The organism is Pararhizobium sp. IMCC21322 (assembly GCF_030758295.1).
Lineage (GTDB): Bacteria > Pseudomonadota > Alphaproteobacteria > Rhizobiales.
Map to the genome: position 1 here is coordinate 5,167,501 of NZ_CP132335.1, position 57,671 is coordinate 5,225,171.

Consider the following 57,671-nt stretch of genomic DNA (forward strand, 5'->3'; position numbering starts at 1 on the left):
GCCAAATTAAACGGCAGAATTCAGCCGTTTCGCTTTATCCACATGCTCGACAAAAGATTCACAATTCAAAAGTTTCAGTCTGTCGCCGACATTATATATAGGGTGCTGTGCGTAAACTTTAAGACCTGCGTTCTCCAAGACATAAGTCTGCCTCTTTTACAGCTCATATCGGCGTAGTCTACACAAGACCTGCGCTTGCGGCTTTATCAGGTCTTGGTCTATAAAGGTGCGCTTAACGCGCGCTTCCATACGCAAAAGTGAATCAAGAGCTTTATGTCACCATCCGTCTCAGAGTTCCGCCGCAAACGTGATCAGCAATTGCGTGTATCCGTGGATGTAGGAACTGATGCCCCGTTGATGACAACTGATACGCGCCTGCGCGTGCCGGATCGTCGTCATGTCAATATGCGCTGGTTTGCCGGAACGGTTCTGACAGGTATTACGTCAGTTGTTCTTATGGGCGGCGCTTTGTTCGCCGCTATTGATGCAACTCATGAAAGCGCTCAGCCAACGGGAGCCCTGAGCGGATCACTCATTCAGGGCGGCCAGCCAATTTCCCAATCTGCCTCTACACTTGCGAACAGCGGCAAGGGAAATCGCTTCCGTCCGGAAATCAAGGAGAAGCCGGCCCGGCGCGTTATTCAGGTCTCGACCGTCAACCGGGAAGGCAATCGCGACTTTATCCGCGTTAAGCCCTTTGTGCACATCAAGGCACCGCTTGCCCTGGAAACCAGCGACCGCATCAGCGAAATTCCTAACTTCAATCCACTGACGGTCTATACAGAAGACCAGCCCGATGCCCGCCAGGAAGCCCTGCCCATCATTACCACCGCAAAGGTGGATGGCGAGATATCCATCCAGGTTCGCCCCTTCCCGCTTGCCATGGGCGCTGTTGATACAGCGGTACTGCTCAGCGAAGCGGATGTCATGTCCGACATTAACGAGATTGGCCGCTTCCTGAACGGCGAGGATGCCAATGCGATCAGCGTTGCAGCCATGAACCCACAAGGCATCGGCATGCCAGATGTTGGCTCGGAGCCCGTCGACCTGGCCAATGCACCGATGGCTGACCCCTTCAACATCACAATCATTCCGGAAAATGTATCCTTCATCGAGAAATACGGGGATACCGGCGGGAATTTCTCATATGAGGAACGCATTGTTGACGTTGCAGAGGGCGACACACTCTCTGGAATTCTGGCCAAACACGATGCTGACCAGACGGAAGTCGCCAGCGCCGTAGATGCACTGATCAATGCCCATGCAATCACCCAGATCAAACCCGGCCAGAAAATTCGGATCGCCATAGCGACAGCGGAAGACGGCAGCAACCGGGTGCGCCCGGTACGCGTGTCCATCTATCAGGGACGTGAGCATCTGGGCAGTGTCGCTCTCAACGACAGTGGTGAGTTTGTTGGCGCAGCCGAGCCTTATCTGGAAGCGGACCTTGGCGAAATTGCTGACGCAAAGCCCATCCCCGGTCAATTGCCGACTTTGTATGACAGCCTCTATGAAACAGGCCTCTCGCTTGAGATGCCTCAGGAACTCGTTGCTGATGTCGTACGCATCTTTACCTATGATCTGGACTTCCAGAAGCGCATCACACCCAGCGATTCCATTTCCGTTCTGCATTCCACACCCAATGCGGGTAGCGATGAAAACGGGCATGTACTGTTTGCAGAGGTAACGTTGGCTGGAAACACCAAACAGTTTTACCGGTTCCGGACACCTGATGATGGCTTTGTCGACTATTATGATGATTCAGGGCGCAGTGCTAAAAAGTTTCTGATGCGCAAGCCCGTTGCCAAGGGTGCCTTCCGTTCTCCTTTCGGTATGCGCAAACATCCCATTACCGGCGTCTTCAAAATGCACACTGGCGTGGATTGGTCCACAGGGCGCGGCACGCCAATTTACGCGGCTGGCGATGGCACTGTTAAAATGGCGAAATGGAATGGCGGATATGGCCGCCATATCCGTCTGCAGCATGCCAACCGCTATGAGACCACTTATTCTCATATGAGCAAAATTGCATCAGGCATCAAGGCCGGTGCACGCGTGCGTCAGGGACAGCTGATTGGCTATGTCGGTTCCACCGGCTTCTCCACCGGCCCTCACCTTCACTATGAAGTGCTGGTCAATAAGCGCCCCGTGAACCCGATGAAAATCAAACTGCCCAGAGGGCGGGTTCTGAAAGGCGAAATGCTGGCCAAGTTCCACGAAGAACGCCAGCGCATTACATCTCTTATTGCACTGAATGAAGAAGCAACAGTAGCCGCAGCGTCAAACTGAGATTGCTGCGACCAGTCAAAAATTTCTAAAAACAAAACCCCGCCATAAGGCGGGGTTTTGAATTTTTTATTGCACCGTCAACAACAAGCGGTCTGTGCCATCGTCCACTTTGACCTCGGCTCCATCAATGACCTCACCGCCCAGAATCTTCTCGGACAGCGGATCCTGCAGATATTTCTGAATGACCCGTTTCAATGGACGCGCTCCATAAGCTGGTTCAAAGCCTTTATCGGCCAACCATTTTTTGGCACCATCACTCAGTTCAAGGACAATCTTGCGGTCTTCCAACAGGGCATCCAGACGTTTGATCTGGATATCGACAATCGCGCCCATATCCTGTTGGCGCAGGCGATCAAACAGCACGATATCGTCGATCCTGTTGAGGAATTCCGGACGGAAATGGCTGCGCACTGCGCTCATAACCAGACCTTCCGTCTCGTCGGAAATGACATCATCTGTATCGGCCAGAAGAAACTCTGATCCAAGGTTCGACGTCATGATGATGATGGCATTGCGGAAATCCACCGTCCGGCCCTGACTGTCGGTCAAACGGCCATCATCCAGCACCTGCAACAGCACATTGAAGACATCCGGATGGGCCTTTTCAATCTCATCGAAGAGGACCACCTGATAGGGCCGCCGCCGCAGACTTTCTGTCAACGCACCGCCCTCATCATAACCCACATAGCCGGGAGGCGCCCCGATCAGACGGGCAACCGAATGCTTCTCCATATACTCCGACATATCAAGCCGGGTCATGGCTGTTTCATCATCAAACAGAAACTCCGCCAGTGCCTTGGTCAGTTCAGTCTTACCGACACCCGTAGGCCCCAGAAACATGAATGATCCCAAGGGCCGGTTCGGGTCCTGCAAGCCAGCGCGCGCCCGCCTGACAGCCGTAGACACAGCTTTGACTGCGCGGCCCTGGCCAACCACACGGGCTGCCAGATCATCTTCCATGGTCAGCAGTTTTTCCCGTTCACTGCCGAGCATTTTCTCCAGCGGAATACCTGTCCAGCGTGACACAATATGGGCGATGTGATTGGGCATGACGGCTTCTTCCAGAAAACCCTCTTGCACAGAGTCAGAATCGTCGTCCTGATCCTGCAACGCGGCTTCCAGATCAGGAATAACGCCATAGGCCAGTTCCCCGGCACGCGCCAGATTGCCTTCACGCTGCGCCTTTTCAAGCGCAGAACGGGCTTCATCCAGCTCTTCCTTCAGCTTTTGGGCGGCCGATAATTTATCCTTTTCCGCATTCCACTTGCTGGCCATCGCGGACGCATCTTCTTCCAGATTGACCAGATCGATTTCCAGTTTTTCCAACCGGTCCTTGGACGCCTGATCGGTCTCTTTCAGCAGTGCTTCTCGTTCGATCTTCAACTGAATGATGCGGCGGTCCAGCTCGTCCAGTGCTTCCGGCTTGCTGTCGATCTGCATACGCAACCGCGCAGACGCCTCATCCATCAGATCAATCGCCTTGTCTGGCAAAAACCGATCTGTGATATAGCGGTTCGACAGATTGGCCGCAGAGACAAGTGCGGAATCGGAAATCCGGACCCCGTGATGCAACTCGTATTTTTCCTTGATGCCACGCAGAATTGAAATTGTGTCCTCAACGGTCGGCTCACCCACCAGCACAGGCTGGAACCGGCGGGCCAGGGCCGCATCCTTCTCCACATGTTTGCGATATTCATCCAGCGTGGTGGCACCCACACAGTGCAATTCACCCCGCGCCAGAGCAGGCTTCAAAAGGTTGGAGGCATCCATGGCGCCGTCCGCCTTCCCGGCGCCCACCAATGTGTGCATCTCGTCAATGAACAGCACGATCTTGCCTGCAGCATGCTGCACTTCATTGAGCACAGATTTCAGCCGCTCTTCAAACTCACCGCGATATTTCGCGCCAGCTATCAACGCGCCCATATCCAGCGCCAGAAGGGACTTGTCTTTCAAAGATTCCGGCACGTCACCATTGACGATACGCAGTGCCAGGCCTTCCGCTATCGCGGTTTTACCAACACCTGGCTCGCCGATCAGAACCGGGTTGTTCTTGGTGCGTCGGGACAGAACCTGAATGGCCCTGCGAATCTCATCATCCCGGCCAATAACCGGGTCAAGCTTGCCGTCACGGGCATCCTGGGTCAGATCGCGGGCATATTTCTTCAGCGCATCAAAATTGCCTTCAGAATTGGCACTGTCAGCTGTCCGGCCTTGCCGCAAAGCGTCAATGGCCTGCCCCAGAGCCTGAGCAGACACCGCCCCGTCGGACAGGCTTTTGGAGGTTGTTGCGGCTTTGACCATGGCCAGTGCCTGCAACACACGTTCAACGGTTACAAAGGAATCATCAGCCTTCTTGGCATTGTCCTCAGCCTGTTTGAACACTTTGGCCAAAGCCGGAGCTATATAAAGCTGCCCAGAGCCGCCGGTAACTTTTGGCAAAGCCGCCAAAGCTGCGTCATTGGCCATGCGCACCCGCGCCACATCACCACCAGCAGATTGGATAAGGCTGGCTGCCAGTCCTTCGGAATCATCCAGAAGAACCTTCAAAAGATGTTCGGGGGAAAATTGCTGATGATCTGCAGCAAGGGCATTGCCCTGAGCAGACTGTACAAAACCGCGCAGACGGTCGGAATAAGTATCAATGTTCATAATAACACTCCAGAAACACATCACACCCAACTGGCATATGACGCGAAAACAAAAGAGACGGACCCGCAAAGCAGCGTCCGCACACCGATCGGTTGCCGGTGCTGTCCTTATATAGTGTTGCTAATCAGCCACAAAAGAGGCTGCAGCGATTCTCTTAAACAAAAACGCGCCCTGTTCAGCAAGGCGCGTTTTCAAACTTGATCCAGAAACTTGAATAGACCTGGAAGCCAGACCCGAACCTGCTATTCGACAGCATCCGGTTGCGTCGCCAATTCAGGTTCTTCTGCTTTTGGGCGGCGTGTCCGCGGCTTGCGAACCGGTTTTTCCGGCGCCGGGCTATCAGCAACGGCTTCAACGGTCGGGCTTGCTTCGGTCTTGGGTCGTCGGGCACGCCGTGGCTTCGCCTCAACAGGGGCTGCCTCAGTTGGCTCAGCAGCAGCAGCAACAACCTGTCCGGTCTCGCTTGCAGCTTCTTGAGAAGAAGCGCTTTCATTATCCGGCGCATTGTCTTTCGACTTATCAGTGTCAGACGCCTCCAAACCCGGCTGCGGGCCTGAACCGTTCAGCTGCTCATTGTTTGATGGCTGCTGAGGATTGTCCTGCTGTTGCTGGTTTTGCTGCGCCTGCTGGGCCTGTTGCGTTTGCTGATTGGCGGCTTGGGCCGCAGCAATAATCCTGGAATAATGCTCTGCATGCTGCATGTAATTTTCAGCAAGAATCCGGTCACCCGCAACCTGCGCATCACGTGCCAGCGTCAGATATTTCTCGGCAACCTGCATGGCATTGCCACGAATTTTTACATCCGGGCCATTGCTTTCATAACTGCGTTGTAGCGGATTAGGGCCACGGCGGTTATTATTGCTGTTGCTGTTGCTGTTGTTATTGTTGTTGTTACGCCCACGATTACGCTGACGATTCTGATTGTTCCGCGAAGACGCGTCTCTGTTAGAAACCCGGTTCATTCCAGAGCTAACCTCCAAGTGTTTATCTTCCGCTGCCCTCGGGCCATGCGGCTCCTATAGCCAATATTCATCACACCAATAATCCGTGGCTAATGTCCCAAAAAGGCAAATACATACATGCCGGACATCAATCAGCAGTCGGTCAATGAGATTCAAATAGGCTCTGTTCCTGCCTCAACTCAGACGGTCAGATTTCCGGTGCGCCATAAAGGCTCGGGTCAAATTGAAACAAAATGCTCCGCAAGACCCGCCTGCATGAAATCCCCAAATCGTGGTCAGTTATAGAACCGAACACATCTTGGGAGATCAGCACGGATTCTTCTGGGCCCCAACAAGTCGAGCTGCAGAAAAATCGAAGACTGTCGTCTGAGATGTAATCGAAGCGAGCATTCATTGTTCGCTTCCCAACACGCAGACTAAGCCACTGATTCCGCCACTTTTCAAGGCTTATCCTGAGAAAACCACCCAAAAAGCTGTTTTTTTGTCAATTTGGTTCGCTTTTGTGCCCTATCAGCACGCGCGGATGCCCCGCAAGATCGTGCAAAAGCTCAGGCTTGAACCCGGCTTCCCTCATCAGGGCACTCACAGATGAGCTTTGATCATATCCAATTTCAACAATCAGATAGCCTCCAGGCAGCAAAAACAGGGCGGCCCTGGCGATCAAAGGTCGGTATACATCAAGGCCGTCACTGCCACCATCAAGTGCTACAAGGGGATCGTGATCCCGAACCTCTGTGTCCAGACCATCGATCACGTTGCTCATTATATAGGGTGGGTTAGACAGGATTACATCAAAAACATCCGTCTTTGGGATGCCATCATAAACATCGCTGAGACAGGTGGAAAACCGGCTGGCCACATCAAGACGTCGCGCATTTCTCTCCGCCACCGTCAAAGCCCCCTGGCTGATGTCAACGCCCAGAGCCGTGGAGCGCGGTCGCTCCGACAAGATGGCCAGCGGCAAACAACCTGTTCCGGTTCCAACATCCAGAATGCGGGTCGCACCATCGCCAATGCGCGACAATGCAGCCTCCACTATCAACTCACTATCCGGGCGCGGCACCAGCGTGTCATCTGACAGATAAAATGGCAGGCTCCAGAATTCCGCCTCACCCACAAGCCGTGCGACCGGAACTCCCGCACCTCGCAATGTTGCCAATTCTGTAAGCGCGTCTGCGTCACGTTCCGTTAGCGGATGCGTCGGCGCTGCAATCAGTTCGGCATGAGATAATTGCATGTGATGCAAAAGCAGCATCCGGGCATCCAGACCACAATCGATAAATATTTCTCTGGCCTTCAGCCCGCGCTCTATAATCAGGCGCATTGTCTGAAGAGCAACTGTAAGATTGTCACCAGGCAAAACCGCCAAAGGCTGGTCGGCCTGCTGCATCAGGCCTCGTCACCAAGGCTTGCCAGAAGTTCGGCCTGATCTTCGGTGATCAATGCATCAATCACCTCATCAAGGGCCTCGCCTACAATCACCTTTTCCAGTTTGTAGAGCGTGAGATTGATTCTGTGATCCGTCACCCGCCCTTGCGGAAAATTATAGGTCCGGATGCGTTCTGACCGATCACCTGATCCGACCTGACCCTTGCGGCTTTCAGCACGCTCATCTGCCAGCTTCTGGCGCTCCATGTCATAGAGCCGCGTTCGAAGAACTTCCATACCTCTGGCCCGGTTCTGATGCTGCGACTTCTCGGCCTGCACCACCACAACGCCGCTTGGAATATGGGTTATACGCACTGCCGAATCGGTGGTGTTAACGTGCTGTCCTCCGGCACCGGAGGCCCGCATTGTGTCAATCCGCAAATCTTCTGTGCGGATTTCAATATCCACTTCCTGTGCTTCCGGCAGCACGGCCACCGTAGCGGCTGATGTGTGGATACGGCCTCCCGATTCCGTTTCCGGAACGCGCTGAACCCGATGCACACCGGATTCAAACTTCAGCTTGGCAAACACGCCCTTACCAGAGATCTTGGCAATAATTTCCTTGAAGCCACCCACATCGCCTTCGCTTGCGGAAATCAATTCCACCGTCCAGCCATGGTTGGCCGCATAGCGCTCATACATACGGTAAAGGGTACCTGCAAACAGCGCCGCTTCATCTCCGCCTGTACCCGCCCGGATTTCCAGCATGGCATTCTTCTGATCAGCCGCATCCTTGGGCAGCAGCAGCAGACGCACTTCATGACCAAGCACCTCAAGCTGTTCTGCAAGCGCGCGCGCTTCTTCCTGCGCCATGGCGCGCATATCCGCATCAGTCTCGGGATCGGAGAGCATCTCCTGCAAATCCGCATATTCGGATTCAGCAGCCTTCAGCGTTCGTATCTGCGCAACGACCGGATCCAGTTCCGCATATTCCTGCGACAGAGCGACATATTTCTCCGGATCGGGATTATGCACCATCTCCGCTTCAATCACACTGAGGCGATTGACAAGCGCATTGAGCTTTTCCTGAGGCAGTGAGACAGATGACATGGGATCACTTGGTTATGGAACTGAAGACAAAACTGATCCGCCCCTAATAGGGCACCTGATGTGCTTTCGCAAAGTCTTCCAGCAATCCGCGCAATCCCGGCACACCGGAACTGTCGTTCAGCCATTCGGCAAACTTGTCCTGAAGCTCCTGAACAGGCAATGCCCGAAGCATTTCCTTCACAGGACCAATTTGTGCCGGTGACATGGAAATCTGCCGGAAACCAATGCCAAGCAATGCCATGGCCGCCAAGGGGTGCCCGGCCATATCTCCACACAGAGACAAGGATTTTCCTGCTTTGTCAGCAGCTTCCGTTACCTGCTTCAGCGCCCGGAAATAAGGACTGCCCAGCGGATCAAAACGTTCCGCCACCCGCGTATTGCCACGGTCACTGGCCGTCATGAACTGCAGCAGATCATTTGACCCAACCGATATGAAATCCGCCACTTCAAATAATTCATCGAGCTGAAACAGCAGCGAGGGGACTTCCAGCATCGCGCCCATCTGCAATTTTGGCGGCTCAACCTCATAATGACGCCGAACGTGATCAATCTCGCGTTCCACGGCAAGACGGGCTTTCCTCAACTCCGAAACCTCGGTAATCATGGGAAACATCAAGCGCAACTCATTGTCTTTCGCCGCCAGCAGCAATGCCCTGATCTGGGCGCGCATCAGACCCGGCCGATCAAGACCCAGACGAATCGCCCGCCAGCCCATAGCCGGATTTTCTTCCACATCCATCCGCAGATAGGGCAGCACTTTATCTCCGCCCACATCAATGGATCTGAAGGTTACAGGCTTGCCTTTTGCATGCTCATAAACCTGCTCATAAAGCGCCTGCTGTTCCGCCATTTTGGGAAAGGATGACGCCACCATGAACTGCAATTCCGTGCGGAACAGGCCGATTCCTGAAGCGCCAGCCTCTTCCAGATGGTCCATATCAACCAGCAGACCGGCATTCATCAGCAACTCGACATGCACACCGTCCTTGCTGACACTTGGCAGGTTCCGGTTGGCTCGGTACCGCTCCATGCGCTTGGCGCGAAAGCGAACCTTTTCGCCATAGGAATGAACAACTTCCGGCGTCGGGCGCAAATGCACCTCGCCAGCATCACCGTCGATGATTATGTCATCGCCGGATTCAGCCAAAGCCACCACGTCGATGGCACGCCCGACACTGGGCAGGCCAAGCGCGCGGGCCACAATGCTGACATGGCTTGTGGGCGCACTTTCCTCCAGCACCAGACCACGCAGATTTGACCGGTCATAATCCAGCAGTTCTGCAGCGCCCATTGTGCGTGCAATCAGAACTGCATTTTCTGGCAATTCTGCCGTCATGTCGGTCTGGGGCTTGCCCATCAGCACGCGTAAAAGGCGGTTTGCCAGATCCTCAAAATCATGCAGCCGGTCCAGAAGATAAGGATCACTGGCCTGCCTCTTCATACGCGCCCGGGTCTGGTTCTGGACCCGTTCAACAGCGGCTTCGGCTGTAAGGCCGGACTGCACGGCCTCTTTGATGCGCCGGACCCAGCCCTGATCATTGGCAAACATGCGATAGGCTTCCAGCACATCACGATGCGCACCACCAGCCGCCATATCTCCCCGTGCCAGCATGTCATCGACCGACAGACGCAAGCTGGCAATTGCCGCATCAAGGCGGCGCAATTCAGTTGGGATATCCTCAGCAATCAGCTCCGTCACCACCACGCGGGGCTGATGCAGCACGACAGTCCCAAGACCGATCCCTTCGCACAGGGTGGTGCCGGCGAAATGACTGGAACGACGAATGTCCAGATCGCCCCCCGCTCCCGAAAGGCCGGATAATTCTTCAGATGCCAGAACTTCGGCAATAACCATGGCCGTGGTCTGAAGCGCTTCGACTTCATCTTCGGCATAGCCGCGCTGGGTGGCGTTCTGCACCACCAGCACGCCCAGTGTGCGCCCTGCCCGCAAAATAGGTACGCCCAGAAAGGAATGATATAAATCCTCGCCGGTTTCCGGACGATAGGCAAATTGCGGGTGGCTGCGCGCTTCAGGCAGATTAAGCGGTCGCGCATTAGCGGCAATCAGACCCACAAGTCCTTCGCCAACGCGCAGGGTTGTCTTGTGGACCGCATCCCGGTTCAGGCCCTCAGTGGCGTAAAGTTCAAGCGCACGGTCTGTCCGCAAGGCATAAATGGAACAGACCTCAGCCACCATATTGGACGCAATCAGGCTGGCGACCTTATCCAGTCGCTCCTGCGCGCCAATCGATTCCGCCATGGTTGCCCGAAGGCTGCGGAGCAAAAGGCGCGGACCTGCTGTGGCACCAGGCATCCGCGTCATCCTTCTGGCTTATAACTCATGTGTGCCTCAATCCTTTACCTGGCCTGCATGCCTTTACCCGGCCCGCATGACGAACAGTGTCTCTACAACATTGCGAGTGCAATTATGTGTCACACAGACTGTCTGCCGATCCCTCAGTCCTGCGGCTTGTCGAGGCCATAAAGGCTGTGCAGGGACCGTACAGCCAACTCAGTATAGGCTGCATCGATCAAAATCGAAATCTTGATTTCGGAGGTCGTGATAAGTTGAATGTTAATGCCTTTTTCAGCCAGAGAGCTGAAAGCCTGGGCCGCAACACCAGCATGCGACCGCATGCCAATGCCAATGACAGAAACCTTCACCACATCTTCGGAGCCGGAAACAAGCTCGCAGATGATCTCGCCGCATTCGCGCTGTTCATCAATCACCTTGCGCGCACGGGCGTAATCCGCTTGCGGCACAGTGAAGGTGATATCTGTTGTTTTACCGTCTTCAGAAATATTCTGGACAATCATGTCCACAATCACATTGCCCTCAGACAAGGGCAGGAAGATCGCAGCTGCGACACCTGGCCTGTCAGCAACCCTGCGCAAAGTGATTTTTGCTTCATCCTTGCTGTAGGCAATACCTGTCACCAATTGCTGTTCCATAAAAGCCTCTTCATCACAAATCAGGGTGCCGGGCGGTGTTGCGCCAGGGCTGGAATCGATTGAGTCCGGATCATCAAAACTGGACCGCACAAACATGGGCACATTATGCACCATGGCCATCTCGACAGAACGGACCTGCAGCACTTTCGCACCCAGAGAAGCCATCTCCAGCATCTCTTCAAAGGCCACACGGTCCATGCGCCTGGCACCTGGCACCATGCGTGGATCGGTTGTATAAACCCCATCCACATCGGTATAAATATCACATCGGTCTGCGTTCACTGCTGCTGCAATGGCAACCGCACTGGTGTCCGACCCGCCCCGTCCCAGCGTGGAAATCCGGTTGTCAGGGCCAATGCCCTGAAAGCCGGCAATAACCGCGACCTGGTTGATTTCCAGACGCTCGATCAGCCGCGTCCCGTCAATGTCCGTAATGCGAGCAACCCCATGGGCGCCGTCTGTCAGAATCGGTATCTGCCAGCCCAGCCAGGACCGCGCATCCACACCCATATTCTGCAGCGTCATGGCCAGCAAACCTGCCGTAACCTGTTCTCCGGAGGCCACCACGGCGTCATATTCGCGCGCATCATGAAACGGGCTTGCCTCGCGACACCAACCCACAAGCTCATTGGTCTTGCCGGACATGGCGGACACAACAACAGCAACCTGATGGCCAGCGTTGATTTCGCGCTGAACATGGCGGGCCACATTTTTTATGCGCTCAAGATCGGCGACGGATGTACCGCCGAATTTCATGACTAATCGGGACATGCTTTCAGAACTCTTTTATGCAGCGGACATACGGCAGAAAACCACCGGTAATCCAGCCTTTTTGCGCGGCCTTCTTAGACGTTGAGTGGCAAGGAAGCAACCGCGCTGTGCATACATTTGCGCCCATTCTTCCCTGTTTTGCTTGACATGTGATCAATGCCAACCACGTTTAGCCATAACAGACCGTGATCCACAAAACATGAAGACCAAAATGGCTGAAGCACCCAACTCCGGAAGAACCACCATCGATGACGCTGAAGTGGAGCGTTTTTCAAAGCTGGCGGCAGAATGGTGGAACCCAACCGGCAAGTTCAAACCGCTGCATAAATTCAATCCGGTCCGCATGGCTTATATCAAGGAAAAAGTGTCAGCCCATTTTGACCGCGACATCAAGGCGACAGATGCCTTTGCTGGCTTGCGCATTCTCGATATTGGCTGCGGCGGCGGTCTTTTATGTGAACCCATGGCGCGGCTGGGGGCGGGTATTGTCGGCGTGGATGCGTCAGCTACAAACATCAATGTTGCCTCACTGCATGCAGAACAAAGCGGCCTTTCCATCGATTATCGGGCGACAACTGCCGAGGCTCTGTCAGATGAAGGCGAGACCTTCGATATCATTCTCAACATGGAAGTTGTTGAACACGTGGCAGATGTACCGCTGTTCCTGAGCGAGTGTTCCAAAATGTTGCGCCCCGGCGGCCTGATGTTTGTCGCCACCATCAACCGCACCATGAAAGCCTGGGGTCTGGCCATCATTGGCGCAGAGCACATTCTTAGATGGCTGCCAAAGGGCACACACCAATATGAAAAACTGGTTCGGCCCGAAGAGATCGAACAACCGCTGAATGCGCAAGGCCTGTCAATTCTGGAAATCAACGGCGTGTTCTACAATCCGCTGAAGGATGTCTGGGCTTTGTCGAATGACACGGATGTCAATTACATGATGCTTGCAGAACGGCCCAAATAGGCTGAACACCGCCTAAGAGCCGAGTCTGCTGTCCAGTCTGCGGTAATGTACAAGTCCGTCAGGACTTTCCAGTCACGGGGATGAGTGCACCGTGAATCGCGTCACTATCATCTGATGCCAAGAAGGCGATAACCGCAGCAAGCTGATCCAGCGTCACCCATTTGCTTGTATCAGCATCCGGCATTGCGTTGCGGTTATCCGGCGTGTCCAGAACGCTGGGCAGAACCCCATTTACATTGATGTTGTATGGCTTCAGTTCCGCAGAGGCGCTTTCAGTGGCGCGCATGACAGATGATTTGGCCGCCACATAAGGGCCCATGCCCGCACCACCCTTCAATGCCGCATTCGCGCCCACAGTTACAATCTGTCCGCTTTCACGCTGTTTCATTCCCGGCACGACAGCGGCCAACACTGACAACAGGGTTTCCAGATTAAGCGCCTGCATGTTCTGCCAATCATCGGCGCCGGCTTCATGAACTTTTGGCCCCATATCAAACCCGCCCGCAGCCGCAATCAGACAATCAATCGAACCAAACTCTTTTTCCGCCTGCTGAACGGCAGCCATGACAGCCTTGCGATCAAGCAAATCAAGCGCGCAAATCTTATGGCTGCCGGGCAGTTCGTCAGACAATGCTTCAAGCGCCCCGGCATCGCGGCCCATCAACACAAGCCGAGCGCCTTCCTGTGCCAGACGCAAAGAAGTCGCTCGACCAAGATGTCCTGCTGCTCCCGTCACAACAGCTGTTTTTCCGGCAAATCGTTTCATGGCTGATCTTCCCTATGCCTTCGCTCAGTTTTCCGAACAGGACATAGCGCACAATTTCGAGCACACAAGCAGTGTCTCAGCTCTCACACCATAATGGCCAAAAGAGACCATGAACGATTTCAGTCCTGATAACTCACAACTTCAAATTCAATCATATCAGCATCATGAAAATAGAATCGACGACCCGGCTCGTAATCAGCATGACTGTGGGTCTTGAACCCCTTTGCCAAAACCCGTTGCTCTGCCGCATCAAGATCGGACACGACGACGCCAATATGGTTCAATCCACCGCGCGTTGAATAGCTGTCATCACGCCCTTCTTTCATCTGGCCCATTGAATAAACGGCCACGTAACTGTCATCCGATCCCACATGCACCGTTGTGCCCCCGTGTTTGGCGTCCCCTTGCCAGCGAATGTGCCAGTCAAATAGATCACACAGGATTTCCGCTGTCTTTACGGGGTCACTCACCGTCACATTGACATGTTCCAGCACACCGGATTTTTGATTTCCATCAGTCATAAGTCACTCCAGATCTTTAACAATGAAAGGCACCCTAATTCCTCAACCTAACTTGAGGTCAAGCTATTTCTATGATAGTGAAATTATCACGAACCACCTAGAATCAAAAGCGATTTTCAGGCGATGAAACCGACAGATAGACTTTCAATTGGACAATTGGCTGAGCGAACCGGCCTGTCGGTTTCAGCCATCCGCTACTATGACGCGCAGGATCTGATTGAGGCGGAACGCAATGCCGGCGGCCAAAGACGCTTTATGCGCTCTGATATCAGGCGTCTTTCCTTTATTCAGATCATGCAGCAATTCGGATTTTCCATTGATGAGATCAGAGCGCTTTTGCAAACCCTGCCTGAGGGCCGCACACCGAATAAAGCAGACTGGCGTCAGATCAGCCGCAGCATAAGGCACCATCTCGACAGCCAAATCAAAACACTTGAAAAACTGCGCGATAATCTGGATGGATGCATTGGTTGCGGCTGTCTGTCCTTACGCAATTGCGAACTCTATAATCCACAAGACCGAGCCCGGAAAAAGGGCGCAGGCCCGCGCTATTTATTGGGCGACAGGCCGGTGATTGAAACCAGAGAATCAGCAGGCAAGCCTACCCGAACACAGCCCTGATTGGCACATGGTCGGATGGTTTTTCCCAGCCGCGTGCGTCACTTAAAATCTCGACCGAAGACAGATGCTTGGCAACATCGGGATGCGACCAGATGTGATCCAGTCGCCGCCCGCGATTGGACGCTTGCCAGTCGCGTGACCGGTAGCTCCACCAGGAATAAAGTTCCTCAGGCTCCGGAAAGTGTTGCCGCACCAGATCGACAAAACCGCCAGCTTTGAACACTCTGTCCAGCGTTTCCACCTCGACAGGTGTGTGTGAGACGACTTTCAAAAGCTGTTTGTGAGACCACACATCATGCTCACTGGGAGCAATGTTCAAATCACCCACGACAATGTTCTTGTCGCTCTTGAACCGGGCGCCGAAATGCCCGGTCATTTCATCGAGAAATTTCAGCTTGTGATCAAATTTGGGGTTTTTGACAATATCCGGCTCATCACCCCCGGCCGGCACATAGAAATTATGCAACAGCACCGGGTCTGACATTCCCGGAATTGCGTGCCGTGTGGAGATGTGGCGCGTGTCACCCATCTCGCAAAATTCCACCCATTCAGCTTCTTCCACAAATGGCTGGCGGGAAATGGTAGCAACGCCGTGATAACCCTTTTGCCCATGCATCGCGATATGCTCATAGCCAATCTTCTTGAAGGCAGCTGTCGGGAACTGATCATTCGGACATTTCGTCTCCTGCAGACACAACACATCGGGCTGCCACAGCTCCAGCAATTGCTGCACGATGGGCATGCGCAACCGCACAGAGTTGATGTTCCAGGTGACGATAGAAAAAGCCATGACGAAATTCCTGTAAGAGAGAAGTATCAGATGGCCGGATTCGCGAACAGAAGACAAGCCCTCAATCGAAATTCGGCTTCTTCCGATTCTGTTTGGTAGACCCGCGCTGCGTTTTCTTTTCCAGACGACGTCGCTTCGATGCCAAAGTCGGGCGTGTCGGCTTGCGGTATTTGGGCCGTTCACTGGCCTGCTTCAAAAGAGTCAAAAGCCGGTCCCGCGCATCTGCCCGGTTTTGCTCCTGTGTGCGAAACCGCTCCGCCTGAATAAGAATTTCGCCGGATTTTGTCATCCGGCTGCCAGCAAGCTCAGAGGCCCGGGTTTTGATGTAAGGCGACAGCGTTTCGCAATTATTCAAATCAAACCGCAACAACACGGCAGTCGACAGCTTGTTGACATTCTGACCGCCCGGACCGGACGAGCGCACAAATTGCTCTGTCAGGTCAGCGTCGGTAATATAGTTTGAGCCGGAGATGGGAAATTGTTCCATGCCCGGCTCATATCATAATCGGCAGACAGCGCAAATTGCCTACATGTGGATCGGCTTGGCAAAAGTCGCCAGAGCAGCTTCACGTACGGCTTCAGACAAGGTTGGGTGCGCATGGCAAGTTCGGCCAAGGTCTTCTGACGAGCCGCCAAATTCCATCAGCACTGCTGCTTCGTGTATCATGTCACCGGCACTGTGCCCGACAATATGCACGCCCAGAACCCGATCGGTTTTCTTGTCCGCCAGCACCTTCACAAAACCATCTGTGGCCAACATGGCACGGGCCCTGCCATTGGCAGAGAACGGAAATTTGCCCGCTTTATACTCAATGCCAGCTTCTTTCAGTTCCTCTTCCGTCTTGCCGACAGAAGCAACTTCCGGCGCTGTGTAAACCACGCTTGGAATCACATCATAATTCACATGACCAGCCTGGCCCGCCAATATCTCGGCAACGGCCATGCCTTCATCTTCAGCCTTATGGGCCAGCATAGGACCGGCAATCACGTCACCAATGGCATAAACGCCGTCAATATTGGTCTGGAAATGGCCATCAACTTCCACGCGGCCAATCCGGTCCAGCTTGACGCCGATGGATTCCAGACCCAGCGAATCCGTATATGGGCGACGTCCCGTCGCCACCAACACCACATCAGCATCTATCGAAACCGCATCGCCGCCAGCAACAGGCTCATAGGTCACCTTTGCGCCCTTGTCGGTGGATTCAACGCCCGTCACCTTGGACGACAGCTTCATCTGAAGGCCTTGTTTGGAAAGCATCCGCTGGAACTGCTTGGACACATCCCCATCCATGCCACCGAGAATCTTGTCCATATATTCAATGACGGTCACCTTGGCCCCGAGGCGGCTCCACACCGAGCCAAGTTCCAGCCCAATCACGCCGCCACCAACGACAACCATATGGGCCGGGACTTTTTCCAATTCCAGCGCACCGGTCGAGGAGACGATGATCTTCTCATCAAATTCAATATCAACGCCCGGAATACCAGCCACATCAGACCCGGTGGCCACTACAATATTCTTGGCTGCAACTGTTTGCACAGCGCCATCATCCGCAGTGACTTCAACCTCGCCTGCGCCAAGTATCCGGCCTTCACCATGGAATGTGTCAATCTTGTTCTTTTTGAACAGGAACGCCACACCTTCCACATTGGATTTAACCGTTTCATCCTTATGCGCCATCATTTGTGGCAGGTTCAGTTTTGCGGTCCCCACATCAATTCCCAGCGTCTTCAGCTTGTGATCTGCTTCAGACAGAACCTCAGACGCATACAGGAGAGCTTTGGAAGGAATACAGCCAATATTCAGACAGGTACCGCCAAAGGTCGCGCGCTTTTCAATCACAGCAGTTTTCAACCCCAATTGTGCGGCCTTGATGGCACAGACATAGCCCCCTGGTCCGCTTCCGATTACAACGAGATCATATTGGTCAGCCATGGTTGGTTCCTTGTGGTTGGGCTAGCGCCCGCCAGAGACATCCAGAAAAGCACCTGTCACATAGGATGCCTTTGGAGAAATCAGAAATAAAATCGCATCGGCCACTTCCTCGGCCGACCCTTCACGTTTCATCGGTATGGTACCGCGCAATTGCGCGACCCTGTCCGGTTCACCGCCACTGGCGTGAATATCGGTATCAATGATGCCGGGGCGCACTGCATTCACACGTATGCCCGTCTCCGCAAGTTCAACAGCAAGGCCGGTGGTCAGTGTGTCGATGGCGCCTTTGGAAGCCGCGTAGTCGATATATTGATGCGGCCCGCCCAGTCTTGCAGCGACCGACGACAGATTGATGATCGAGCCGCCAACACCGCCTGTTTCGGACGACATCCGCTTGATGGCCTCTCTGGCATAGACCATGGAGCCAATCACATTGACCCGCATCATGCGTTCAAGGCGTTCAGTGCTCATCTGGGAAAGGGGTGACTTCACATCCACAACGCCGGCGTTGTTGACAAGCGCTGTCAGCGGACTTCCCCACTGATCGATCTGCGCAAAAACCCGCTCTGCATCCGCTTCAACACCGACGTCAGCCTGGATGGCAATTCCGCGACGGGACACAGCCTCAATCTTCTCCACAACAGATGCAGCAGCAGCCGCATCTGTGAGATAAGTCAGGCATACATCATACCCGGCTTCGGCAGCCCCAATTGCAACTGCGGCACCAATGCCCCGGCTTCCGCCTGTGACAAGAACAAGACCGGACATGCCCCGAATGCCGCCTTTCTAGAGATCAAGAACGAGACGTTGCGGATCTTCAATGGCCTCTTTGACCCGCACCAGGAATGTCACAGCTTCCTTGCCATCAACAATCCGGTGGTCGTATGAAAGCGCCAGATACATCATCGGACGGATCTTGATTTCACCACCCACAACCATTGGCCGTTCCTGGATTTTATGCATGCCCAGAATACCGGATTGCGGTGCATTCAAAATCGGGGTCGACATCAGCGAGCCATATACCCCGCCATTCGAGATGGTAAACGTACCACCCTGCATGTCGGCAATGGACAATTTCCCGTCCCGTGCTTTCTTGCCATAGGCACCGATGGTTTTCTCCACTTCGGCAATGGACAGCGTATCGGCTTCTTTAACAACGGGGACGACAAGGCCTTTCTCTGTACCGACGGCAACGCCGATATGGTAGAAATTCTTATAGACGATATCTGTTCCATCAACCTCGGCATTCACAGATGGCACGTCTTTCAGCGCCTGTATCACGGCTTTGGCAAAGAAACCCATAAAGCCAAGCTTTACGCCGTGCTTCTTTTCAAACAGCTCTTTGTAGTCTTTGCGCAACGCCATGACATTGGTCATGTCCACTTCGTTGAAAGTGGTTAGCATCGCGGCGGAATTCTGGGCGTCCTTCAAGCGGCGCGCAATAGTCTGCCGCAGCTTGGTCATCCGCACCCGCTCTTCACGGGAGCCATCATCGCCTGACCGTGCTGCAGCCGGAGTTGCAGGTGCAGGTGCAGCTGCCGCAGGTTCTGGCGAAGGAGCAGCCGCTGGTTCGGGCGCAGCGGGTTCTGCTTTGGCTGCAGGTGCCGCCATTGCATCAGCAATTCCCTGATCGAGAGATGCCATGACATCCTCTTTCAAAATCTGTCCGCGCTTGCCGGTCCCTTCAACATCATCCTCTGTCAGATCATGTTCTGCCATTTTCTTGGCGGCTGCAGGTGATGCAGGCATGGCAGATGCACTGGCTTCAGCGGCAGGTGCGGCCTCTTGCGCAGGCGCTGGTTCCGCCGCAGCTTCAGCTTCCGCAGCTCCATTGCCTGAAGCGCCCGAAGAAGCGCCAGCAGAAGCACCAGCATCAAGTGCCGCCAGCAAAGCACCAACTTCGACAGTTTCGCCTTCCTGTGCAATGATTTCGCTCAGCACACCGGAGCTGGGGGCTGGCACTTCGACTGTAACCTTGTCGGTTTCCAGTTCCACCAGCGGCTCGTCGGCATTCACCGCATCGCCAACTTTCTTGTACCACTGACCGATAGTGGCTTCGGTGACAGATTCCCCAAGTGTCGGGACGCGAATTTCAGTTGCCATTGTTAGAACTCTTTCGATTGCATCAATACATTAGACGATCAGAACCTGTCGGATTAAGACAGGGCCTGATCAAGGAAATCGGCCCGTTGTGCCAGATGGGTGGACATCAGCCCTGTTGCAGTTGCCGCAGAAGCCGCGCGTCCCACATAGATAGGCCGCAAAGACGCTGCACCAATATGATTCAGCACCCACTCGATATAACTTTCAGCAAAACTCCAGGCGCCCTGGTTCTTGGGCTCTTCCTGACACCATACCATTTCGGCCATTTTGAACCGTCCCAATTCCGTGACAAGTGCCTTGGCCGGGAACGGATAAAGCTGTTCCAGACGCAGCAGATAGACATCATTGATGCCCCGCTTTTCGCGCTCTTCATAAAGATCGTAATAGACCTTGCCCGTACACATCACAACGCGGCGGATCTTGTCATCAGGCGCCAGTTTGATTTTCTCATCCGGCAGATATTCTGCATCATCCCATAACAGGCGATGGAACGCTGATTCAGGCCCCATCTCTTCCAGGGTCGATCGCGCACGCTTGTGACGCAGCAAAGATTTAGGCGTCATCAGGATCAGCGGCTTGCGGAAATTCCGCTTCAACTGGCGTCGAAGAATGTGGAAATAATTGGCCGGTGTCGTGCAATTCGCCACCTGCATATTATCTTCCGCACAGGCCTGCAGAAAGCGTTCTGGCCGGGCTGACGAATGCTCCGGACCCTGACCTTCATAGCCATGAGGTAGCAGCAGAACCAGACCGCACATACGCAACCATTTACGCTCGCCGGCAGACAGGAACTGATCAATCACCACCTGAGCGCCGTTGACGAAATCGCCGAACTGGGCTTCCCAAAGTGTCAGCCCGTTTGGCTCTGCCAGCGAATAGCCATACTCATAGGCAAGGACCGCCTCTTCAGACAGCATCGAATTGATGACATCATATTTGGCCTGCTCTTCAGAGATATTGTTGAGCGGAATATAACGTCCCTCAGTTTCCTGATCATACAGCACTGAATGCCGCTGGGAAAATGTTCCGCGTTCGCAATCCTGGCCTGACAGACGGATCGGGTGTCCTTCCTCGGCAAGCGTTCCAAACGCCATGGCTTCCGCCATTGCCCAGTCAATGCCAGTTCCGTTTTCCATCATTTTGGCGCGGTTGTTCATAAACCGCTGAATGGTTTTGTGAACTTTGAAGTCTTCCGGAACCTGCGTAATCTTTCTGCCGATTTCCCGCAGAGCTTCCACATCCTTGCCGGTTTTACCAACGCGCTTTTCATCAGAGCTGTCAGCACGGCTCAGGCCGGACCAGGCCCCATCCAGCCAATCGGCCTTGTTGGGCTTGAAGGAATTGCCAATTTCAAACTCATCATCCAGATGAGACCGCCAGGACGCTTTTTGCCCGTCAATGTCGTCTTGCGAAAGAAGCCCTTCAGCCAGCAACTTCTCACCGTAAATCTGCAGCGTGGTCGGATGACTGCGGATCTTCTTGTACATGATCGGCTGCGTGAAGGCCGGCTCATCGCCCTCATTGTGGCCATAGCGGCGATAGCAGAACATATCGATAACCACCGGCTTGCCGAACTTCTGGCGAAACTCGATCGCAACCTTGGCCGCGTAGACCACAGCTTCCGGATCATCACCATTCACATGGAAAATGGGCGCTTCAATCATCTTGGCCACATCAGAAGGATAGGGCGAAGAACGAGAGAGACGTGGATCGGTGGTAAAGCCAATCTGGTTATTGATGATGAAATGTATCGACCCGCCAGTGCGGTGCCCTTTAAGACCGGACAATCCAAAACATTCCGCAATCACGCCCTGACCGGCAAAGGCTGCGTCACCATGCAGCAGCAGCGGCAGCACCGCCGAGCGGTCATGGTCATAAACCGTGTCCTGTTTCGCGCGCGACTTGCCCAGCACCACAGGATCAACAATTTCCAGATGGGACGGGTTCGCTGTCAGCGACAGATGCACATTATTTTCATCAAATTCACGATCAGATGAGGCACCCAGATGATATTTCACATCGCCGGAGCCTTCCACATCATCCGGCGCAAAAGAGCCGCCTTTGAATTCGTGGAAAATCGCCCGGTGTGGTTTCGCCATCACCTGCGACAGAACATTCAGTCGGCCACGATGGGCCATGCCAAGGACGATCTCTTTAACCCCAAGCTGACCACCACGTTTGATAATCTGCTCAAGAGCGGGAACGAGAGATTCGCCACCATCCAGACCAAACCGTTTGGTGCCGGTGTATTTGACGTCAATAAATTTCTCAAAGCCTTCCGCTTCAACAAGCTTGTTGAAGATCGCTTTCTTGCCTTCCGGCGTAAAGGAAACCTGCTTGTCCGGACCCTCAATACGAGCCTGTATCCAGCCCTTCTCTTCGGGGTCAGAAATATGCATGAATTCCACGGCCATCGTCGAGCAATAGGTTCGACGCAGGATTTCAAGCATTTCCGGAATGGTCGCGAATTCAAGCCCAAGCACATGGTCCAGAAAAATCTGTCTGTCATAATCAGCTTCGCTGAAGCCATATGAAGACGGATGCAGTTCTTCGTGGTCGCGCTCTTCCGCCAGACCAAGCGGATCAAGATTGGCATGAAGATGGCCCCGCATACGGTAGGCGCGGATCATCATGATAGCGCGCACTGAATCCCGCGTAGCGCTGTGAACCTGCGCTTCGGTAAGATCAACACCGTTTGAAGTGGATTCTTCGGCGATTTTTTTGCCAACAGCCTCGGTCACGGCTACAGGCGGAACATCGCCCCAGTCGCTGTCAAGTGCGGAGACCCATTCCCCATTGGCTTTTACGGGCCAATCAGCGCGTTCCCAGGAAGCACCTCGGGCGTTGGCCTTAACGTCCTGAGGCGCGTCCTTCAGCTTCGCGAAAAAATCTTTCCACTGTGCATCAACCGAGTTCGGGTCGGACTGATACTGAGCATATATCTCTTCAATATAGGACGCATTGCCACCATACAGAAATGACGTCCCAGCAAAAATCTCATTCGCCTCTTCACGAGCCATCTTGCAATTTCCCGGAGAGCTTTCACCCCCGTACCTTTTCCACTTTGATCCCAGATTCCACTGTGTTCTTTTGCCGCCGCACCGTCAACAGTCCGGCGACCCAAGATTGCGTGATTGATGATTATCCGTTGAGCAATTCAACCAGCGTCGTGCCAAGTTTGGCCGGAGACGGTGAAACGCGGATGCCAGCTTCCTGCATGGCCGCAATTTTGTCTTCAGCACCGCCCTTGCCACCAGAAATCACAGCACCTGCATGACCCATGGTCCGGCCCGGAGGCGCTGTCCGCCCGGCAATGAAGCCAACAGTTGGCTTCGAACGCCCTTTCTTGGCCTCATCCGCCAGGAACTGCGCAGCATCTTCTTCAGCAGAACCGCCAATTTCACCAATCATGATGATCGACTTGGTTTCTTCGTCGGCGAGGAACATTTCCAGCACGTCGATGAATTCTGTGCCCTTCACCGGATCGCCGCCAATACCGACAGCGGTCGACTGACCAAGATTTTCATTTGTGGTCTGGAAGACCGCTTCATAAGTCAGCGTGCCGGACCGTGAGACGATGCCAACATTGCCCTTCTTGAAGATGTTGCCTGGCATAATGCCGATCTTGCACTCATCAGGTGTCATGATGCCGGGGCAATTGGGGCCAAGCAAACGGGATTTTGAACCCGCCAGATGATCCTTCACCTTCACCATGTCGACAACCGGAATGCCTTCGGTGATGCAGGTAATGAAGGAAATCTCCGCATCAATTGCTTCGATGATCGCCGCTGCGGCACCTGCCGGTGGCACATAGATCACCGATGCATCGGCACCAGTTGCTTCCATGGCTTCCACAACGGTTGTAAAAATCGGCAATTCCTTGCCAGCTGCAACGCCAGCACCTTCGCCTGCGGTCCAGGTTGAGCCGCCCTTTTTGGGGTGAATACCACCGACCATCTGTGTGCCGTGATAGGCCAGCGCCTGTTCAGTGTGGAAAGTCCCGGTTTTACCGGTCATGCCCTGAACGATAATTTTCGTGGATTTATCGACGAGTATGGACATTTACGCGCCCTCCTTCACAGCTTTGACGATCTTCTGCGCAGCATCATCCAGATCATCTGCAGCAATGACATTGAGGCCCGATTCATTAATGATGACCTTGCCGCGCTCCACATTGGTGCCTTCAAGGCGCACAACCAGCGGCACTTGCAGACCCACATCCTTAACGGCGCTGACAACACCTTCTGCAATCACATCGCAGCGCATGATGCCGCCAAAGATATTCACCAAAATACCTTTCACATTCGGATCCGCTGTGATGATCTTGAAGGCAGCCGTCACCTTCTCTGTGGTCGCGCCACCACCCACATCCAGAAAGTTTGCAGGTTCTGATCCGTAAAGCTTGATGATGTCCATGGTCGCCATCGCCAGGCCAGCCCCATTGACCATGCAGCCGATGTCACCATCCAGGGCCACGTAAGCCAGATCATATTTGGAAGCTTCGATTTCCTTGGCGTCTTCCTCAGTGGTGTCCCGAAGGGCCATCACATCATCATGACGAAACAGCGCATTGCCATCGAAGGACATTTTTGCATCCAGCACCCGCAGACGGCCATCTTTCATGACGATCAGCGGATTGATTTCCAGCAGACTCATATCCTTTTCAACAAAGGCTGTGTAGAGCAGCGGAAACAGGAATTGGCCATCTTTCCGGGCAACGCCATCAAGCTGAAACGCGTCGCACACCTTGTCCGCGATAGCAGATGTCACACCCTCGGAAAAATCCACGTCAATGGTGTGAATCTTCTCGGGCGTTTTTTCTGCAACAGCTTCAATATCCATGCCGCCTTCGGTTGAAGCGACGAACGAAATTTTACCGGTTTCGCGATTGACCAGAAGCGAGAGATACAATTCCCGCTCAATATCTGCGCCGTCTTCAATATAAAGACGGTTGACCTGCTTACCCGCTGGACCGGTCTGCTTTGTCACCAGCGTATTGCCCAACATGTCCTGCGAGTGGCTCACCACATCTTCATGTGAGAAGGCAAGCCTTACGCCGCCCTTGGCATCCGGACCAAGTTCCTTGAACTTGCCCTTGCCACGCCCCCCGGCATGAATTTGGGATTTGACCACCCAGAGCGGGCCGCCCAATTGCTTCGCTGCAGCTTCTGCCTCGTCGGCGGAAAAAATCGGCACACCATCGGCAACAGGCGCACCATATTCCTTCAACAGCGCCTTGGCCTGATATTCGTGGATATTCATGAATCACTCGTCCTTGTTTGTGCTCAGAGCCAAAGTCTATTTGAGAGCGGGTGCAATTTTCTTACAGGCGTCGACCAGTGCCTTCACCGATCCGACGGATTTGTCGAACTCGGCCTGTTCCGATTTATTGAGGTCGATTTCAACAATACGCTCAATACCACCGGCGCCGATGACAGCGGGAATGCCGACATACATGTTTTTAACGCCATATTCGCCGTTCAGCGCGCCTGCACATGGCAGCACCCGCTTTTTATCTTTCAGATAGCTTTCGGCCATGGAAATGGCGGAAGCAGCAGGGGCATAAAAAGCAGAGCCTGTTTTCAACAGAGCCACGATTTCAGCACCACCATCACGTGTGCGCTGAACAATCTCATTCAACTGTTTCTTGTCCATCCAGCCCATTTTGACCAGATCAGGAATCGGAATACCGGCAACGGTTGTGTAACGGGTCAAAGGCACCATGGTGTCACCATGCCCACCCAGAACAAAGGCCGTTACATCTTCAACAGAAACATTCAGTGCCTCAGCAATGAAATAACGGAAGCGCGAGGAATCCAGCACTCCAGCCATGCCAACAACTTTGTTCTTTGGCAGGCCGGAAAATTTCTGCAATGCCCAGACCATGGCATCCAGCGGATTGGTAATGCAGATCACAAAAGCATCGGGTGCATATTTCTTGATGCCCGCGCCCACCTGCTCCATGACCTTCAAGTTGATTTCCAGCAAATCATCGCGGCTCATACCCGGCTTGCGCGGCACGCCTGCGGTTACAATAACCACATCCGATCCGGCAATATCGGCATAGGACTGCGTTCCCGAAAGTCGCGAATCAAACCCGTCCACTGGAGAGGATTCTGCAATATCCAGGGCCTTGCCCTCAGGTGTTCCCTGAGCGATGTCGAACATCACAACATCGCCAAGTTCTTTCAAACCAATGAGATGCGCCAATGTGCCCCCGATTTGCCCGGAGCCGATAAGTGCGATTTTATTGCGTGCCATTTGAGGTTTCCCTTTACGTAAGATAGAGATAAACGTTTGCGCGATCAGATAGTTAGCTTTTCCGTTTCGCGCCTTGCGTAACGCAACTGCTGCCAAAGAACAAGTCAGCCAATGGCGAAAATCTGCCCTTTTCTGCGTGAAAATATGTGTTCAGACCAAACCGTTGGATTCTTCATAATCCTTACCTATACGTCAACAAATCACACGCTACTTTGATCCATCATCCGAAACCATTCCATGCGGTTCGGCCAGATAATCCTTCGACTGCATTTCAATAAGCCGCGATACTGTACGATCAAACGCGAATAATTCATTACCGGATTTAGCGCTGTAAAGCTGGTCTGGCGCATCAGCAGCCGAGGCAATCAGTTTAACCCGATAATTATACAGCGCATCTATGAGATTGATGAACCGCCGTGCCGCATTCGCCGAGCCCTGTGTGAGCAGCGGAATCTCGTCAAGAATAACGCTGTGATACAGTTGAGCGATGGCAAGATAGTCCGCCGCACCTAACGGCCTGTTACACAATTCATCAAACGAGGCGCGCGCCACCCCTTGAGCCGCTTGCGGAATAACAATTTTGCGCCCCTTCATCTCAATCTCGGTTGTAGCTCCGGGCTCATCACTGCCGGTCAAATCCAGCCATGCCTGATCCAGACCATCCTGTGCGACCTGATCAAGCGGCGAAAAATACGTCTTGGTCTGGCTCAATTTTTCCAACCGGAAATCCGTGCGTGCGGTCAGTTCAACCACATTCACCCGGCTTTTCAAAAGGGCAATAAACGGCAGAAACAATTGTCGATTGAGACCATGGGGATAGAGCTCGTCCGGATCCACATTCGAGGTGGCAACCAATGTCACACCATTTTCAAAGAAACGCTCAAACAGCCGCCCCAGGATCATCGCATCGGCAATATCGACAACGTAAAACTCATCAAAGCAAAGCAGGCTCATATTATCGGACAGAGCATCGGCGACAGGAGGGATCGGATCCCCATCCTTTACCTCGCCTTTTTTGATCAGCGCCCGTTGCGCGTGAATGCGTTCGTGCACATCAGCCATAAAGGCATGAAAATGAAACCGCTTCTTCTGCCGGACTGGGGATTCTTCAAAAAACAGATCCATCAGCATGGTCTTGCCACGCCCAACACCGCCCCAAATATAAAGTCCTTTTGGTGCGGTCTTTGGACCGGATTTGGCAAACAGCCAGCCAAGAGAGCTTTTCTTGGACGCAAGTTCGTATTGCTTCAGTGCTTCCGTCAGTTCGGAAAATTTGTCGATGAGGGCAATTTGCGCGGGATCACGCTCAATTGTGCCACCCTCAACAAGGCGTTGATAACGCGTCTGCATGGCATGCGGCATGGAGCGACCAGAATCCGGTGGGAACTTTAGCGACTAACGGACACGGGTGCGCCGCCTTTTGTTTGTCCGGAGAAACGATTGCCACCGGCTGGCGACAGGCTTGCAACCTGCGATCCGGTCGCCCCGACAAGAACGACCTGGTTGTTCTGCAAATCCCACGCTGTAACATTAGCGAGTTCCACAGAGTTGCAGCCCTTTGTTGTGGCACGGTAGCCACCAGTCCATGTGGTGAGTGTCATGAACAGCTGACACGTATCCGCCGTTGATGCCAACTGCCAGGCACCCAGCATATCAGCGCGGCTCAATTGAACCGCAGAGGCCGTTGGTTGAATAGGCTGTGGCGCAGTCGCGGCAGGCGCCTGAGTAATCTGTGTATGGGCTGGTGGCGTTGTCACCCGAGGCGGCGCTGCGTTCGCAGCAGCGGCTGGATCAAAGGGCTGAGCGCCGACCGGTTGACCCTGTTGTGCCAAAGCGGGAGCCGGCGCATTGGGATCAAAAGGCTGTGCTCCACCAGAGGATGGAAGCGGCGGAAGATCACCCGACTGAACCGGCTCTCTCGGTGAACCCGAGAATGGATTTGGCAAACGCGTTTGACAGGCACCAAGCAGAAATGCAGTTGCCAGCAAGGCAGCGGTGCTTCGTGTAACCACAGATGAGCGTCTGGTCCGCACGCGAACCTCTGTTCCGGCAATAGCGGTGGAAGCGCCATGACTGGCGAAAGCCGCTTGGATTTTCTGTCCGGACATTATAGTTCCCCTGTGACTCAACTCGTACAATTCGTCGACGCGCACGCCCTATGGTCCTGTTTTTGACCAAATATACTGAATATTTTATTGACGCCACGGTTAAAAAAATCAATGGCGCAGTGAAAATACTGGCAAGATTTAGGTGTGGCACGTGTTGGAATTGTGGCACAGGCTCATTTCAAAGGCTTAAACGTCTACAATCAGGACCATTCTGATTCACTCTTGAAGACGCCCAACGAATGTCATAAATCTTTGCTACTTGGCGTAAATGCAATCTTTGGTATTATGTTCAGCTCCTGGACAAGCATATCAGGTGGCGCGGGGGAGTTGAGTTTCAACCCTTCTGAACATTAACGACTGGGGGTCACAATGGCTCTTTATGCAAATACTGCCTTGAAGGACCGCGTATCCGAAGCGCGTCAGGCCCGTTCTCGTGTAGCGGTCAAAAACCACGTTCACATTGTGGACAAGCTGATTGCCGAACGCGCAATCGGGCTGGCGTCCCATTGGTCCTGGCCCGTCATCCGTCCCATGCTTTACCAGTTGCTGGGATACAGGCGTGCTGTCACCCTGTCAGATATTGTGGCTGACATGTCGGGCCCGGATGCCATGTCCTTCGTATCGACTATGCTCAATCTGCAACTTGATATTTCCGGCCTTGAGCGCATTCCAAAACAAGGCCCCTTCATTCTGGCAGCCAACCACCCGACGGGCATAGCCGACGGAGTTGCCGTTTATGACCTGATCAAAGCCGTTCGATCCGACATTGCCATTTTCACCAACCGCGATGCCGTGCGTGTTGCCCGCCGGTTTGATGAAGTGCTGATCCCGGTTGAGTGGCGCGAGGAACATAAAAGCCGCGAAAAAACCAAGGAAACGCTGATCAGAACCGCTGAAGCGTTTGATGACGGCAAAGCCGTCGTGATTTTCCCCTCAGGCCGCATCGGCTATTGGGCCGATGAAAAGCTGAATGAACGCACCTGGCAGGCAACACTTGTGACATTGGCCAAACGTTACAAAGTGCCGATTGTTCCGGTCCATGTCCGCAGCCGCAATTCCGGTCTGTTCTATCTCTTCAGCCGCATCTCCAACGAGCTGAGAGACATGACCGTTTTCTACGAATTGCTCAATAAATCCGGCACCGGTTTTGGCTTGAGCGTTGGAAAGCCAATCTCTCACGAAAGTCTGATTGGCGATGCAAACGAGTTGACGGCAGAGCTGCAGACCCACACCGTGGCCACACTGGCCCAGGACAGAAATGCCTCCTTCAAAAGCCGCGTCGACGGCTGAATCCGGAGTTCAAACTCTGTTCATCAACGTGCCTGGCCGTGGCTGATTTCCATGCAAAAAGATTGATCGCCTTCAGTTCAAAGCCGTTATAGCAAATCCCCCACGGGTCCCAATGGAGATTTCACCTTGAAAGCCGATCTGTTTCTGATCAACGGACCCAAAAAAGCCAATGCCTTTCATGCGTCCGGAATCGATGATTTTGAGCTGAGTCCAAAGGGGCAAATCGAGATCGACATGCTTGTCGCCTCGCCAGACTGGACGCTCTATGCGGTCGAACCCGCAAAGGGTAAGGCAATGTTTGTGGAGATGCCCGAAGGCAGCGACTTGTCCAATTCCGTCTTTGTCTACCAGGACCAATATGATCAGGGATTGCGCGCCGCAATCCTTGACCTTGATACCTTTATCGAGGCCAGTCAGGCGATTGCACCGCCAAACCATCTGTCGTTTCTGTTCTCAACCGGGCGCTGTGGCTCAACACTGGCAAGCCGCATCTTCACAAAATTACCGGATGTCTGGAGCCTGTCGGAGCCCGATTATCTGACCAATATAGCCATGGCACGGCTGAAATACCCGCGCGCCGAGCTTGTGGCATTGGTCCGGGCAGCTACGCTTTGGACATGTCGCCCGCCGAAGGGCCAGGCGCCAACAACGATCGTCATAAAACCACGCAGTGAGGCGACGTTAATCGCCGAACTGTGCCAGGAGGCATTTCCGCACGCGCAGAATGTATTCCTTTATCGAAGCTTACTCGGCTGGGCAGATTCCATAGGGAAGCTTTCACAGCGGGCCATGGACCCGGCGCTTGTTTATGCCGAGACCGAGTTTTGGCGTGACTGGTGGGATCATGTCATGGCGGGTCAGCCACTGACGACATTAGAAGACTATTTCCCTCCGGATCACGGGCCAATTCTGGCGTCAGAATTCTTTACTCTGGCATGGGATCTGCGAATAGAAGGCTATCTCAAGGCACTGCGGCGAGGCATGAACTTTACCGCAATTCACTATGCGGACCTCAATAAAAACAGAGAGCAAGAGACGGCGCGCCTTCTCCGCGGCTGCGGATTGTCCACTGACTATTTGAATTTGGCATTGGAAGCATTTGCCGTGGACAGCCACAAAGGAAGCGTCAGCGAAAATGAAACACCCGCCATGCCAATGCCAGCGAGACAAAGGGCGCGCGCCGCAGCCTTGTTGGCCCGAATGGGAAAGCGCGACTATGTAGAAGCCAGACTGCCAGATTAGGGTATGATCAGGGTCTGAACCCAGCTGGGCGATAGTATAAATGCAGAAAAATACAGGAAACTGTTCGGCCAAGCCATATTGTGCCGATAATGACTGTTGCTGGTGCAAAATAACTGAGCAGGAGACGTGCCACGGACATGTACAACCCAAAAGGAAACGGCAAGGAGAAAACAATACAATCTGTGCAGTTTGCAGAGGCAGAGCCACCAAGTCATTTGCGTGGGATAGTACATCGATTTTTAGAACTAAAGACTGGCGGCACGCTGTCGAATGATTATCGATTTCATGCATTGCCGGATGCATGCACCTACATCGTCTTTGACCAATTGAATCCCAAAGTCGCTGGAGTTTCCAAATTGCGCGCCTCGTCCGAAGAGCTCAATTTGGGCAAGGCATTTCACTATGTGAACATTCGTTTTTTGCCTGGCGTCTGGCAAGGTGGCCGTAATGAGGCTGCTTACGGCATGGTGGAAACGGCCTATTCAGGCGAGCTGCCGCTGATCGAGATTAATCGTCAGCTTTCCAAACGGGATTTTATCGATCAGCAGTCGGTGTTGTCAGGGTTCGTAGAAATGCTGATTGATCGCAAGCAGGTCGTAGCGAACCCCGTGACTGAAAAAATATTTCAAAACCTCGACGAAATTCATACAGTTTCAGACATGGCGGCTGTTTCAGAACTGTCGACTCGCCAGTTGCAACGAACGCTCAAACGAACGACCGGGTTTGCTCCGCACGACTTTCTTAAAGTGCTGCGCCTGCAACAAACTCTGAACGGCAATGATGCATCTTCTTACGCCGACCAGTCGCATTTCATACATTCGTTTCGTAAAGCCACAGGCTACACACCGGGCAAATATTCTCGAAAGTTTGATGTCTGATATATACAATACACACCAACTTCGACTTGCTATCTGATTGTCATAATCGATAACAAACAGGAGTTGGATATGACAAAAATGAACGCAGTTGGATGGTTCGACATCTATGTAAGCGACCTGAAACGGGCAGTTGCTTTCTATGAAGCTGTCTTGGGGCAAAAACCGGAAGAAATGGCCGATCCAACAGGTCAGTCACAAATGATGAGTTTTCCTGCTGACATGAATTCATACGGAGCCGCCGGCGCTTTGACAAAGTCAAAACATGCATCCCCGGGGGTAGGCGGCACTGTCGTGTATTTTTCTGCAGAAGACTGTGCGGTTGAAGAATCACGCGTTGCCGATGCTGGCGGCAAAGTCGTCAGACCAAAATTCTCAATCGGTGAGTTTGGCTGGGTCACACTGTGTCAGGACACCGAGGGCAACATGTTTGGTCTCAATTCCCTGAAATAGAGTTCCTGTAATCAACAATGAATGAATAGCGTCATGTCTGGCGTATAAACTGAACCCACGGGCCTGTCGAAAGGCTGCCCGTGTTTCGTTTTATCCTATTCAAGACCAATTTGGACCAGATTTGCATTTGGCTTATGCTGCGATCTTCAAACAATGACCCGGATAAACAGGGTCAACCGCATCAGGCCGACGCGCCGGAACCGGGCGTAAAGAAAGCAGCATGATTGGAGCAGCCGATGTCCGCAAAGCGGGCTGAAGTGGACAGGGCCACCGCGTGCGAAATTCGAATTTGTTGCGCCGGTCTCCGGTCAGACATTTTGACCATTCACTGTGGCGATTAGACGTGCTCCGAAAGCCAATCTGGAAGGTCTTTTGTCGCATTACCACTCAGAGCAACACGGGCACAGTCTGACAGGCTGCCGAACCGAACACCGCGTCCGGTAAGTCCGGTGGCGTAATGTGAATATTTCCCGGAATTGGTGAATAACGTCTTCGCCTTTGTTGGAAACAAAGGTTCGGTTATCGAACACCAGCAAATGTCCGGAAAGACCTGCACACCGGCATTTTCCAGGCGTTGAATGATGCCTTCCGACCTTGCTTCAGCCAGTACATTGCGCCCTATAGTCACAATCGTATCTGTGTGTGGATCACAGTTTTGCCCGTCAAGAAGATCTGCAAAATTGCGACACTCTGCAAGTGAAGCATGGGGGCTTCCGATTGCCACCAGTTCCACTTTTTCGCCTGCCCGGTTGAAGCTCAACCAGACCTGCGCCAAATCTGCAGGTGAAATATCAAGGCGCTTTGCATTTTCAACAGCAGCAAGATGCCCCTCGGGGGTATGGCCGCGAACATGCAACATCGGTGCCGCAGAGGTTGTGCCAAAGGCCGCACACAAAGCTTTTAAATCGTCTTCGCTGGGGCGAGCCATTTCAAGACCGATCAGAACCGGGATTCGATTGGGTGACAGCGTGCCAGCCAACCAACCCAGCATTGGCCAAAGGGCGTCGTCGTACGAACCCGGCAATTCAACTGCAATCTCACACTCCGGCAGGCGGTTTTTTGCCAAATATACGCCGGTCTTTGGCGCCCGCCCGGTCATGGCAATAAAAAGATCCAGATAATCTGGATGTTTCGCCGTTCGCGCACCAAGTACGGAATTTGCGTAGATGACAGCATTGGATTCTGACCAACCAATATCTTCACCTTCTGCCGGGGCGTCATCCAGCAAGTAAGGTGCGCAGGTGAATGTGGGGCGGCACCCCATTTTGACGTAAGCATCTGCAAGACGGCTTGCCTTATTGCCAAATTCAGGCGCAAGTCCCTGGGATAGCCAGTTCTCACGATCCACAGAAATTGCGTTGATTGTGGTCGGGATGCGTGCCTTTGCACCCAACTTTTGCATCTTTTCAGCAAAATCGAGATTTGCATCATGCGCCAGAATACACCCGTCAATATGCCCGCGCGACACATCGACAAAGCCTGACGCATTTTGCGCTGCGGCCATGAGGCAGAGAATTTCCATAGCAATTTGCGTGGCACGACCATCGCCGCCGTCCAGCATACGTCGGTCAGCCTTGGATAGGTCCAGCATGTCTGCGGCGTTCGTTTTCAGACGTATCGATCTGTCATCAAATCGAAGTTCCGTCCCGTCTATGGCAGCGGCGTTTGCACCTGACAAAGCCTCAAAAACAGGCTTTGGAAGGCGCATGACAAGCACTGGGGAATCGAATAGTCGGCCTGCAATCATTGCACCGAGAGTGAGAATGTTCTCTTCTTCGCAAAACACCAAAGCGGCAGGTGCATTGCCGTCGCGCGCCAGTTGAAGCAACACCCCGCTACCACTGCAAGATCCGCGCGATGTCGGCATGAGCACGATTTTTCCGGAAAGCGCTGCGCCATGATTGGAGTGATGGGTGTCGATTATGACGCCGGTATCAGGATCGACGCCACCCCAAAAACTCAGCCCTTCTTCACAGAAGACAATTTCGCCCTGCGCCTTTCCTGCTACAAGAAGCGTTCCGGCAGTTTCAGCGTTTTCGATTATCATATTTAGGCCGGAAGCGACTTCGTGGAAATTTGGTGCTGCACCTCATCCCGTCTCGTTTGCAGATAACCCAGCAATGATGCTTTCACGTCTCTTATGTGAGCTTGCGTCAGTGATGCTGCCCGCTCAGTGTCTCCAGCTTCGCAGGCCAACAGGATGTCCTCGTGCTCTTGTGTTGCACGTTGCATTCCATCGGTCAGAGAGATCTGGGCACGTACATAACGGTCCAGCCGGTCCAGAAGTCCGTTGATCACCTTTAAGTAATTGGGCGATTGGGCCGCCTCGTAAAGGCAACAGTGGAACTGTCGGTTGAGTTCGGTCCAGTCTTCCGGTTTTGTCGAACGTGAGAATTCAGCGTGATATTGTCGTGCCTGCAGTAAAGTGGCCTGGGTCATAATTGGCACTGCGCGCCGCATAGCGTCTGCTTCCACCAAGGTCCGCAGGTCAAAGATTTCGTCAAACTCTTCATTGGTTATTGCTGCGACAACGGCCCCTTTATAGCGGCGCGTTTCGACAAGACCCAACTGGTGAAGGCGCGCTATCGCTTCGCGCACGGGAATGCGACTGGTGTTGAAGGCTTTCGCAATCTCTTCCTGCCGAAGCGGTGCTCCCACCTGCAGGGTTCCCTTGACAATCGCCTGACGCAAAGACTCAAATACAATTTCAGTAGCCGACTTGGTTTGTGAGACATCGACTGCGCTGAAATTCATGATCTTTCTCCTGCTCCAGCCTGGATTCTGGTCGCCCTACCTATAGGGCTTCGAATTCTGGAACACCACAATTAGAATATTGTAGACATTATATTGTATCCAAAGTAGCATTTAATGGCACAATTCTCAACAAGGGTTCGATATGAAAAAGACTATCCTGACCGCAGTAACTGCGGCCGCACTTCTTGCCACATCCTTCTCTGTGTCGGCATGGGCCGACACGCTTGACGACGTTGTTGATCGCGGAACACTGCGTTGCGGTGTGGTTCTCGATTTCCCACCAATAGGCTATCGCGACGCAAACAACGAGCCAGCAGGGTTCGACGTGGAGTACTGCGCTGACCTGGCTGCGGCATTGGAAGTCGAGCATGAAATTCTGCCTCTTACCTGGTCTGAGCGTTTGCCCGTCATTGTGACTGGCCGCGCGGACGTCGTATTTGGCGGCACCTCAGACAGCCTTGCCCGTGCGCGAACAGTCGGGTTTTCGATCCCTTACGCAATTTACTATGCGCAAGGCATTGTGAATGCGGAAAGCGGGATCGAAACCATTGAAGACATGCGCGGCAAGCGCGTTGCAGCAGCTGTAGGTACCGTCCCAGAACAAGAATGGTTGAAAATCGCCGCCGAGTGGGGCGAAGAAGATAACTATCAGGGGTATCAGTCCGAGAACGAGGTTTTTCTGGCTGTTACTCAGGGAAAAGCCGACATTGGCATAACGACCAACACAGCTGTGCTTCCCATTACTCAGCAGTATGACAACATCCTTGCCGGTCCCCGTATGCCTTGGACCACGGATTACACCTCCGTTGTTGGCAAGCGCCAAGACGTAACCTGGTTGAACTATCTCAACCTGTTCGTCACCCATCAGGTTCGCTCCGGCCGTTATCAAGAGCTATGGGGCAAATACGTTGGTGGCGAAGCACCCGAACTTCGCATTCCAGGCGTCATGTACTGATGAAATTTCCTCGCCCCCTCATCGGGGCGAGGAACCGACTGATCGGGGCGTGAAATATGTTTGACTATAATTTCCATTGGCGGCCTGTTTTCAGAAGCATTCCCGATCTTCTTGAAGCGGCAACCGTCACCCTGCAGGTGGCGGTGATCTCAATGGTGATCGGCATACTTATTGGCCTGGTCCTTGCGTTGACCCGTATGCACCTGAGCGGACCTGCAAGATGGATCGCCTCAACCTGGGTTGAAGTAGCGCGCAATACGCCCGCTTTGTTTCAACTGTTTTTCTTCGGATTCGGGCTCGGTGCTGTGGGTGTGCATTTGTCGCCTTACGTCATAGTCGTCGCTGCCCTCAGCTTTAATTGCGCTGGTTATCTGGCGGAGAATTTTCGTGGTGGATTCCAGGCGATCCCGGAAACACAGATTCGCGCTGCGCGCTCTCTCGGCATGACAGCCTGGCAAAGTTATACGAGGATCATTATCCCGCAGGTGTTTCGCATCGTATATCATCCGATAACCAATCAGATGGTTTGGGCGGTGCTGATGTCATCGCTTGGCATGTTGGTGGGGTTTCGGGAGCTGTCTGGCGAGACGCAGGCGCTTGCCAGCCGCACCTATCGTATTTTTGAGTATTTCGCCGTCACAGCCGTGATCTATTATATGGTTGTGAAAATCATACTGCTTGCGTCGCGCCTGCTGGCCACGCGCCTTTTCAGGTATTGAGGGGCACCAGATGGAACCGACAATAAGTTTTTTTTCGGGCTTTCAGCTTTCCGATCTCTGGTACCTTGCCGAGGCTGCCTGGCGCACCTTGTTGATTTCTGCCTGCTCAATAGCCATCGGCACCATACTTGGGATCATATTTGGCTGGATGCTTTATGAAGGCAAGCTGGCTGCCACGTTGACGCTGAACCCGATCCTGGACATCTTTCGTTCAGTCCCTCTGATTATTCAGCTTGTTCTGTTCTATAATTTCGCGCCAATTATCGGGTTGAATCTTGATCCCTTCTTGTCCGGTGTCGTAATCCTGTCGATCTATTGCGCATCACTGGTGGCAAACGTTGCACGCGGTGGAATGGAAGCGGTTGGCAAACCGATGCGCCGCGCATCGCGTTCGCTTGGGATGAATTACTGGCAGGATTTGCGCCATGTTGTTTTGCCAATCGGTGGGCCAGCGGTGTTTCCTTCCTGGGTAGGCGTAGCACTTGGTGTGATGAAAGACAGCGCTCTGGTGTCGGTCCTGGGCTACATCGAATTACTCAAGGCCAGTCAGATCCTCGTCACGCGCACACAAGAGCCTTTATTGATCCTGACAATTGCCGGCGCTTTCTACTTTGCACTTTCCTATCCAATCTCGCGTTATGCCGCAGCGCTTGAGCAACGGTGGTCCACATGATCGAAATCCGTGGGGTAGAAAAGTTCTTCGGAGCCTTACAGGTTCTTAAGGGGATCGATTTGGATGTGCGAAAGGGCGAGGTCCTGTCGATCATCGGGGCGTCAGGTTCTGGAAAATCGACGCTGCTTTATTGCATCAATGGACTTGAACCGATCCAAAAGGGCTCCATCAAGGTCGATGGCACCGATGTGCACGCCAAGAGTACAAATATAAACCACCTGCGCCAGAAGATGGGCATGGTTTTTCAGCAATGGAACTCTTTCCCGCATCTGACCGCCCTGGAAAACGTGGCGCTTGCGCCCAAAATCGTGAAGGGAATGTCGAAAGCCCAAGCGCGTGACATTGCCGCCAAACAATTGGAGCATGTGGGCTTGGGCGATAAGTTGGATGTCTACCCCAGCGCGCTTTCTGGGGGCCAGCAACAGCGGCTTGCCATCGCGCGCGCGCTGGCGATGGAACCGACTTATATGCTGTTTGACGAAGCAACCTCGGCGCTGGACCCTGAATTGGTTGGCGAGGTGCTGGATGCCATGCGACTGCTGGCGCAAGAGGGAATGACGATGATCTGCGTAACCCATGAAATGGGCTTTGCGCGCGATGTATCTGATCGGGTCGCCTTTGTGCATGAAGGTATTATCGAAGAAATCGACACCCCCGCCGAAATTTTTGGCACGCCTAAATCCGATCTTCTCAAAAAATTCCTTTCGAATATCCGATGATTTTTGGAAACCCACACAGACATCGCGGTCTAAGCTCCGATCCGCGCCCCGATCCACGATGTGAATTAACTCAAGGAACATAGTAATGACTGTAGATGCATTCGCAGGCTGCATGCCTGCCCTCATGACCCCCTGCACTGCAGACAGAAGTCCCGACTTCGATGGTTTGACCAAGACAGGCCAAGCACTGATCGAGGCGGGCATGTCTGCGGTGATTTATGCTGGCTCCATGGGCGACTGGCCGCTTCTGACTGACGCCGAGCGGATGCAAGGGGTCGATCGACTGGTAAAGGCCGGTGTGCCCGTTGTTGTTGGCACGGGCGCCGTCAATACGAAAGCCGCAGTGGCGCATGCCGCGCATGCCGCCGAAGTTGGCGCGCGCGGGCTGATGGTTATTCCGCGCGTGCTGTCGCGCGGATCTTCTGCGGCCGCACAGCGCGCGCATTTCAAAGCGATCCTTGAGGCGGCCCCGGATCTTCCCAGCGTCATCTACAATAGTCCATATTACGGCTTTGCAACGAAGGCCGATCTGTTTTTTGACTTGCGCAAAGACCATCCAAATCTGGTGGGCTTCAAAGAATTCGGCGGCAAAGCGGATTTGCGATATGCCGCCGAGAACATCACATCACGGGATTCAAATGTAACGTTGATGGTTGGCGTGGATACCGCCGTATTCCACGGGTACGTCAATTGCGGGGCGACGGGGGCGATTACAGGAATTGGCAACGCGTTACCCAAACAAATCTTGCTTCTGTGCGCGCTGTGCCAAAAAGCGGCTGCAGGGCACGTGGAAGCCCGCATACGGGCGATGGAGCTGGAAGAAGCCTTGGGTGTTCTGTCCAGTTTCGATGAAGGGCCGGATCTTGTTCTGTTCTACAAACACCTGATGGTCTTGAACGGCCACGACGAGTATCGCCTACACTTCAATGAAACAGATGCGCTTTCGGACGCGCAGCGCAACTATATTGAGCAGCAATACGCCCTGTTTAACACCTGGTACGCCGCGTGGTCTGCGCAAGGTGGTATCATCGCGAAATGCTCCTGATCTCGGGCCAGAACGTTTGATCAGACAGAAGGCTGGGTCGGGGTGAAACATGCGTAGCTCTAAGACAATTCATGTAATTTCCGCCCATGCGGAAGGCGAGGTCGGCGATGTCATTGTCGGCGGCGTGTCCCCGCCATCCGGCGACACGATCTGGGATCAACGCAGCTTCATTGCGTCAGACCAGAGCCTTAGGAATTTCGTATTGAATGAACCACGAGGGGGCGTGTTTCGGCACGTCAACTTGCTGGTTCCGCCAAAGCACCCCGATGCCGACGCCGCCTTCATCATCATGGAGCCAGAAGACAATCCGCCGATGTCCGGGTCAAATTCGATTTGCGTTTCAACTGTATTGCTGGATAGCGGAATTATCCCGATGCAGGAACCTGTGACGGAGATGGTCCTGGAAGCGCCCGGCGGTCTGGTGCGGGTCAGGGCCGACTGCAGTAATGGTAAGGCGACGCGCATAACGGTTCAGAATGTGGCCAGTTTTGCGGATAAAATTGCAGTGCCGCTGGAAGTGGAAGGGATCGGAACTCTAACGGTTGATACGGCCTATGGTGGCGACAGCTTTGTTGTCGTCGATGCCGAAAGCCTGAACTTTGAAATCGTTGAAAGCGAAGCTGCAGACATTGCCCGCCTCGGCGTCAGGATCACCGATGCTGCGAACCAGCAATTGGGGTTTACGCACCCCGAGAACCCCGACTGGAATCATATCTCATTCTGCGCTTTTTGTGGCCCATTGGAGTCCGTGCCGACAGGTGTAGCCAGCCGATCTGCTGTCGCAATCAAGCCCGGCAAGGTGGATAGATCGCCGACCGGAACCGCAGTTTCGGCACGGATGGCATTGATGGCAAGCAAGGGCCAAATGACCATCGGTGAGGAATTTGTGGCGACCTCAATCATCGGTTCTACTTTCACGGGGAAAATAGAAGCTGCCACAAGCGTCGGCGACCGGGCAGCAATTATCCCGCAGATCAGCGGACGCGGCTGGATCACAGGCATCCACCAACACATGCTGGATCCAGACGATCCATGGCCTCAGGGCTACAAGCTTAGCGATACATGGGGGGCATAACATCGTTGTTACCGATTGATCGCGATACGTTTGTCAGTAAGCAGTTTCAGTGAAGTAGCGGTGGCGGAACCTGCATCAGGCGAGGGCCGCTAAACAATGTTCCAGAACACATAGCCAAACCAGGCGTAGAACAACACCCAGATAAACAGGGTCAACCGCATCAGGCCGACACGGCGGAGCCTGGTGTAAAGAAAACTGCGCAATAGGCCCGACAGGACCAGTACCACCACAATTCTTGAAAAGCGGGCAATGGTCGCCGGTTCCAGAAACGCCAGCAATGGCGCAATGCCGGCTTCAAAGGCGGTTGCAGAAAATATTTTGAACGGAACCCCGGTAAAGCCGCCAAACAGCAACGCGCCCATAGGTTCCGCTGCCATATCAGTGGACGCATAGCGCAACAATTCCTCGGTAATACCGGGAACTGTCAGAATGAAGGACCGGACAAACTCCGGGTTCACCTGCGACAATTTATAAAGAACAATGCCGCCCAGCATTGTGCCGATCAAAGCCGTAAAGGCAGGGACCATGGCCTTCAGCACGCCGAAGCGCATCACAGCCAGGCTGATCAGCACATCCACCATGATGAAAAACCAGAGAGCTTCCGCAAATCCCCAGATGAAGCCCACGAGTGACCACACCAGCAGCCAGCTCCAGGTCAGGGCATTCCTGGGAGACATGGGACCGAGCAGCAGCCCAACCATGACAAGACCTACCCTTTAGACGCGTCTTTCAACCATCATCTTCTTGATTTCTGCAATGGCCTTGGCCGGGTTGAGACCCTTCGGACATGCTTGCGCGCAATTCATGATGGTGTGACAGCGATACAGCCGGAACGGATCTTCCAGATCGTCAAGCCGTTCACCGGTCGCCTCATCCCGGCTGTCAATCAGCCAGCGATAGGATTGCAACAGAACTGCGGGGCCCAGATAGCGATCACCATTCCACCAATAGCTTGGGCAGGATGTTGAGCAACAGGCGCACAAAATACACTCATACAGCCCGTCCAGTTTTTCACGGTCCGCTTCGCTCTGCTTCCACTCCCGTTGCGGGCTTGGCGTTGTTGTTTTGAGCCACGGCTCAATCGAGCGATGCTGGGCATAGAAATTCGTCAGATCCGGCACCAGATCCTTGACCACCGGCAGATGCGGCAGGGGATAGATTTTAACATCCCCGTCAATCTCATCCATGCCCTTGGTGCAGGCCAGCGTATTGGTTCCATCGATATTCATGGCACAGGACCCGCAAATGCCCTCGCGGCAGGACCGTCGGAAGGTCAGGGTCGGATCAATATTACTCTTGATCCAGATCAGCGCATCCAGAACCATCGGTCCGCAATCATCCAGATCCACATGATAAGTGTCGACCTGCGGATTGCCGTCCCCGTCAGGATTCCAGCGATAGATGCGAAATTCACGCAAATTGCTGCCAGATGGTTTTTCCCAGGCTTTACCCTGCTTCATCTGTGAATTTTTAGGCAGTGTCAGTTGAACCATGATTGAAAGGCTCTCTCAGCAAAAAGAAATTAATAAACGCGGGTTTTGGGGGCGATCTTCTCCAACGGTATTTCGTTGGACAACGGGTCAGCATGAACCGGACGCGAATCCAGCGTTACTTTCCCCTCTTCAGACACCCAGGACAGCGAATGCTTGCGCCAGTTCTCATCATCCCGATCCGGGCAGTCCTCACGCGCATGAGCGCCGCGGCTTTCTGTCCGCGCTTCGGCGGAGTAAACTGTGGTGATGGCATTGGCCATCAGGTTTTCATACTCGATGGTTTCCACAAGATCCGTATTCCAGATCATGGACCGGTCGGTCACCTGAATGTCGTCTCGCGCATCCCAGATTTCCGACACGCGCTTACAGCCATTCTTCAAGGTTTCGCCGGTCCGGAACACGGCAGCATCCTCCTGCATGGCTTTCTGCATTTTCAGGCGCAGATCAGCGGTGCGGGTGCTGCCATTGGCATTGCGCAATTTATCAAACCGCTGCAGAGCCTTGTCGACGGACGCCTGATTGAGGTTCTCATTGCTGGATTTCGGGTCAACAATTTCACCGGCGCGAATAGAGGCCGCCCGCCCAAACACAACCAGATCGATCAGAGAATTGGACCCAAGACGATTGGCACCATGCACAGAGGCACAGGCAGCTTCGCCAACGGCCATCAGCCCCGGCACCTTGGTGTCAGGATTGCCGTCTTTGAGGGTCATCACTTCACCCCAGTAATTGGTCGGGATGCCACCCATGTTATAATGCACGGTCGGCAGAACCGGAATCGGCTCCTTGGTCAGATCAACACCGGCGAAAATCCGTGCTGATTCTGAAATACCCGGCAGACGCTCTGCCAAAGTTTCCGGCGGCAGATGATCCAGATGCAAATGGATGTGATCCTTGTCATTGCCTACGCCGCGCCCGTCGCGAATTTCCATGGTCATGCAGCGGGACACAACATCACGCGAGGCCAGATCCTTATAGGTCGGCGCATAGCGCTCCATAAAGCGCTCACCTTCGGAGTTGGTCAGATAACCACCCTCGCCCCGCGCGCCTTCGGTAATCAGGCAGCCCGCACCGTAAATACCGGTTGGATGGAACTGAACGAACTCCATATCCTGCAAAGGCAGTCCCGCACGTGTGACCATCGCATTGCCATCGCCGGTACAGGTATGGGCGGATGTGGCAGAGAAATAGGCCCGGCCATAACCGCCGGTTGCCAACACCACCATTTTGGACTTGAAGGCATGCATCGTACCGTCATCCAGCTTCCAGGCAAGAATACCCTGACAGGTGCCTTCTTCCGACATGATCAGATCAATTGCCAGATATTCGATAAAGAATTCGGCGTCATGTTTCAAAGACTGGCCATACAGCGTGTGCAGGATGGCATGGCCGGTGCGGTCTGCTGCGGCACAGGTGCGCTGCACAGGAGGGCCTTCACCATATTCCGTCGTGTGGCCGCCAAATGGACGCTGGTAAATTTCGCCTTCCTTGGTCCGCGAGAAGGGCACACCATAATGTTCCAGTTCATAAACGGCCTTCGGCGCCTCACGCACCATGTATTCAATGGCATCATGATCGCCAAGCCAGTCTGACCCCTTGACCGTGTCATACATGTGCCACTGCCAGGAATCCGGTCCCATATTGCTGAGGCTGGCCGCAATGCCACCCTGCGCTGCAACTGTGTGCGAGCGCGTGGGAAATACTTTTGTTATACAGGCGGTGCGCAGGCCTTGCTCCGCCATTCCCAATGTGGCGCGCAGACCAGATCCGCCAGCGCCAACAACAACGACATCGAATGTGTGTTCGGTAACGTCATAGGCCTTACCATTTGCAGCAGTCACCACGGACTAACCTCCAAAGCTCAATTTCAGAATGGAAAACACCGACACAAGTGCGATTGCCGCCGTGAAGAAAGTGTTCCCGAGTACGAGCACAATTTTCATGCCCTCTGAGTGAATATAGTCCTCAATCACAACCTGCATACCCAAACGCATATGCCAAGTGACCGACAGAACCGCTGCGATCAGGAAAATTGCACCAAGCGGCGAACCTGCCGCTGCAACAAATTCCGCGTGGGTAGCGCCAGACAACATGATGACAAGAATCACAAAGCCGATAACCAGCGGCACATTGGCAACGGCTGTCAGCCTTTGTTGCCAGAAATGCGATGTGCCATCCTTGGCTGATCCAAGATGGCGAATGGTTTTCAAAGGTGTCCGCATTGACATGCTTATTTGCTCCTATCGCACCATATAGCCGATGATCCAGACAAGAACTGTCAGAATCACCGAGCCGGCGAGTGTGGCCTTCGCCATTGTCTCACGCACAACTTCGCCGAAGCCATGGCCCGTGTCCCAGACAAAATGGCGCAGGCCGCCCAACATGTGATGCAGCAAGGCCCAGGTGAAGCCAAACAGGATCACCTGTCCGAACCAGGATCCGAAAAAGCCCTGAACCCAGTTGAAATAGTCAGGACCGCTTGCAGCCGCAAACAACCACCAGGCCAGCAAAAACATGCCGAAATACAGGCCAACGCCGGTAATGCGGTGGACGATGGACATCACCATCGTGAACAGTGGCCGGTAAACCTGAATATGCGGAGAAAGGGGTCGATCAGCGCCAATGCGCGGATGAGGGGTCGGTGTCGTCTCAGACATGAAATGCGCCTTTATTTGCAGCAAAGCCAATCGGCGAGACAGATTTTGCAAGGAGTCTGCCAGAAAATTAACCAGATATTGCCATCAAGTGCTCTGTTCTTAGAAAACTTAAGCAGCCACGTCAAAGTAACCTTTTGACCCATGGGCACTTTATCGCAAATGAAAGCCTATTGAAGCAGAACGCGTTCCACCTCAAAACCGGACTCACGAAACAGGGCAACCAAACCCTCCTTGCCCGGCAAATGCAGCGCCCCGACCGCAATAAATGCACCACCCTCGCTGACATAAGGCAAAGAACGCTCGGCCATGCGCCGATTGCGATCAACGATCATGCTTTTTGCAAAACCCTCCGGAATATCGGCCAGCGGCGCGAACGGCATTTCGATTCTTTCAAGTGCCAACATCTGATCCATGCGTTCTGCATCATAAAGCGCAACCAGCGTCGCAGCAAAGTCTTCGATCTGATCTTCGTGCAAAACCAAAGTCTCCAGCATCTTCACGCCTTCGGCCAGTGGAATATTGGTAATCGCTTCCATCTGCTCGGCAAAGGATTCAAGGCCGGTTGTGGGAATACCAGCAGCTTCGGCTGCGCTGGCGATGCGCACATCAACCGTATTGTTCATGCCCCCGGTACTTTCCAGCATGCCCGGCAATTCACAGGACGGAATGGAAATCAGCGCCGTGACGACAAACGGCCGAAAGCCGATCAGGGCAAAAGGTGGCAGTCCCATATCCGTCATCAGACGCTCCAGATTGCCATAGGCCTGCGGGCTCATGAAATCTTTCAATGTCTTGCCATTACCCAGAAACAGGTTTCCCATCTGCAGCACCGATTGTTCTGCAACAATCGTTTCATTGGCAATATCAGGGATTTCCGTGACCACCAGTTGCGACTGCAGCACCAGATCAAGCACCGTCGGCGAAATCTCCGGAACACTCAGTTCAGACAGATGAATTGTACCGAACAGATATGATGTTTTGCCGTCTGGCGCTGTGATCCGCCACAACAGCCCTTCCCCATTGGGAATAGCCCGCGCTTCGCGCTCCAGATTGGCATAGACCTCCGGGTAATCCGCTTCCAGCTGGCTGACAATACTTGTGCCGGTACAGCTGGGATGTGCCGGATTGGCAGTAGCAGCTGTTGCCCCAAACGCCACCAGCAAGCCCGTAAAGCCAAGCACGCAGCCAAGAAATCCCATGCGCCAGATTGCGGTCACAACAATTCTCCTAATAGTCAGACAAAGTTATATCGTCAGAATAGGTGCCTTCGGTCTCTTTCCAGACCGCCTGTCCGCACATCATGGAACCACTTTCAGGATTATGCGACAGCGTCGGGCTGCCATGCAGGTTCCAACCGGCACTTAAGGCCTTGGAGACGCGTTTGCAAAATGACGAATCATCAGGGCCTGTAAGATATCGATAGAGTTTCATATTGTTTCCCGTTTCATACTGTTTCCCGGTTCATGGTGTGTCCTGCTTATTGAGTACCGTCCGCAAGGCCTGCCTTCACCAGCACCCGCTGAGCGGCTTTGAGATGCAGAAATTCCACCATTTTGTTGTTAACAGTCAAAACAGCTTTGCCAGCATTGGCCGGATCGGCAAACGCTGCGCAAATGGCTTTCGCCTCCAGCACATCCGCCTCAGCCGGTGTAAAGGCCACCATACAGGCCGCAATCTGGCCCGGATGGATCAGGCTTTTGCCATCAAGGCCAAGTGCGGCGCCCTGTTCACATTCCGCCTGAAATCCGTCCATATCCTTCAAATCGGTATAAACGCCATCCACCAGAGCCAATCCATAAGCGCGGCACGCTGCAAGGCATTGCATGATCCACGGAATAAAGGCTGCCCGTCCCGGCACTAAAGGCGTACCCGTTTGCAGCGCAAGATCATTGGTTCCCAGCATCAAAGCTTCCAGTCTTGGGTCAGCCGCCGCCGCCATTGCGGCAATCTCACCGATATTCATCAGTGCCAGCGGGCTTTCAATCATACCCCACAACCGAATGGAAGCTGGTGCGTCGCTTGCTTCAAAGGCGCTCAGCGCGGTCTCGATATCAGCGGTCTTGTCCACTTTCGGCAGCACAATGCCGTCTGGAACCATCGCCAGAACCGCCAGAAAATCTTCCGCGCCCCATAGCGTATCAAGCGGGTTGATGCGCACCAGAATGCGGCCCTTTGGGCGGTCCCCTTCCAGCGCTGCACGTAAGGCTTCTCTGGCATCGGCTTTGCCAGCACTGGTAACTGCGTCCTCCAGATCAAAAATGACACAATCAGCGCCCAACATGTCAGGACTGCCTAACACTTTAGCGACAGCACGATGATTGTCGGCCGGGACATACAATATGCTGCGAAAGGCGTTGTATTTGTTCATGAGATTTCCAGATAATTGAGCGCCTTCTTATCACCCACAAACCGGCTCCTGTCAGCAGTCTTTTCATGGCATTCGCACTGTGAACCTGCTACAGCAGCGATTACATGCCCGGTGAAAAAACCAGCGATTCCCAGTGCAAAACACATTTGATGTCATCATTATTGGAAGCGGCATTGTCGGCGTTTCAACCGCATGGCATTTGCGGGGAATTGGCTTTGCCGGCACAATTGCCATCGTGGAACGCGACCCGAGCTTCAGCCATTCATCCACGTCTCAGGCCATCGGTGGCATCTGGCAGCAATTCTCTCTCAAAGAAAACGTTCAAATGTCGCTCTATGGCGCAAAATTCCTCAAGGAATTTGCCAAGGAGCAGAAAATCGATCTGGATTTTCAAGAACATGGCTACCTGTTTCTGGCCAAGGAGGAGGGTCAGGACACTCTGGAAAAAAATGTCGCCCAGCAGCGCAAGCTGAAAGCCGACATCGCGCTATTGACCCCCACCTTGCTGCAACAGCACTTCCCCTGGCTCAATACAGACGGGCTGGCAGCCGGGGCTCTGGGTCTGTCCAATGAGGGATGGTTCGATGCCCACCAGCTTCACAGTTCCATGCGCAGCGCGGTTCGCGACTGGGACGTGCCCCTGATCAAGGGATCAGTCTCCGAAATCGAACATACCGACAGCGAAATTCGCTCGGTGATGCTGGACAATGGGCGGCGGCTGAAATGCGGTCATCTCGTCAATGCAACCGGACCCAATGCCGGAATTCTGACGCGGATGGCCCGGATTCGTCTGCCCATTGAGCCAAGAAAACGCAGCATCTTCATGGTCCATGGCGATTCTGCACCATCTGAAATGCCGGTGCTTGTCGACCCCAATGGTGTGTTCCTGCGCCCGGATGGCCCCTTCCACATTTGCGGCGTCGCGCCCGACAAAACATCTGACAGCCGCAGCACCACGTCAGACATTGAGCCGGATCCGGATTTGTTTCATGGCATCATCAAGCCGGCACTTGCGGCGCGTTTGCCCGACGTAAAAGAATTCAAGATCATTCGATCATGGGCTGGCCATTACGACTACAACAGTTTTGATCAGATCGCCGTTCTGGGACCTCATACCCGTCTTGAGAATTTCTATTTTGCCAACGGCTTTTCCGGAATTGGCCTGCAACAGGGCCCGGCGGCAGGGCGCGCCGTAGCCGAACTCATTCTCCATGGCGCTTATCAGACCCTCGATCTGTCCCGGCTTGGCTTTGAGCGCATTGTTGAAAACCAGCCGCTTGAAGAGGAAAACCTGATTTAGCCCGATCGTGACTTCGATCCCCTGCCAAGTTGACTAACCTGGCCAACGGGCTGATATGGATGGCCACTTGGTTCAACAGCACTGAAATGCGCTTAAGATGCAGCCTTCAAACTCCGCAGCCACCCGCCCTTCAATTATCGTTCTGTCCAGCCTGGTGGCTGATGGCTCTGTCGGTGGACGGTTGGCCTGTTTTGCCCTGGAAAGACTGGGGTTTCCGGTCTGGCTCGTGCCAACAGCCACCCTGCCCCGCCATCCCGGTCGCAGTCCTTCGGTCCGCACAAATACGTCTGCTGAATTTCTGCAAGGCTGTTTGGCTGATCTATCTGAACTGGCCAAATCGCAGCCAATCGCCGCAATCCTGACCGGCTATATGGGCGATGCTCAGCAGATAAACATCATTGCCGACGCCATATCCGATCTGAAAGCGAGCCATCCGGACCTGCTTTATATGTGCGATCCTGTGTTGGGAGATGGCGACCAATTATATGTCGCTGAGGAAACTGCGAACGCCATGCGCGACAAGCTCTGGCCGCTATGCGATATCGCCACGCCCAACAGTTTTGAACTGTGCTGGCTGGAAGGCGCTGCTGATCAATCCGTAACAACCGCGCCCGCTCTGGCCGATCTTTCAAGAACGGCATCACCGCAACGCGTCGCCGTGACCAGCGTTGCCGGACTGATGAAAGGGTATATTGGCAATCTGCTAGCCACGCCCGACACGCCGGCCATTCTATTTGAGCATCTGGTCATGCCGCACGCGCCACACGGCACAGGGGATTTGTTTGCGGCCCTCTTGCTTGGTCATTATCTGCTATCCGGTAATTGGGAAAAGGCGACCGAGCGGGCAAGTGCCGCCCTGTTTGAACTGACCGCCAGAGCCGCAAAATCAGGCCTTCACGACCTGCCGCTGATTGCAGAGCAAGCATCGCTGGAGCGTCCCATGGCCTCAGTATCCAAACGCCAGATCACAACGGCCCAGACAGGAAGCAAAACCGGACAGCAAGCTGGAAAGAAGGGCAAACGACCCGTTTTGAAACCCAGCCCTCTTTCGTAAACAAATCCGCTCTCATAAATCAGGAACCCTCATGATAAGCCGCAGTGCAATCGAAGAAGCTCACGCGCGCATTGCGCCCTATATTCGCCGCACGCCTGTCATGGACAGCAATGGCGACTTTTGCGACCATGACACGCCCGTGTCCCTCAAGCTGGAACTGTTTCAGCACACAGGGTCATTCAAACCGCGCGGCGCGTTCAACAATCTGCTCACCAGAGCGGTTCCAAAGGCAGGCATCGCGGCAGCGTCCGGTGGCAATCATGGTGCAGCCGTGGCCTATGCTGCCGCGCGCCTGGGTCACAAAGCTAAAATCTTCGTGCCGGAAATATCCAGCCTGGCCAAACAGGCTAAAATCCGTGAAGCGGGTGCGGATTTGGTCGTGGAAGGCGCGCACTATGCCGATGCCCTTGCACTATGCAACGCCTATCAACAGCAAACCGGCGCGATGACAATTCACGCTTATGACGCTGAAGAAACCATCGCCGGGCAAGGAACGGTTGCACTGGAGTGGCTGCAGCAATCAGGCCCGCTGGACACATTATTGGTGGCAGCCGGTGGCGGTGGTCTCATCGCCGGCATTTTATCGGCATGTCAGGATGTGTGTCGCGTAATCTCGGTGGAGCCGGATGGTGCCTGCTGTCTGGCTCAGGCACTGCAGGCCGGACGACCGTTTAATGTGGAAATTAGTTCAATCGCAGCGGACAGTCTTGGCGCGCAATCATTGGGCAAATTGTCCTTTGAAATTTGCCAAAAACACCTTCACCGCGCAATCACCGTTCCCGACAGCGCTATTCTCAAAACCCAGAAAGCCATCTGGCAAAAGCTGCAAATCATCACCGAACCGGGTGGAGCAACGGCACTGTCTGCGCTCGTCCATGGCGCCTATAGACCTGAACCGGGGGAGCGAATTGGTGTTTTACTATGCGGTGCCAACGCTGAATCTGGTGTTTTTTGACCATAATTCCTACAAATCCGCCTTTTCTGGCAAAAGAGCCTTGAAACTATTGCCTGTCAGAGCCTATTTTAGGAGTGTGCATGGCTTATGCCTTGCGCGAAGGTAAATAGCCGTTCACTCAGACGAACTCTCAGATGAGATTGTATGATCGTTGACCGTGTGGCCGTTATCGGAAAATTCTTCACCATGAAAGCCTGTGCTTTGATGTGGTTGGTTCTTTTGGGCCGACGCAAAAATGCCGGTTTGGTCCATTATTTTGGGCTGTGACATGAGGAAGGCCTATTCGGCGACGGGTGCATTTATTTTTAAAAGGATAAAACCCTGACCATGCCATTGCAGGCTTCGTCCTCCGACACAGCGCCAAAAAAAGGTGCAAATGTGCAACCCGCACATGCGATGTCAGAGGCAGCGGCTGAAACCGAATTCTCTTCGGAAGAAGCCCTTAAAATTGTTCTCGCCAGCCTGGATGATTCCAAGGCTGAGGAAACACTGCCAATCGATATCAGCGGAAAATCTCCACTGTTCGACCATATTGTGGTGACCACCGGACGCTCACATCGTCACGTCAATGCGATTGCCGATCACCTTTTGCGCGATGTGAAAACAGCCGGTCTTGGCCGCGCTTCTGTTGAAGGCTTGCCGGCTTGCGACTGGGTGCTGGTCGATACAGGCGATGTTGTCGTTCATATTTTCCGCCCTGAAGTGCGCGAGTTTTACAATATCGAGAAAATCTGGCGCGCCCAGGAAGACGATATGACACCGGCTCCGGCAAACGCCTGAGCGAGTGAAACTGAGCCAGTGAAACTGACGATAGCTGCAATCGGGCGGATGAAACGCGGTGCCGAGCAGGATTTGTGCGCGCGCTATGCTGATCGCGCCGACAAGGCAGGCCGCGCGCTCAGCCTTGGCCCATTGCGCATTGTCGAATTCAATGAATCTCGCGCACCGCGACCAGCTGAACGCAAGGCCCAGGAAGCTGACATGCTCTTGGGTGCCGCACCTCCTGGCGCGGCAAAATTCGTGTTTGATGAACATGGCACTGCCCACACCAGCCGCAGCTTCACAAATATTCTGGCGGAAGAACGCGATAATGGCTGCTCGGAAGCATGGTTCTTCATTGGCGGCGCTGATGGCCATGGCAATGCTTTGCTGGATGCTGCGACCAAAAAAATATCGCTGGGCAAAATGACCTACCCCCACCAGATTGCACGATGCCTGTTGGCAGAGCAGATTTACCGGGCCATCACCATTCTGTCTGGACACCCCTATCATCGGGACTAGGGTCAAAACCCAATTGGAAAACTTGAAAGCCGTTCTGTTTTTGATACAAGGATAGCCATGATCCGCACCCTCTTATGTCTTCTTTTGCTCGTGACGTCCGGACAAGTCTTCGCTCAGGATCGCGGCGCTATCGAGCGGCAGTTCCAAAACTGGCTGAAAGATACAATTTTACCGCAAGCGCGGTCCGTTGGTGTGTCGCGGCGCACCTTCAATGCCGCTTTTTCCGGAGTGACCCTGAATTGGGACCTTCCGGACCTTGTACCACCAGGCACCAAGCCCAAAGTGCCCAAGCGCCAGCGTCAGGCTGAGTTTAGTTCACCAGGAAAATATTTCAGACGCGGCAGCATTGATGGCGCCACCTCGGTTGGCCGACAGATGGCGGCACGCCACGCAAAAATACTTGCAACTGTCGAACGGCAAACCGGTGTGCCGGGACGCATCGTTCTGGCCATCTGGGGCCGCGAAAGCGGTTATGGTCGAGCTTCAATCCCCCACAATGTGTTTAAAGTTCTGGGCACGAAAGCCTTTATGAGCACAAGAGCGCCCTATTTTACCGCTGAATTGGTAGCGGCTCTTCAGATCGCCGAGGCAGGCCACGCACCAGAGCGCACCATGAAAAGCAGCTGGGCTGGCGCTCTTGGCCAGCCGCAATTCATGCCATCCAGCTTCTTGAAATATGCTGCAGATGGCAATGGTGATGGCCGCGCTGACATCTGGAACTCTGAAGCTGACACCATAGCATCCATCGGAACCTACCTTGCCTTGCACGGCTGGGTCGGCGATCGCGATTGGGGCTTTGAAGTGGATCTGCCGCGGTCTGTTTCCTGTACGCTGGAGGGCCCGGATCAGGGCCGATCCATCGCCGCTTGGGAAGCCATGGGGATAAAACGCGTGTCCGGGCGCCCTTTCCCTGATCACGAAAAACGCGGTGAAGGCTATCTGCTTCTGCCAGCAGGCCGAAACGGTCCGGCCTTCATTGCCACACCGAATTTCTTTGTTTTGAAGGAATATAACAAGAGCGATTTATATGCGCTGTTTGTCGGTCATGTCGGTGACCGCATCCAGTATGGTGTTGGTGATTTTACCGCACGCTGGGGCGCTGTCGGCGGACTGCTGCGCTCCGACGTGGCAACCATGCAGCGTGCGCTGGAAGCAAAAGGGCATGATGTTGGCGGTGCCGATGGGCTGGCCGGTTTCAAAACCCGCCGCTCCATAGGCCGTTGGCAGGAAGCAACGGGACAGGCTTCAACCTGCTTCCCCGAAGCAAATATGAAGGCAGCGCTGACCCGCTGACAACCAAACGGATAAGTGGCGGGTGAGTGGCCTGTGAGTAGATTGAGCATCACCGAGATGGAACGCTGATATGGTCAGGTATGTTGCACTTTTGCGGGCAGTCAATGTCGGCGGCAGCGGAAAACTGCCTATGAAAGATCTCATTCAACTGTGCACAGAAGCAGGGTTTGAAGATGTTCAGACCTATATCGCAAGCGGTAATGTTGTGTTTTCGACCCATCTGCCGACAGATCAGGCAAAGGCCGTTCTTGAAGCCCGACTTGAGACCTATGCAGGCCGGCTTGTCCCCGTTTTCATCAGAACCGGCCCTGAATTGAAGTCAATTCTGGATGCCAATCCCTTCCCCGATAAGCCGGGAAACCGCACCATGGTGGTCTTTCTGGATGGCGCGCCACCCAAAGATGCGCTTGCGCAGGCAACCGGGTTGAAGAGCGAAGAAATGCGCCTCGGCGCGCAGGAGCTCTACATCCACTATGGCGAGGGCATGGGACAGTCAAAGCTGAAAATTCCTGCAGCCCAATCCGGAACGTCCCGGAACATGAACACAGTCGCAAAGCTTGTCAAAATGGCGTTGAATGAATAGGTGCGGGATCACATGATCCGGCAGCTTACAATCCCACATGAATGCCCGTGAAATCATTCTGGCCTAAGCGACGTTTTGCTCGGGTTCAATGCCAGCCGCGATCTGCCTTTGAATTGTATTCAGCGTGTCTGCGGAAATGACCCTGGCAGCCTCATTCGCGTCCATCGGCTGACCGAAATAAAACCCTTGCAACTGATCGAAATCCATATGAGCCAGAGCATCGATATGAGTATCGTTTTCCACACCCTCTGCCGTCACTTCCATGCCAATGCCGTGGCCAAGTACGACAATGGTTTCTATGATCTTCTTCAGTGTCTCAGAGTCATTTTCATAGCCGAGCACAAATGACCGGTCGATTTTCAACTTGTCGAACTTGTATTTCCAAAGATAGCTGAGACTGGAATAACCTGTTCCGAAATCATCCATAGCTATGGAAATACCCATTTCCTTAAGCGCTTCAAGTTGCTTATGCACACTGCCATCGTCACCCATTAACAGGCTTTCCGTCACTTCCAGTTCAAGTCTTTTTGCTGGAAATTCGTATTTTTCCAGCAAATTTGCCACCATTGATGGCAAATCCTGCGGTTCAAATTGTACGGGTGACAGGTTGACTGACACGAACATGTGCTCGGGCCAGCTTTTAGCGTTGGAAATGGCCTCTTCCAGTACCCAATTCCCAATAGGCTTGATAAGTCCCAGCTTCTCGGCCAGAGGGATAAATTGGTCAGGACCAATGATCGTCCCGTCCTCACTCTGCAAACGCAGCAATGCCTCAAAACCCAGAATGGCCTTCGAATCCGATGCATTGATTGGCTGATAGTGAAGTTCCAGTCCGGTCCCATCCACGGCCTGTCGCAGTAATTTCTCGATGCGCTGACGTTCCTTCAGTTCCTGCTCCATATCACAGGTGTAACTGGTAACGGTATTCTTGCCGGATTCCTTGGCCTTGTACATTGCGATATCGGCCGCATGCAGCACGTCTTCGATATCCTGTGAACCAGCTGCCAGATGAGTCCCCGCACTGACATGCCCGACAATGGTTTTACCCTTGTATTCAATGCCATTTGAAACCGCCGCGAGGATCTTTTCCGCAATTGCGTTCAACTGTTCCTTCGATACGCCAGGCAGGCAGACAACGAATTCATCCCCGCCAAACCGTGAGGCGATACCATCAGCGGGCAGTTGATCTTCAATGGCTCTGGCGGTGGCGCGCAGAAAAGCATCACCACCTTCGTGCCCATAACTGTCATTGACCTGTTTGAAGTCATCAATGTCGATGAAGATCATCCCTACCGGCTTAGTGTCATCGCCATTACCTCCGAAAAACTTCTCGACAAAAAGCGTAAAGGACCGCCGATTATAGAGCCCCGTCAGCACATCATATTTAGAAAGACGTTCAGCCCTGGCCTTTTCTGCGTTTGCGATGGCACCTTTCTTCAGGAATGCCAGAGACGGAACAAGATAGATCAGGGCGCACAAAAATGGCAGCGCATAGGCAATCCAGGAAAATCCGGATCTCAGATTCGCGGCCATGTTTGTCTGATCCAGGTAAACTTCAACCACCCCAATCTTCTGATCGGCACCGTCTGTAATCTGCACGTAGGCTTCTACATAAGTGTCGGGACGATTATCTTTCAGTCGTCCGTCATAAGTAGTGATGTCGCTGGTTCCGGTCTGAAATACCGCCAGTGCTTTCTCATTCACTTCAGACAGGGTGTGCCCTTCATTGATGAACCGATATTCATCCGAGACAAGAGCAACGGTGCCATCAGGCCGGAATACCTTGAACCGAAACACATCGCCGAACTGAACCGCTGCATCAATGAGCTTAGCCTGTGTCTCGGTCGGCTTTCCCGAGCGGATCAGACCCTCAAGATTACCCAGATTCTGATAAAAATACTGGGTCCAATGTGCAGCGCGTGATTCCGCTTCATTCTTGGTAACGCGATCTACTGCCCGGTCCAGTCCCACCCAAACCCCAAGGCTCAAGACCACGGTAACAGCGATGACGACGCAAAATGCGAACAATGAATGCTTGCGAATTCTCATGAAGAAATTTCCTACATTTTTCTTGCAGCAAACATTCACAGTTCGCATTAAAATATCATTACAAACTTTTGATCACCGGAATGTAAGTAAATGAACGATGAAACCGGAAATTCATAAGGATGAAATTTTCGACGTAACAGAGCAAGAAACAGAAGTAAAAATGGGCCGCAAACCCGGCAAATCATTCAGACGAAGCCCGCCCGGCCTGCGATGCTCCGTCGTTCAGAATTCTCCAATAGTCAAATCAGGTTCCAGGCGCGCTGGTTCTCTTCCAGATGGGCGATGGAGGGCAGAGTTGCTGGATATAAATGTCAGCTATCTGCCGGCCAGACATCACAGTTCTTCATTCATGAAGCTCTTTCACCTGCGGATCAGTCAACGACCAGTCATGAAAGCATGCCTTGAAACCGGCCCGTTCCGGGGAGCAAAGGTAGGGTCCGACCTGGACTGTGGTAGCGGCATCGGGAAGCGGAGCAAGACGGGCCATTTGCCATCCATCGCTCCCTCCATGCTGCATGAGCAGCACATTGCCCAGACGCGTGATGCGCAATGTCACTGGCCCGTCAAGGGCAACAGCTTGCGCGGACCAGTCGGAAAAACCGTCTGTGACGACAACGCTGAGATGTGTCGCCCCGTCGGTCAGTTCAACACCGAACTTCACCCATGCGGTTGGCCCGGACCGCACCATTAACCCGGCCTGATCATACAGTGTCTGATAATCTCCGCTGAATGTCAGAACCGCACTGAAATCTTCCGTCCGCTTTTGCAGCAGCGCGTGGCCATCATCCCGTTCAAAGCCGTAATGTGTCCGTTGCCAGAAATCGGTTTTGTCTCCCGACGTCGCATGCAACAGGCCACCCGGATCAATCGACCAGTCATCCGGCTCATTCAGCCACGCCATATCCGCCCAGCTTTGCGTTGTTTTTACCATTCAATCAGATCCTTCTTCCGATACATGACGGTTTTTTGCGAGCCTTAAAACCCAATGAATGCGTCTGCAACAGCCATGAACACCGGAATGCTGAGGATGGCCACCGGCGTTCCCGATCCGGTTGAGGGCTCGACACAGGCAGATGGATTGGCTTTTGGCAGTTGCGTCAGCATGGTGCTCGCGATTTCAAAAGATGAAGTCCGTAACGTTAACACTCAATTGTCAGAGCGGTATGCGCGATCAGTTTTAGAATAAAAAATATATCTTTTTGAATTTTCGTTCTATTATTTAGAACATTTCTGCAAGACACACTTTCCTGAGGGCCTGAAAGATATGGACACCCTGAATTACCGGCATCTGCGTTATTTTCGGGAGGTCGCCCATGAAGGTAATCTCACACGTACGGCCGCAAAGCTGAACCTGTCGCAGTCGGCCCTGTCCACGCAAATAAAAACGCTGGAAGATCGCCTGGGCCATGCCTTGTTTGACCGCGTGAGCCGTGAATTGGCAATTACCGAAGTCGGGCGGATTGTGCTCGACTATGCGGACCGTATTTTCGGAACCGGTGAAGAGCTGGTTGCGCAGCTTGAAGGACGGGGAAACGTCAATTGGCCGCTGCGCGTCGGAGCCATATCAACATTGTCCCGAAACTTTCAACTCCAGTTTTTAAAACCTGTTCTTGAGGAGCAGACGACCGAAGTCATCCTGAAATCAGGCGGCGAGGAAACCTTATTGGCATCTCTCAAATCACTGGCGCTGGATGTGATGCTGACCACCCAGCCGCCACGCAATTCTGGCACCGCAGAGTTCACAGCGCATCTTATTGCAGAGCAAACGGTGGGTGCCCACGGAAATCCGGCGCGACTGAAGCACAAAACGCTGGCGGATCTGCTTCGCAATGAGCCCCTCATTGTGCCCACAGAAAGCTCCATTCGCACTGGGTTTGACAGCCTGATTGCACGATTGGGTGTGCAGCCAAAAATTGCCGCTGAAGTTGATGATATGGCCATGGTGCGCCTGTTGACCCGTCAGGATTTTGGCATCGCTATTGCGCCAAATGTTGTTCTGGCCGACGAGATTGCAGCCGGATTGGTGGAAACATCGCGGTTTGATCTGGCGATTGTGGAAACCTTTTACGCAGTCGTTGCCCGGCGCGCCTTTCCACATCCGGCGCTTGAAGACCTGCTGTGAGCTGAGGAGATTGACGCTTCACTTTTTCCATTGGCGCTTTTTACCGGCGCAAGTTTGCGCTAAACAGGCGTCATGATCGCTTTCCTCATCCGCTGTGTCGTTCTGATGTCTCTGTGCCTGTTCGCAGGCATGGCCGCTGCGGAAACGCCACGCGAGGTCAAACTGCGCCTGGAAATGGAGCAGCGGGCCAAGGATCTGGCAAATCTGCAGGCCAGTATTGAGGTCACCGCCGAGCGAGAGGCCGAACTGGCCGCAGATGTGCAGGCTCTGGAACAAACCCGCGCAACACTCAACACGGAATTGATCGAAGCTGCCCAGCGCTCCAGAACACTGGAAGACAGCATTTCCAATTCCGAAGTTCGGCTGGATGCCTCACTGGAAACCGAAGAAGTGATTCGCCTGTCCCTGCTCAAACGACGCGCATTGCTTGGAGAAATTCTGGCCACTCTGCAACGCATGGGCCGCTCTCCACCGCCCGCCTTGCTGGTCCGCCCGGAGGATGTGATGAGTGCTATCCGCAGTGCCATGCTGATTGGAGC

55 protein-coding genes (1 of these 55 running past the window's edge) are annotated in these 57,671 nt (G+C 53.6%); 23 read left to right on the top strand and 32 right to left on the bottom strand.

The genetic code is table 11. From position 1 onward, the window contains the following. The first annotated feature begins 273 nt into the window (after nt 1-273). Entirely contained in the window at nt 274-2,289 is a 2,016-nt protein-coding gene (locus RAL91_RS24590; protein ID WP_306258851.1) for a M23 family metallopeptidase, read from the top strand. A 66-nt stretch (nt 2,290-2,355) separates the two neighbouring features. Here RAL91_RS24590 and clpB read toward each other — a convergent pair whose 3' ends face one another. The 6 genes from clpB to RAL91_RS24620 all read right to left on the bottom strand — a co-directional run bounded on the left by clpB (nt 2,356) and on the right by RAL91_RS24620 (nt 12,101). After that, complete coding sequence (clpB, locus tag RAL91_RS24595; protein ID WP_306258852.1) at nt 2,356-4,938, bottom strand: ATP-dependent chaperone ClpB; 2,583 nt, start codon at nt 4,936-4,938, stop codon at nt 2,356-2,358. Between the two features lie 242 nt (nt 4,939-5,180). Beyond that, nucleotides 5,181-5,900: a DUF4167 domain-containing protein gene (locus RAL91_RS24600; RefSeq protein ID WP_306258853.1), complete on the bottom strand. Its 720-nt coding sequence runs from the start codon at nt 5,898-5,900 to the stop codon at nt 5,181-5,183. A 484-nt stretch (nt 5,901-6,384) separates the two neighbouring features. Continuing rightward, nucleotides 6,385-7,290, bottom strand: a complete 906-nt coding sequence (gene prmC, locus RAL91_RS24605) for a peptide chain release factor N(5)-glutamine methyltransferase (protein WP_306258854.1) — start codon at nt 7,288-7,290, stop codon at nt 6,385-6,387. Then, nucleotides 7,290-8,378, bottom strand: a complete 1,089-nt coding sequence (gene prfA / locus RAL91_RS24610; protein WP_306258855.1) for a peptide chain release factor 1 — start codon at nt 8,376-8,378, stop codon at nt 7,290-7,292. The genes prmC and prfA overlap by 1 nt, the downstream gene beginning before the upstream one ends. 43 nt (nt 8,379-8,421) lie before the next feature. Beyond that, nucleotides 8,422-10,692, bottom strand: coding sequence for a phosphoenolpyruvate--protein phosphotransferase (ptsP, locus tag RAL91_RS24615; protein ID WP_306258856.1), 2,271 nt, complete (start codon nt 10,690-10,692; stop codon nt 8,422-8,424). Between the two features lie 143 nt (nt 10,693-10,835). Next, nucleotides 10,836-12,101 carry an aspartate kinase gene (locus RAL91_RS24620; protein WP_306258857.1) on the bottom strand — a complete coding sequence of 422 codons (1,266 nt, stop codon included), beginning with the start codon at nt 12,099-12,101 and terminating at the stop codon, nt 10,836-10,838. Nucleotides 12,102-12,312: 211 nt separating this feature from the next. Here RAL91_RS24620 and ubiG point away from each other — a divergent pair, with 211 nt between their 5' ends. After that, the gene (gene ubiG, locus RAL91_RS24625; protein ID WP_306258858.1) at nt 12,313-13,068 is read left to right on the top strand and encodes a bifunctional 2-polyprenyl-6-hydroxyphenol methylase/3-demethylubiquinol 3-O-methyltransferase UbiG; all 756 of its coding nucleotides are present in this window, start codon (nt 12,313-12,315) and stop codon (nt 13,066-13,068) included. Nucleotides 13,069-13,126: 58 nt separating this feature from the next. On the opposite strand, the gene RAL91_RS24630 is transcribed toward ubiG, so the two are convergent. Together RAL91_RS24630 and RAL91_RS24635 are read right to left on the bottom strand one after the other, a co-directional pair. Beyond that, a complete protein-coding gene (locus tag RAL91_RS24630) occupies nt 13,127-13,834 on the bottom strand; it encodes an SDR family NAD(P)-dependent oxidoreductase (protein WP_306258859.1) in 708 nt (235 codons plus the stop codon). Nucleotides 13,835-13,953: 119 nt separating this feature from the next. Next, nucleotides 13,954-14,355, bottom strand: a complete 402-nt coding sequence (locus RAL91_RS24635) for a VOC family protein (protein WP_306258860.1) — start codon at nt 14,353-14,355, stop codon at nt 13,954-13,956. 123 nt (nt 14,356-14,478) lie between these two features. Between RAL91_RS24635 and soxR the strand changes: the two genes are divergently transcribed. Further along, the gene (gene soxR / locus RAL91_RS24640; protein ID WP_306258861.1) at nt 14,479-14,976 is read left to right on the top strand and encodes a redox-sensitive transcriptional activator SoxR; all 498 of its coding nucleotides are present in this window, start codon (nt 14,479-14,481) and stop codon (nt 14,974-14,976) included. Here the strand turns inward: soxR and xth are convergent. From xth to RAL91_RS24695, 11 genes are all read right to left on the bottom strand, one after another. Then, nucleotides 14,957-15,766, bottom strand: coding sequence for an exodeoxyribonuclease III (gene xth, locus RAL91_RS24645; RefSeq protein WP_306258862.1), 810 nt, complete (start codon nt 15,764-15,766; stop codon nt 14,957-14,959). The genes soxR and xth overlap by 20 nt on opposite strands. A gap of 61 nt (nt 15,767-15,827) precedes the next feature. Next, on the bottom strand, nt 15,828-16,253 hold the full coding sequence (gene arfB / locus RAL91_RS24650) for an alternative ribosome rescue aminoacyl-tRNA hydrolase ArfB (protein ID WP_306258863.1): 426 nt from the start codon (nt 16,251-16,253) through the stop codon (nt 15,828-15,830). Between the two features lie 39 nt (nt 16,254-16,292). Then, entirely contained in the window at nt 16,293-17,705 is a 1,413-nt protein-coding gene (lpdA, locus tag RAL91_RS24655; protein WP_306258864.1) for a dihydrolipoyl dehydrogenase, read from the bottom strand. A 21-nt stretch (nt 17,706-17,726) separates the two neighbouring features. Then, nucleotides 17,727-18,473: an SDR family oxidoreductase gene (locus RAL91_RS24660; protein ID WP_306258865.1), complete on the bottom strand. Its 747-nt coding sequence runs from the start codon at nt 18,471-18,473 to the stop codon at nt 17,727-17,729. Between the two features lie 18 nt (nt 18,474-18,491). After that, a complete protein-coding gene (odhB, locus tag RAL91_RS24665) occupies nt 18,492-19,808 on the bottom strand; it encodes a 2-oxoglutarate dehydrogenase complex dihydrolipoyllysine-residue succinyltransferase (RefSeq protein ID WP_306258866.1) in 1,317 nt (438 codons plus the stop codon). Nucleotides 19,809-19,861: 53 nt separating this feature from the next. After that, the gene (locus RAL91_RS24670; RefSeq protein WP_306258867.1) at nt 19,862-22,828 is read right to left on the bottom strand and encodes a 2-oxoglutarate dehydrogenase E1 component; all 2,967 of its coding nucleotides are present in this window, start codon (nt 22,826-22,828) and stop codon (nt 19,862-19,864) included. Between the two features lie 121 nt (nt 22,829-22,949). Beyond that, complete coding sequence (gene sucD / locus RAL91_RS24675) at nt 22,950-23,870, bottom strand: succinate--CoA ligase subunit alpha (protein ID WP_306258868.1); 921 nt, start codon at nt 23,868-23,870, stop codon at nt 22,950-22,952. Then, entirely contained in the window at nt 23,871-25,070 is a 1,200-nt protein-coding gene (sucC, locus tag RAL91_RS24680) for an ADP-forming succinate--CoA ligase subunit beta (protein ID WP_306258869.1), read from the bottom strand. A 36-nt stretch (nt 25,071-25,106) separates the two neighbouring features. Next, nucleotides 25,107-26,069 carry a malate dehydrogenase gene (mdh, locus tag RAL91_RS24685; RefSeq protein WP_306258870.1) on the bottom strand — a complete coding sequence of 321 codons (963 nt, stop codon included), beginning with the start codon at nt 26,067-26,069 and terminating at the stop codon, nt 25,107-25,109. A 207-nt stretch (nt 26,070-26,276) separates the two neighbouring features. Further along, the gene (gene zapE, locus RAL91_RS24690) at nt 26,277-27,419 is read right to left on the bottom strand and encodes a cell division protein ZapE (RefSeq protein ID WP_306258871.1); all 1,143 of its coding nucleotides are present in this window, start codon (nt 27,417-27,419) and stop codon (nt 26,277-26,279) included. 38 nt (nt 27,420-27,457) lie between these two features. Beyond that, the gene (locus RAL91_RS24695; protein ID WP_306258872.1) at nt 27,458-28,177 is read right to left on the bottom strand and encodes a protease inhibitor Inh/omp19 family protein; all 720 of its coding nucleotides are present in this window, start codon (nt 28,175-28,177) and stop codon (nt 27,458-27,460) included. Between the two features lie 369 nt (nt 28,178-28,546). On the opposite strand from RAL91_RS24695, the gene RAL91_RS24700 reads away from it, so the two are divergent. The 4 genes from RAL91_RS24700 to RAL91_RS24715 all read left to right on the top strand — a co-directional run bounded on the left by RAL91_RS24700 (nt 28,547) and on the right by RAL91_RS24715 (nt 32,037). Then, entirely contained in the window at nt 28,547-29,467 is a 921-nt protein-coding gene (locus RAL91_RS24700; protein WP_306258873.1) for a GNAT family N-acetyltransferase, read from the top strand. Nucleotides 29,468-29,593: 126 nt separating this feature from the next. Then, nucleotides 29,594-30,709: a hypothetical protein gene (locus RAL91_RS24705; protein ID WP_306258874.1), complete on the top strand. Its 1,116-nt coding sequence runs from the start codon at nt 29,594-29,596 to the stop codon at nt 30,707-30,709. A 137-nt stretch (nt 30,710-30,846) separates the two neighbouring features. Further along, nucleotides 30,847-31,587, top strand: a complete 741-nt coding sequence (locus RAL91_RS24710; protein ID WP_306258875.1) for an AraC family transcriptional regulator — start codon at nt 30,847-30,849, stop codon at nt 31,585-31,587. 69 nt (nt 31,588-31,656) lie between these two features. Then, on the top strand, nt 31,657-32,037 hold the full coding sequence (locus RAL91_RS24715) for a VOC family protein (RefSeq protein WP_306258876.1): 381 nt from the start codon (nt 31,657-31,659) through the stop codon (nt 32,035-32,037). 337 nt (nt 32,038-32,374) lie between these two features. Here RAL91_RS24715 and RAL91_RS24720 read toward each other — a convergent pair whose 3' ends face one another. Both RAL91_RS24720 and RAL91_RS24725 read right to left on the bottom strand, forming a co-directional pair. Next, a complete protein-coding gene (locus tag RAL91_RS24720; RefSeq protein ID WP_306258877.1) occupies nt 32,375-34,084 on the bottom strand; it encodes an aconitase family protein in 1,710 nt (569 codons plus the stop codon). A gap of 2 nt (nt 34,085-34,086) precedes the next feature. Continuing rightward, on the bottom strand, nt 34,087-34,791 hold the full coding sequence (locus tag RAL91_RS24725; RefSeq protein WP_306258878.1) for a GntR family transcriptional regulator: 705 nt from the start codon (nt 34,789-34,791) through the stop codon (nt 34,087-34,089). Nucleotides 34,792-34,933: 142 nt separating this feature from the next. Here RAL91_RS24725 and RAL91_RS24730 point away from each other — a divergent pair, with 142 nt between their 5' ends. The 6 genes from RAL91_RS24730 (at nt 34,934) to RAL91_RS24755 (ending at nt 39,977) form a co-directional block, all read left to right on the top strand. Beyond that, complete coding sequence (locus RAL91_RS24730; protein ID WP_306258879.1) at nt 34,934-35,746, top strand: transporter substrate-binding domain-containing protein; 813 nt, start codon at nt 34,934-34,936, stop codon at nt 35,744-35,746. Between the two features lie 56 nt (nt 35,747-35,802). Then, nucleotides 35,803-36,465, top strand: coding sequence for an amino acid ABC transporter permease (locus tag RAL91_RS24735; RefSeq protein ID WP_306258880.1), 663 nt, complete (start codon nt 35,803-35,805; stop codon nt 36,463-36,465). A 10-nt stretch (nt 36,466-36,475) separates the two neighbouring features. Continuing rightward, a complete protein-coding gene (locus tag RAL91_RS24740) occupies nt 36,476-37,138 on the top strand; it encodes an amino acid ABC transporter permease (RefSeq protein ID WP_306258881.1) in 663 nt (220 codons plus the stop codon). Next, nucleotides 37,135-37,857 (top strand): amino acid ABC transporter ATP-binding protein, encoded by a 723-nt coding sequence (locus RAL91_RS24745; protein WP_306258882.1) that lies wholly within the window; start codon nt 37,135-37,137, stop codon nt 37,855-37,857. The genes RAL91_RS24740 and RAL91_RS24745 overlap by 4 nt, the downstream gene beginning before the upstream one ends. An 85-nt stretch (nt 37,858-37,942) precedes the next feature. Next, on the top strand, nt 37,943-38,902 hold the full coding sequence (locus RAL91_RS24750; RefSeq protein ID WP_306258883.1) for a dihydrodipicolinate synthase family protein: 960 nt from the start codon (nt 37,943-37,945) through the stop codon (nt 38,900-38,902). A gap of 49 nt (nt 38,903-38,951) precedes the next feature. Continuing rightward, entirely contained in the window at nt 38,952-39,977 is a 1,026-nt protein-coding gene (locus RAL91_RS24755) for a proline racemase family protein (RefSeq protein WP_306258884.1), read from the top strand. 89 nt (nt 39,978-40,066) lie between these two features. Here RAL91_RS24755 and RAL91_RS24760 read toward each other — a convergent pair whose 3' ends face one another. The 8 genes from RAL91_RS24760 to RAL91_RS24795 form a co-directional block, all read right to left on the bottom strand. After that, nucleotides 40,067-40,678, bottom strand: coding sequence for a hypothetical protein (locus tag RAL91_RS24760; RefSeq protein WP_306258885.1), 612 nt, complete (start codon nt 40,676-40,678; stop codon nt 40,067-40,069). A gap of 15 nt (nt 40,679-40,693) precedes the next feature. Next, a complete protein-coding gene (locus RAL91_RS24765) occupies nt 40,694-41,470 on the bottom strand; it encodes a succinate dehydrogenase iron-sulfur subunit (RefSeq protein WP_306258886.1) in 777 nt (258 codons plus the stop codon). 29 nt (nt 41,471-41,499) lie between these two features. After that, a complete protein-coding gene (gene sdhA, locus RAL91_RS24770) occupies nt 41,500-43,314 on the bottom strand; it encodes a succinate dehydrogenase flavoprotein subunit (RefSeq protein WP_306258887.1) in 1,815 nt (604 codons plus the stop codon). A gap of 3 nt (nt 43,315-43,317) precedes the next feature. After that, nucleotides 43,318-43,698, bottom strand: coding sequence for a succinate dehydrogenase, hydrophobic membrane anchor protein (gene sdhD, locus RAL91_RS24775; protein WP_306258888.1), 381 nt, complete (start codon nt 43,696-43,698; stop codon nt 43,318-43,320). 12 nt (nt 43,699-43,710) lie between these two features. Then, nucleotides 43,711-44,127 carry a succinate dehydrogenase, cytochrome b556 subunit gene (gene sdhC, locus RAL91_RS24780; RefSeq protein WP_306258889.1) on the bottom strand — a complete coding sequence of 139 codons (417 nt, stop codon included), beginning with the start codon at nt 44,125-44,127 and terminating at the stop codon, nt 43,711-43,713. Nucleotides 44,128-44,294: 167 nt separating this feature from the next. Next, the gene (locus RAL91_RS24785; RefSeq protein WP_306258890.1) at nt 44,295-45,344 is read right to left on the bottom strand and encodes a TraB/GumN family protein; all 1,050 of its coding nucleotides are present in this window, start codon (nt 45,342-45,344) and stop codon (nt 44,295-44,297) included. A gap of 10 nt (nt 45,345-45,354) precedes the next feature. Further along, nucleotides 45,355-45,558 (bottom strand): DUF1737 domain-containing protein, encoded by a 204-nt coding sequence (locus RAL91_RS24790; protein ID WP_306258891.1) that lies wholly within the window; start codon nt 45,556-45,558, stop codon nt 45,355-45,357. Nucleotides 45,559-45,604: 46 nt separating this feature from the next. Then, complete coding sequence (locus tag RAL91_RS24795; RefSeq protein WP_306258892.1) at nt 45,605-46,495, bottom strand: CoA ester lyase; 891 nt, start codon at nt 46,493-46,495, stop codon at nt 45,605-45,607. A 133-nt stretch (nt 46,496-46,628) separates the two neighbouring features. Between RAL91_RS24795 and RAL91_RS24800 the strand changes: the two genes are divergently transcribed. The 8 genes from RAL91_RS24800 (at nt 46,629) to RAL91_RS24835 (ending at nt 52,961) form a co-directional block, all read left to right on the top strand. Then, on the top strand, nt 46,629-47,795 hold the full coding sequence (locus tag RAL91_RS24800) for an FAD-binding oxidoreductase (protein WP_306258893.1): 1,167 nt from the start codon (nt 46,629-46,631) through the stop codon (nt 47,793-47,795). 97 nt (nt 47,796-47,892) lie between these two features. Then, nucleotides 47,893-48,849 (top strand): bifunctional hydroxymethylpyrimidine kinase/phosphomethylpyrimidine kinase, encoded by a 957-nt coding sequence (locus RAL91_RS24805; RefSeq protein ID WP_306258894.1) that lies wholly within the window; start codon nt 47,893-47,895, stop codon nt 48,847-48,849. Between the two features lie 31 nt (nt 48,850-48,880). Continuing rightward, nucleotides 48,881-49,804: a threonine/serine dehydratase gene (locus tag RAL91_RS24810; protein ID WP_306258895.1), complete on the top strand. Its 924-nt coding sequence runs from the start codon at nt 48,881-48,883 to the stop codon at nt 49,802-49,804. A gap of 144 nt (nt 49,805-49,948) precedes the next feature. Then, nucleotides 49,949-50,071, top strand: coding sequence for a hypothetical protein (locus RAL91_RS24815; RefSeq protein WP_306258896.1), 123 nt, complete (start codon nt 49,949-49,951; stop codon nt 50,069-50,071). A gap of 60 nt (nt 50,072-50,131) precedes the next feature. Continuing rightward, complete coding sequence (gene rsfS / locus RAL91_RS24820; RefSeq protein ID WP_371932466.1) at nt 50,132-50,584, top strand: ribosome silencing factor; 453 nt, start codon at nt 50,132-50,134, stop codon at nt 50,582-50,584. 18 nt (nt 50,585-50,602) lie between these two features. After that, entirely contained in the window at nt 50,603-51,085 is a 483-nt protein-coding gene (gene rlmH / locus RAL91_RS24825; protein ID WP_306258897.1) for a 23S rRNA (pseudouridine(1915)-N(3))-methyltransferase RlmH, read from the top strand. Between the two features lie 57 nt (nt 51,086-51,142). After that, nucleotides 51,143-52,378 carry a lytic murein transglycosylase gene (locus RAL91_RS24830; protein ID WP_306258898.1) on the top strand — a complete coding sequence of 412 codons (1,236 nt, stop codon included), beginning with the start codon at nt 51,143-51,145 and terminating at the stop codon, nt 52,376-52,378. A gap of 70 nt (nt 52,379-52,448) precedes the next feature. Beyond that, nucleotides 52,449-52,961, top strand: coding sequence for a DUF1697 domain-containing protein (locus tag RAL91_RS24835; RefSeq protein WP_306258899.1), 513 nt, complete (start codon nt 52,449-52,451; stop codon nt 52,959-52,961). Nucleotides 52,962-53,024: 63 nt separating this feature from the next. On the opposite strand, the gene RAL91_RS24840 is transcribed toward RAL91_RS24835, so the two are convergent. The 3 genes from RAL91_RS24840 to RAL91_RS24850 form a co-directional block, all read right to left on the bottom strand. After that, nucleotides 53,025-55,010: a bifunctional diguanylate cyclase/phosphodiesterase gene (locus tag RAL91_RS24840; RefSeq protein WP_306258900.1), complete on the bottom strand. Its 1,986-nt coding sequence runs from the start codon at nt 55,008-55,010 to the stop codon at nt 53,025-53,027. 343 nt (nt 55,011-55,353) lie between these two features. Further along, complete coding sequence (locus RAL91_RS24845) at nt 55,354-55,941, bottom strand: DUF1349 domain-containing protein (protein ID WP_306258901.1); 588 nt, start codon at nt 55,939-55,941, stop codon at nt 55,354-55,356. Nucleotides 55,942-55,985: 44 nt separating this feature from the next. After that, entirely contained in the window at nt 55,986-56,114 is a 129-nt protein-coding gene (locus tag RAL91_RS24850) for a hypothetical protein (protein WP_306258902.1), read from the bottom strand. 160 nt (nt 56,115-56,274) lie between these two features. Here RAL91_RS24850 and RAL91_RS24855 point away from each other — a divergent pair, with 160 nt between their 5' ends. Together RAL91_RS24855 and RAL91_RS24860 are read left to right on the top strand one after the other, a co-directional pair. Further along, the gene (locus RAL91_RS24855) at nt 56,275-57,132 is read left to right on the top strand and encodes a LysR family transcriptional regulator (protein ID WP_306258903.1); all 858 of its coding nucleotides are present in this window, start codon (nt 56,275-56,277) and stop codon (nt 57,130-57,132) included. A 72-nt stretch (nt 57,133-57,204) separates the two neighbouring features. Next, nucleotides 57,205-57,671: the beginning of a murein hydrolase activator EnvC gene (locus tag RAL91_RS24860; RefSeq protein ID WP_306258904.1), read on the top strand. 919 nt of this gene lie beyond the right edge of the window; only the first 467 of its 1,386 coding nucleotides appear in the window; it begins with the start codon at nt 57,205-57,207; its stop codon lies beyond the right edge, outside the window.

Bases quoted from the DNA above. Each gene is read 5' to 3' on its own strand.
- sucC (WP_306258869.1), bottom strand. From the start codon at position 25,070: ATGAATATCCACGAATATCAGGCCAAGGCGCTGTTGAAGGAATATGGT.
- RAL91_RS24745 (WP_306258882.1), top strand. From the start codon at position 37,135: ATGATCGAAATCCGTGGGGTAGAAAAGTTCTTCGGAGCCTTACAGGTT.
- RAL91_RS24700 (WP_306258873.1), top strand. From the start codon at position 28,547: ATGGCTCTTTATGCAAATACTGCCTTGAAGGACCGCGTATCCGAAGCG.
- sdhD (WP_306258888.1), bottom strand. From the start codon at position 43,698: ATGTCAATGCGGACACCTTTGAAAACCATTCGCCATCTTGGATCAGCC.
- RAL91_RS24815 (WP_306258896.1), top strand. From the start codon at position 49,949: ATGATCGTTGACCGTGTGGCCGTTATCGGAAAATTCTTCACCATGAAA.
- RAL91_RS24620 (WP_306258857.1), bottom strand. From the start codon at position 12,101: ATGTCCCGATTAGTCATGAAATTCGGCGGTACATCCGTCGCCGATCTT.
- RAL91_RS24600 (WP_306258853.1), bottom strand. From the start codon at position 5,900: ATGAACCGGGTTTCTAACAGAGACGCGTCTTCGCGGAACAATCAGAAT.
- lpdA (WP_306258864.1), bottom strand. From the start codon at position 17,705: ATGGCTGACCAATATGATCTCGTTGTAATCGGAAGCGGACCAGGGGGC.
- RAL91_RS24855 (WP_306258903.1), top strand. From the start codon at position 56,275: ATGGACACCCTGAATTACCGGCATCTGCGTTATTTTCGGGAGGTCGCC.
- RAL91_RS24635 (WP_306258860.1), bottom strand. From the start codon at position 14,355: ATGACTGATGGAAATCAAAAATCCGGTGTGCTGGAACATGTCAATGTG.
- RAL91_RS24710 (WP_306258875.1), top strand. From the start codon at position 30,847: ATGTACAACCCAAAAGGAAACGGCAAGGAGAAAACAATACAATCTGTG.
- RAL91_RS24795 (WP_306258892.1), bottom strand. From the start codon at position 46,495: ATGAACAAATACAACGCCTTTCGCAGCATATTGTATGTCCCGGCCGAC.
- RAL91_RS24840 (WP_306258900.1), bottom strand. From the start codon at position 55,010: ATGAGAATTCGCAAGCATTCATTGTTCGCATTTTGCGTCGTCATCGCT.
- RAL91_RS24740 (WP_306258881.1), top strand. From the start codon at position 36,476: ATGGAACCGACAATAAGTTTTTTTTCGGGCTTTCAGCTTTCCGATCTC.
- odhB (WP_306258866.1), bottom strand. From the start codon at position 19,808: ATGGCAACTGAAATTCGCGTCCCGACACTTGGGGAATCTGTCACCGAA.
- ptsP (WP_306258856.1), bottom strand. From the start codon at position 10,692: ATGCCTGGTGCCACAGCAGGTCCGCGCCTTTTGCTCCGCAGCCTTCGG.
- RAL91_RS24735 (WP_306258880.1), top strand. From the start codon at position 35,803: ATGTTTGACTATAATTTCCATTGGCGGCCTGTTTTCAGAAGCATTCCC.
- RAL91_RS24790 (WP_306258891.1), bottom strand. From the start codon at position 45,558: ATGAAACTCTATCGATATCTTACAGGCCCTGATGATTCGTCATTTTGC.
- RAL91_RS24750 (WP_306258883.1), top strand. From the start codon at position 37,943: ATGACTGTAGATGCATTCGCAGGCTGCATGCCTGCCCTCATGACCCCC.
- RAL91_RS24755 (WP_306258884.1), top strand. From the start codon at position 38,952: ATGCGTAGCTCTAAGACAATTCATGTAATTTCCGCCCATGCGGAAGGC.
- RAL91_RS24845 (WP_306258901.1), bottom strand. From the start codon at position 55,941: ATGGTAAAAACAACGCAAAGCTGGGCGGATATGGCGTGGCTGAATGAG.
- prfA (WP_306258855.1), bottom strand. From the start codon at position 8,378: ATGTCATCTGTCTCACTGCCTCAGGAAAAGCTCAATGCGCTTGTCAAT.
- soxR (WP_306258861.1), top strand. From the start codon at position 14,479: ATGAAACCGACAGATAGACTTTCAATTGGACAATTGGCTGAGCGAACC.
- RAL91_RS24630 (WP_306258859.1), bottom strand. From the start codon at position 13,834: ATGAAACGATTTGCCGGAAAAACAGCTGTTGTGACGGGAGCAGCAGGA.
- sucD (WP_306258868.1), bottom strand. From the start codon at position 23,870: ATGTCCATACTCGTCGATAAATCCACGAAAATTATCGTTCAGGGCATG.
- RAL91_RS24830 (WP_306258898.1), top strand. From the start codon at position 51,143: ATGATCCGCACCCTCTTATGTCTTCTTTTGCTCGTGACGTCCGGACAA.
- arfB (WP_306258863.1), bottom strand. From the start codon at position 16,253: ATGGAACAATTTCCCATCTCCGGCTCAAACTATATTACCGACGCTGAC.
- xth (WP_306258862.1), bottom strand. From the start codon at position 15,766: ATGGCTTTTTCTATCGTCACCTGGAACATCAACTCTGTGCGGTTGCGC.
- sdhC (WP_306258889.1), bottom strand. From the start codon at position 44,127: ATGTCTGAGACGACACCGACCCCTCATCCGCGCATTGGCGCTGATCGA.
- RAL91_RS24660 (WP_306258865.1), bottom strand. From the start codon at position 18,473: ATGTCCGGTCTTGTTCTTGTCACAGGCGGAAGCCGGGGCATTGGTGCC.
- RAL91_RS24760 (WP_306258885.1), bottom strand. From the start codon at position 40,678: ATGGTTGGGCTGCTGCTCGGTCCCATGTCTCCCAGGAATGCCCTGACC.
- RAL91_RS24725 (WP_306258878.1), bottom strand. From the start codon at position 34,791: ATGAATTTCAGCGCAGTCGATGTCTCACAAACCAAGTCGGCTACTGAA.
- ubiG (WP_306258858.1), top strand. From the start codon at position 12,313: ATGGCTGAAGCACCCAACTCCGGAAGAACCACCATCGATGACGCTGAA.
- mdh (WP_306258870.1), bottom strand. From the start codon at position 26,069: ATGGCACGCAATAAAATCGCACTTATCGGCTCCGGGCAAATCGGGGGC.
- zapE (WP_306258871.1), bottom strand. From the start codon at position 27,419: ATGCAGACGCGTTATCAACGCCTTGTTGAGGGTGGCACAATTGAGCGT.
- RAL91_RS24805 (WP_306258894.1), top strand. From the start codon at position 47,893: ATGCAGCCTTCAAACTCCGCAGCCACCCGCCCTTCAATTATCGTTCTG.
- rsfS (WP_371932466.1), top strand. From the start codon at position 50,132: ATGCCATTGCAGGCTTCGTCCTCCGACACAGCGCCAAAAAAAGGTGCA.
- RAL91_RS24715 (WP_306258876.1), top strand. From the start codon at position 31,657: ATGACAAAAATGAACGCAGTTGGATGGTTCGACATCTATGTAAGCGAC.
- RAL91_RS24670 (WP_306258867.1), bottom strand. From the start codon at position 22,828: ATGGCTCGTGAAGAGGCGAATGAGATTTTTGCTGGGACGTCATTTCTG.
- clpB (WP_306258852.1), bottom strand. From the start codon at position 4,938: ATGAACATTGATACTTATTCCGACCGTCTGCGCGGTTTTGTACAGTCT.
- RAL91_RS24810 (WP_306258895.1), top strand. From the start codon at position 48,881: ATGATAAGCCGCAGTGCAATCGAAGAAGCTCACGCGCGCATTGCGCCC.
- prmC (WP_306258854.1), bottom strand. From the start codon at position 7,290: ATGCAGCAGGCCGACCAGCCTTTGGCGGTTTTGCCTGGTGACAATCTT.
- RAL91_RS24850 (WP_306258902.1), bottom strand. From the start codon at position 56,114: ATGCTGACGCAACTGCCAAAAGCCAATCCATCTGCCTGTGTCGAGCCC.
- RAL91_RS24835 (WP_306258899.1), top strand. From the start codon at position 52,449: ATGGTCAGGTATGTTGCACTTTTGCGGGCAGTCAATGTCGGCGGCAGC.
- RAL91_RS24590 (WP_306258851.1), top strand. From the start codon at position 274: ATGTCACCATCCGTCTCAGAGTTCCGCCGCAAACGTGATCAGCAATTG.
- RAL91_RS24765 (WP_306258886.1), bottom strand. From the start codon at position 41,470: ATGGTTCAACTGACACTGCCTAAAAATTCACAGATGAAGCAGGGTAAA.
- RAL91_RS24695 (WP_306258872.1), bottom strand. From the start codon at position 28,177: ATGTCCGGACAGAAAATCCAAGCGGCTTTCGCCAGTCATGGCGCTTCC.
- RAL91_RS24730 (WP_306258879.1), top strand. From the start codon at position 34,934: ATGAAAAAGACTATCCTGACCGCAGTAACTGCGGCCGCACTTCTTGCC.
- RAL91_RS24720 (WP_306258877.1), bottom strand. From the start codon at position 34,084: ATGATAATCGAAAACGCTGAAACTGCCGGAACGCTTCTTGTAGCAGGA.